46 protein-coding genes, 2 tRNA genes and 1 pseudogene (2 of these 49 cut by a window edge) are annotated in these 57,671 nt (G+C 50.3%); 29 read left to right on the plus strand and 20 right to left on the minus strand.

Annotation, left to right across the window (positions count from 1 at the left end):
- Both LQ777_RS11860 and LQ777_RS11865 read right to left on the minus strand, forming a co-directional pair.
- Nucleotides 1–180: the 5' portion of a LytTR family transcriptional regulator DNA-binding domain-containing protein gene (locus tag LQ777_RS11860; protein WP_232562734.1), read on the minus strand. It extends 639 nt beyond the left edge of the window; only the first 180 of its 819 coding nucleotides appear in the window; the start codon lies at nucleotides 178–180; the stop codon falls past the left edge of the window.
- Nucleotides 177–1,163: a glycosyltransferase gene (locus LQ777_RS11865; protein WP_232562735.1), complete on the minus strand. Its 987-nt coding sequence runs from the start codon at nucleotides 1,161–1,163 to the stop codon at nucleotides 177–179. The genes LQ777_RS11860 and LQ777_RS11865 overlap by 4 nt, the downstream gene beginning before the upstream one ends.
- A gap of 233 nt (nucleotides 1,164–1,396) precedes the next feature.
- Here LQ777_RS11865 and LQ777_RS11870 point away from each other — a divergent pair, with 233 nt between their 5' ends.
- The 8 genes from LQ777_RS11870 to LQ777_RS11905 all read left to right on the plus strand — a co-directional run bounded on the left by LQ777_RS11870 (nucleotide 1,397) and on the right by LQ777_RS11905 (nucleotide 10,060).
- Nucleotides 1,397–2,668, plus strand: a complete 1,272-nt coding sequence (locus LQ777_RS11870) for a glycosyltransferase family 4 protein (protein ID WP_232562736.1) — start codon at nucleotides 1,397–1,399, stop codon at nucleotides 2,666–2,668.
- A gap of 17 nt (nucleotides 2,669–2,685) precedes the next feature.
- On the plus strand, nucleotides 2,686–3,246 hold the full coding sequence (locus LQ777_RS11875) for a D-glycero-alpha-D-manno-heptose-1,7-bisphosphate 7-phosphatase (RefSeq protein ID WP_232562737.1): 561 nt from the start codon (nucleotides 2,686–2,688) through the stop codon (nucleotides 3,244–3,246).
- Nucleotides 3,239–4,345, plus strand: a complete 1,107-nt coding sequence (locus LQ777_RS11880; RefSeq protein WP_232562738.1) for a glycosyltransferase family 9 protein — start codon at nucleotides 3,239–3,241, stop codon at nucleotides 4,343–4,345. Before LQ777_RS11875 ends, LQ777_RS11880 begins: the two co-directional genes overlap by 8 nt.
- A 58-nt stretch (nucleotides 4,346–4,403) precedes the next feature.
- Nucleotides 4,404–6,188 (plus strand): carbamoyltransferase family protein, encoded by a 1,785-nt coding sequence (locus LQ777_RS11885; protein WP_232562739.1) that lies wholly within the window; start codon nucleotides 4,404–4,406, stop codon nucleotides 6,186–6,188.
- A gap of 10 nt (nucleotides 6,189–6,198) precedes the next feature.
- The gene (locus tag LQ777_RS11890) at nucleotides 6,199–7,176 is read left to right on the plus strand and encodes a glycosyltransferase family 2 protein (RefSeq protein ID WP_341871374.1); all 978 of its coding nucleotides are present in this window, start codon (nucleotides 6,199–6,201) and stop codon (nucleotides 7,174–7,176) included.
- On the plus strand, nucleotides 7,177–8,211 hold the full coding sequence (locus LQ777_RS11895) for a glycosyltransferase family 9 protein (protein ID WP_232562740.1): 1,035 nt from the start codon (nucleotides 7,177–7,179) through the stop codon (nucleotides 8,209–8,211).
- Nucleotides 8,212–8,482: 271 nt separating this feature from the next.
- On the plus strand, nucleotides 8,483–9,244 hold the full coding sequence (locus tag LQ777_RS11900; RefSeq protein ID WP_232562741.1) for a ferritin-like domain-containing protein: 762 nt from the start codon (nucleotides 8,483–8,485) through the stop codon (nucleotides 9,242–9,244).
- 12 nt (nucleotides 9,245–9,256) lie between these two features.
- On the plus strand, nucleotides 9,257–10,060 hold the full coding sequence (locus LQ777_RS11905; RefSeq protein ID WP_232562742.1) for a ferritin-like domain-containing protein: 804 nt from the start codon (nucleotides 9,257–9,259) through the stop codon (nucleotides 10,058–10,060).
- Between the two features lie 114 nt (nucleotides 10,061–10,174).
- Here the strand turns inward: LQ777_RS11905 and treZ are convergent, their stop codons facing one another.
- The 4 genes from treZ to LQ777_RS11925 all read right to left on the minus strand — a co-directional run bounded on the left by treZ (nucleotide 10,175) and on the right by LQ777_RS11925 (nucleotide 15,749).
- The gene (gene treZ / locus LQ777_RS11910) at nucleotides 10,175–12,028 is read right to left on the minus strand and encodes a malto-oligosyltrehalose trehalohydrolase (RefSeq protein ID WP_232562743.1); all 1,854 of its coding nucleotides are present in this window, start codon (nucleotides 12,026–12,028) and stop codon (nucleotides 10,175–10,177) included.
- Between the two features lie 16 nt (nucleotides 12,029–12,044).
- A complete protein-coding gene (locus LQ777_RS11915) occupies nucleotides 12,045–13,655 on the minus strand; it encodes an alpha-amylase family glycosyl hydrolase (protein ID WP_341871375.1) in 1,611 nt (536 codons plus the stop codon).
- Nucleotides 13,656–13,933: 278 nt separating this feature from the next.
- Entirely contained in the window at nucleotides 13,934–14,140 is a 207-nt protein-coding gene (locus LQ777_RS11920; RefSeq protein ID WP_232562744.1) for a hypothetical protein, read from the minus strand.
- 412 nt (nucleotides 14,141–14,552) lie between these two features.
- A complete protein-coding gene (locus LQ777_RS11925) occupies nucleotides 14,553–15,749 on the minus strand; it encodes a Gfo/Idh/MocA family protein (protein WP_232562745.1) in 1,197 nt (398 codons plus the stop codon).
- 239 nt (nucleotides 15,750–15,988) lie between these two features.
- On the opposite strand from LQ777_RS11925, the gene LQ777_RS11930 reads away from it, so the two are divergent.
- From LQ777_RS11930 to LQ777_RS11945, 4 genes are all read left to right on the plus strand, one after another.
- Complete coding sequence (locus tag LQ777_RS11930) at nucleotides 15,989–17,362, plus strand: hypothetical protein (RefSeq protein WP_232562746.1); 1,374 nt, start codon at nucleotides 15,989–15,991, stop codon at nucleotides 17,360–17,362.
- 264 nt (nucleotides 17,363–17,626) lie between these two features.
- Nucleotides 17,627–19,240, plus strand: a complete 1,614-nt coding sequence (locus LQ777_RS11935) for a hypothetical protein (protein ID WP_232562747.1) — start codon at nucleotides 17,627–17,629, stop codon at nucleotides 19,238–19,240.
- Between the two features lie 290 nt (nucleotides 19,241–19,530).
- Nucleotides 19,531–21,249 (plus strand): LIC_10190 family membrane protein, encoded by a 1,719-nt coding sequence (locus LQ777_RS11940; RefSeq protein WP_232562748.1) that lies wholly within the window; start codon nucleotides 19,531–19,533, stop codon nucleotides 21,247–21,249.
- Nucleotides 21,246–22,010, plus strand: coding sequence for a glycosyltransferase family 2 protein (locus tag LQ777_RS11945; protein WP_232562749.1), 765 nt, complete (start codon nucleotides 21,246–21,248; stop codon nucleotides 22,008–22,010). The genes LQ777_RS11940 and LQ777_RS11945 overlap by 4 nt, the downstream gene beginning before the upstream one ends.
- 321 nt (nucleotides 22,011–22,331) lie before the next feature.
- On the opposite strand, the gene LQ777_RS11950 is transcribed toward LQ777_RS11945, so the two are convergent.
- Nucleotides 22,332–22,772 (minus strand): response regulator, encoded by a 441-nt coding sequence (locus tag LQ777_RS11950; protein WP_232562750.1) that lies wholly within the window; start codon nucleotides 22,770–22,772, stop codon nucleotides 22,332–22,334.
- A gap of 231 nt (nucleotides 22,773–23,003) precedes the next feature.
- Here LQ777_RS11950 and LQ777_RS11955 point away from each other — a divergent pair, with 231 nt between their 5' ends.
- Together LQ777_RS11955 and LQ777_RS11960 are read left to right on the plus strand one after the other, a co-directional pair.
- A complete protein-coding gene (locus tag LQ777_RS11955; RefSeq protein ID WP_232562751.1) occupies nucleotides 23,004–23,453 on the plus strand; it encodes a response regulator in 450 nt (149 codons plus the stop codon).
- Nucleotides 23,454–23,786: 333 nt separating this feature from the next.
- Entirely contained in the window at nucleotides 23,787–24,152 is a 366-nt protein-coding gene (locus LQ777_RS11960) for a hypothetical protein (protein WP_232562752.1), read from the plus strand.
- Nucleotides 24,153–24,473: 321 nt separating this feature from the next.
- Here LQ777_RS11960 and LQ777_RS11965 read toward each other — a convergent pair whose 3' ends face one another.
- The 6 genes from LQ777_RS11965 to LQ777_RS11985 form a co-directional block, all read right to left on the minus strand.
- A complete protein-coding gene (locus LQ777_RS11965) occupies nucleotides 24,474–24,791 on the minus strand; it encodes a hypothetical protein (protein ID WP_232562753.1) in 318 nt (105 codons plus the stop codon).
- Between the two features lie 163 nt (nucleotides 24,792–24,954).
- Nucleotides 24,955–26,154 carry an acetate/propionate family kinase gene (locus LQ777_RS11970; RefSeq protein WP_232562754.1) on the minus strand — a complete coding sequence of 400 codons (1,200 nt, stop codon included), beginning with the start codon at nucleotides 26,152–26,154 and terminating at the stop codon, nucleotides 24,955–24,957.
- Nucleotides 26,155–26,241: 87 nt separating this feature from the next.
- The gene (pta, locus tag LQ777_RS11975; protein WP_232562755.1) at nucleotides 26,242–28,341 is read right to left on the minus strand and encodes a phosphate acetyltransferase; all 2,100 of its coding nucleotides are present in this window, start codon (nucleotides 28,339–28,341) and stop codon (nucleotides 26,242–26,244) included.
- A gap of 138 nt (nucleotides 28,342–28,479) precedes the next feature.
- Nucleotides 28,480–28,668 (minus strand): phosphoketolase family protein, encoded by a 189-nt coding sequence (locus tag LQ777_RS30685; RefSeq protein WP_425276936.1) that lies wholly within the window; start codon nucleotides 28,666–28,668, stop codon nucleotides 28,480–28,482.
- Nucleotides 28,669–29,898: 1,230 nt separating this feature from the next.
- Nucleotides 29,899–31,512 carry a T9SS C-terminal target domain-containing protein gene (locus LQ777_RS11980; RefSeq protein ID WP_232562756.1) on the minus strand — a complete coding sequence of 538 codons (1,614 nt, stop codon included), beginning with the start codon at nucleotides 31,510–31,512 and terminating at the stop codon, nucleotides 29,899–29,901.
- A 1,096-nt stretch (nucleotides 31,513–32,608) separates the two neighbouring features.
- Nucleotides 32,609–32,690: transfer RNA gene (locus LQ777_RS11985), tRNA-Leu, on the minus strand.
- Nucleotides 32,691–32,841: 151 nt separating this feature from the next.
- On the opposite strand from LQ777_RS11985, the gene LQ777_RS11990 reads away from it, so the two are divergent.
- Nucleotides 32,842–33,255, plus strand: coding sequence for a DUF3127 domain-containing protein (locus LQ777_RS11990; RefSeq protein WP_232562757.1), 414 nt, complete (start codon nucleotides 32,842–32,844; stop codon nucleotides 33,253–33,255).
- Between the two features lie 54 nt (nucleotides 33,256–33,309).
- Here the strand turns inward: LQ777_RS11990 and LQ777_RS11995 are convergent.
- Nucleotides 33,310–33,385, minus strand: a tRNA-Lys gene (locus tag LQ777_RS11995).
- A 73-nt stretch (nucleotides 33,386–33,458) separates the two neighbouring features.
- Between LQ777_RS11995 and LQ777_RS12000 the strand changes: the two genes are divergently transcribed.
- A complete protein-coding gene (locus tag LQ777_RS12000) occupies nucleotides 33,459–34,184 on the plus strand; it encodes a tetratricopeptide repeat protein (protein ID WP_232562758.1) in 726 nt (241 codons plus the stop codon).
- A gap of 73 nt (nucleotides 34,185–34,257) precedes the next feature.
- Here the strand turns inward: LQ777_RS12000 and LQ777_RS12005 are convergent, their stop codons facing one another.
- The gene (locus LQ777_RS12005) at nucleotides 34,258–36,489 is read right to left on the minus strand and encodes a T9SS type B sorting domain-containing protein (protein ID WP_232562759.1); all 2,232 of its coding nucleotides are present in this window, start codon (nucleotides 36,487–36,489) and stop codon (nucleotides 34,258–34,260) included.
- Between the two features lie 70 nt (nucleotides 36,490–36,559).
- On the opposite strand from LQ777_RS12005, the gene rlmD reads away from it, so the two are divergent.
- Entirely contained in the window at nucleotides 36,560–38,020 is a 1,461-nt protein-coding gene (gene rlmD / locus LQ777_RS12010) for a 23S rRNA (uracil(1939)-C(5))-methyltransferase RlmD (protein ID WP_232562760.1), read from the plus strand.
- Nucleotides 38,021–38,099: 79 nt separating this feature from the next.
- Here rlmD and dnaB read toward each other — a convergent pair whose 3' ends face one another.
- Nucleotides 38,100–39,683 carry a replicative DNA helicase gene (gene dnaB, locus LQ777_RS12015; protein WP_232562761.1) on the minus strand — a complete coding sequence of 528 codons (1,584 nt, stop codon included), beginning with the start codon at nucleotides 39,681–39,683 and terminating at the stop codon, nucleotides 38,100–38,102.
- A gap of 356 nt (nucleotides 39,684–40,039) precedes the next feature.
- Between dnaB and LQ777_RS12020 the strand changes: the two genes are divergently transcribed.
- The 4 genes from LQ777_RS12020 (at nucleotide 40,040) to LQ777_RS12035 (ending at nucleotide 45,068) form a co-directional block, all read left to right on the plus strand.
- Complete coding sequence (locus LQ777_RS12020; RefSeq protein WP_232562762.1) at nucleotides 40,040–41,002, plus strand: PhoH family protein; 963 nt, start codon at nucleotides 40,040–40,042, stop codon at nucleotides 41,000–41,002.
- Nucleotides 40,983–42,338 (plus strand): M43 family zinc metalloprotease, encoded by a 1,356-nt coding sequence (locus tag LQ777_RS12025; RefSeq protein ID WP_232562763.1) that lies wholly within the window; start codon nucleotides 40,983–40,985, stop codon nucleotides 42,336–42,338. The genes LQ777_RS12020 and LQ777_RS12025 overlap by 20 nt, the downstream gene beginning before the upstream one ends.
- Nucleotides 42,339–42,426: 88 nt before the next feature.
- On the plus strand, nucleotides 42,427–42,879 hold the full coding sequence (locus LQ777_RS12030; protein ID WP_232562764.1) for a GNAT family N-acetyltransferase: 453 nt from the start codon (nucleotides 42,427–42,429) through the stop codon (nucleotides 42,877–42,879).
- Complete coding sequence (locus LQ777_RS12035) at nucleotides 42,876–45,068, plus strand: ComEC/Rec2 family competence protein (RefSeq protein WP_232562765.1); 2,193 nt, start codon at nucleotides 42,876–42,878, stop codon at nucleotides 45,066–45,068. The genes LQ777_RS12030 and LQ777_RS12035 overlap by 4 nt, the downstream gene beginning before the upstream one ends.
- A gap of 95 nt (nucleotides 45,069–45,163) precedes the next feature.
- Here the strand turns inward: LQ777_RS12035 and LQ777_RS12040 are convergent, their stop codons facing one another.
- Nucleotides 45,164–45,706, minus strand: a complete 543-nt coding sequence (locus LQ777_RS12040) for a hypothetical protein (RefSeq protein WP_232562766.1) — start codon at nucleotides 45,704–45,706, stop codon at nucleotides 45,164–45,166.
- Nucleotides 45,707–45,887: 181 nt separating this feature from the next.
- On the opposite strand from LQ777_RS12040, the gene LQ777_RS12045 reads away from it, so the two are divergent.
- Nucleotides 45,888–46,541, plus strand: coding sequence for a TetR/AcrR family transcriptional regulator (locus LQ777_RS12045; RefSeq protein ID WP_232562767.1), 654 nt, complete (start codon nucleotides 45,888–45,890; stop codon nucleotides 46,539–46,541).
- A 97-nt stretch (nucleotides 46,542–46,638) separates the two neighbouring features.
- Nucleotides 46,639–47,964 carry an ABC1 kinase family protein gene (locus tag LQ777_RS12050; RefSeq protein WP_232562768.1) on the plus strand — a complete coding sequence of 442 codons (1,326 nt, stop codon included), beginning with the start codon at nucleotides 46,639–46,641 and terminating at the stop codon, nucleotides 47,962–47,964.
- Nucleotides 47,965–48,017: 53 nt separating this feature from the next.
- On the opposite strand, the gene LQ777_RS12055 is transcribed toward LQ777_RS12050, so the two are convergent.
- Nucleotides 48,018–49,568: a choice-of-anchor Q domain-containing protein gene (locus tag LQ777_RS12055; RefSeq protein WP_232562769.1), complete on the minus strand. Its 1,551-nt coding sequence runs from the start codon at nucleotides 49,566–49,568 to the stop codon at nucleotides 48,018–48,020.
- Between the two features lie 230 nt (nucleotides 49,569–49,798).
- Between LQ777_RS12055 and LQ777_RS12060 the strand changes: the two genes are divergently transcribed.
- Genes LQ777_RS12060 through LQ777_RS12070 form a run of 3 tightly spaced genes read left to right on the plus strand, consistent with a single transcriptional unit; the run spans nucleotide 49,799 to nucleotide 51,428 of the window.
- Nucleotides 49,799–50,380 (plus strand): deoxycytidylate deaminase, encoded by a 582-nt coding sequence (locus tag LQ777_RS12060; RefSeq protein WP_232562770.1) that lies wholly within the window; start codon nucleotides 49,799–49,801, stop codon nucleotides 50,378–50,380.
- A complete protein-coding gene (locus tag LQ777_RS12065) occupies nucleotides 50,377–50,982 on the plus strand; it encodes an acyl carrier protein phosphodiesterase (RefSeq protein WP_232562771.1) in 606 nt (201 codons plus the stop codon). Before LQ777_RS12060 ends, LQ777_RS12065 begins: the two co-directional genes overlap by 4 nt.
- On the plus strand, nucleotides 50,979–51,428 hold the full coding sequence (locus LQ777_RS12070) for a rhodanese-like domain-containing protein (RefSeq protein ID WP_232562772.1): 450 nt from the start codon (nucleotides 50,979–50,981) through the stop codon (nucleotides 51,426–51,428). The genes LQ777_RS12065 and LQ777_RS12070 overlap by 4 nt, the downstream gene beginning before the upstream one ends.
- 52 nt (nucleotides 51,429–51,480) lie before the next feature.
- Here LQ777_RS12070 and LQ777_RS12075 read toward each other — a convergent pair whose 3' ends face one another.
- The gene (locus LQ777_RS12075; protein ID WP_232562773.1) at nucleotides 51,481–52,359 is read right to left on the minus strand and encodes an MBL fold metallo-hydrolase; all 879 of its coding nucleotides are present in this window, start codon (nucleotides 52,357–52,359) and stop codon (nucleotides 51,481–51,483) included.
- A gap of 640 nt (nucleotides 52,360–52,999) precedes the next feature.
- Between LQ777_RS12075 and holA the strand changes: the two genes are divergently transcribed.
- From holA to LQ777_RS12090, 3 genes are all read left to right on the plus strand, one after another.
- Nucleotides 53,000–54,034 (plus strand): DNA polymerase III subunit delta, encoded by a 1,035-nt coding sequence (holA, locus tag LQ777_RS12080; RefSeq protein WP_232562838.1) that lies wholly within the window; start codon nucleotides 53,000–53,002, stop codon nucleotides 54,032–54,034.
- 215 nt (nucleotides 54,035–54,249) lie between these two features.
- Nucleotides 54,250–56,652, plus strand: a complete 2,403-nt coding sequence (locus LQ777_RS12085; protein ID WP_232558184.1) for a TonB-dependent receptor — start codon at nucleotides 54,250–54,252, stop codon at nucleotides 56,650–56,652.
- Nucleotides 56,653–56,698: 46 nt separating this feature from the next.
- On the plus strand, nucleotides 56,699–57,268 hold the full coding sequence (locus LQ777_RS12090) for a hypothetical protein (RefSeq protein ID WP_232558185.1): 570 nt from the start codon (nucleotides 56,699–56,701) through the stop codon (nucleotides 57,266–57,268).
- Between the two features lie 122 nt (nucleotides 57,269–57,390).
- On the opposite strand, the pseudogene LQ777_RS12095 reads toward LQ777_RS12090, so the two are convergent.
- A pseudogene (locus LQ777_RS12095) lies at nucleotides 57,391–57,671 on the minus strand (pirin family protein) (its annotated part continues 289 nt past the right edge of the window); the annotation flags it as partial.

A 57,671-nucleotide genomic window follows, 5' to 3' on the forward strand; every position in this document is an offset into this window, starting at 1 on the left:
ATTGATCAATGCCGTTTTGTGAACGCGCACAAAGCCAGTTAATAAGGTGTGTAGATAGCTGAGCGATTTGGCCAGCATTTTTTTCTCGCCATTCCGAAAGTAAAGCCAGGAGTAGTTGTTTGCTCCCGCCAGATGCGAAATGAGAGCCGGTTCCTGAAGGGCTGGTTTAACTGTGCTCATACGATAGAGGAAGCTGTCGAATTGATTGATTCACTACTGTTTACTACGGCCAGAAATACGCTGTTCCATTCGTCGACAAAGCGGTCCAGGCCAAAGCGACGCTGGGCGAGGGCTCGGGCATTATCACCGAGTTTCTTGGCCTCATCGGGATTGTCGAGCAGGTACTGCATCCGGTCGGCCAACTCATCGACATTAGCCGACACGAAGCCATGCACCCCATTCTCGATGACGGTCGGCAACTCGGTTGTTGCCAGGGCAACGATGGGCATTCCGATGGTCATGGCTTCGATAACGGCCAGCGGTAAACTGCTGTAGCGCATCGGGCTGAACAGAAAGCGGTACTCGGCTACGCGCTTATGCAGGTTGCGATAATGGATTTCACCAATGCCGCCAATGTCCTGCGCTTTCATGCCCGCAACGGTCAGAGGTACACGTTTCCGCAGTTGCTCGTACAAATCGAAGCCCGCCATTCGACCCCGCCGTTGTAACTCATTAACGACGATAATGCCTTCATTGCGTCTCCCTTCGTACCGGAGCGTTGGGTCAATGGCGACGCTATGTTCAACAACGCGGGTCGGAGTCTGGCCGTTGTCCCACATAAGCTGGTTGTAATACGTAACGTGAACGAGTGTTACGTTGGGGTCATCGGCGGCTGGATGGCGGGAGTTGGTTGGGTGCGGTTCGGGTGTGTTGTGTTCCAGATAAATCACCGGTAACTGCTGTTGTTCAGGCGAAAGAATGTCGAACCGGTCAACCTGGTAGTTCTTGGGTGTCTGGCAAATAATCAGATCTAAATCAAGGTTTTGCACCTGGTCGGCGGGAACTTCGTGCACGTAGTCGGGCATGGTCGAATCAAGACCCCGTCCTGCGTAACCCTCACCGCCGTCGGGGCGGGTAGGAACATACCAGTTGTGTTGCGTAGACGTAATAGCGGTTAAATAAGCACCGTGAATGTGCCAGATCAGAATATTGAGTTGTCGCATTAAAAAAGAGTGTCTATTGGGGCCGTAACGTGGTTAAGCTGACGAATGTTTAGGGCGATCTAAAACTCGCCTGTTTCAAGGGTGATGGGCGCCGAATCCTCACAAATTGAACATAAACGGTCCGTCATGTTAGCCATTCCCAAACCTTCTCCAGAACGGAACGTTTGCCTACTCAGAAGTAAGTAAAGAGTAAGCGGGTTTTTCCTCTAACCCAGACATGAAACGATAATTTTATGACCTCATGCATTGCATTAATTTCTGACCATGCCTCGCCCCTGGCTACCATTGGGGGCATTGATGCAGGCGGTCAGAACATTGCTGTAGCCGAACTAGCGAAGGAGCTGGCCCGGTTGGGTTATTGGGTAGACGTCTTTACCCGGCTTGATTCGCCTTCGGTGCCCGATGTTGTTCACTGGCAGCCGCGCGTTCGGGTTATTCACGTGGCAGCTGGCCCGCCCAAGTACATTCCCAAAGAGCATTTGCTTCCGGTGATGGACGATTTTGCGGAGAAGATGGCCCAGTTTATTCAACGGGAGAATAGCACGTACCGGGTTATTCACGCTCACTTCTTTATGTCGGGGGTTGTAGCGATGCGCCTTCGGCAACTGCTGGGTATTCCTTTCGTTATAACGTTTCATGCGTTGGGAGCCGTCAGGCAATTGTGTCAGGGGACTAAGGACGGATTCCCCGCTGAACGAACGGCCATTGAGAAGCAGCTCGTGCAGAAAGCTAGTGGCGTCGTAGCACTTTGCCCGCAGGATGCCACCGATCTGCAAACCCTGTACGGTGCCAACCCCGCCAAGCTGACGATTATTCCGAACGGCTATAATCCAACCGATTTCTTTCCGCTGGATCAGGGGCTGGCGCGCGCCAGTGCCGGACTCGACCCCGAAGAACCGGTTATTCTTCAACTGGGGCGGCTTGTTCCGCGAAAAGGAATCGATAATGTCGTACGCGCGCTGGCCGTGTTACCGCCGATCAACGGTCGGAAAGCCCGGCTGCTTGTTGTGGGTGGGGAAAGCGCTACGCCCGACCCGGTACTGACCCCGGAGATTGGCCGGTTGCAACAACTCGCCACCAGTTTAGGAGTCGCGGATCGAGTGACGTTTATAGGTAGCCGTGCGCGCTCCCAATTGCGTACGTACTACAGTGCCGCCGATGTTTTTGTGACTACACCCTGGTATGAGCCGTTTGGTATTACGCCCCTGGAATCGATGGCCTGTGGTACGCCCGTTGTAGGTTCGTCGGTCGGGGGAATCAAACATACCGTTATTTCGGGTGTGACGGGGTACCTGGTGCCGCCGGAAAGTCCTAAGCTGTTGGCCGATCAACTGGCGGTTGTGCTTGGTAATGAGAACCTGCGTCAACGCATGGGTAAAGCGGCCGTTAAACACGTACAGGCGGGCTACACCTGGAAGCATGTGGCCCAGCAAACGGCCGATCTGTATGATCTGGTCTGCACAGGTCGCACCCGCGTCGGCATCCGAATGAAGGCTGCTCATTAAGCGGACTACCTGAAACAATGAACAAAGCGATTTTTTGGGATAAAGATGGGACACTGATACCGGATATTCCGTACAACGTAAATCCAGAACGGATTAGCCTTTACGCTGATGTACAAGCCAATCTAAACAGGTTGCAGACCGCCGGTTTCAGGCAGTTTGTCGTTTCAAATCAAGCCGGAGTTGCGTACGGATTGTTTGACGAAGCGGCTTTAACACCTGTTTGGAAACGGCTCTCGACGCTGCTGGCTCCCGTCGGCGTTCATCTGGACGGCGTTTACTACTGTCCCCATCACCCCGGAGGAAAGGTTGACGAATACGCAAAAGCCTGTGCTTGTCGCAAGCCGGAACCCGGTATGTTGCTGAAGGCAGCACAAGACCATGCCATCAACTTAAGCGAATCGTGGATGATTGGCGATATCCTGAACGATGTGGAAGCCGGGAATCGGGCGGGGTGCCGAACCGTACTCGTTGACCGGGGCAACGAAACCGAGTGGCTCGACGGCCCCCATAGAACCCCGACGGCTGTCGTTAACAGCATTGAGGAAGCCACTGATTTCATCCTGCACTACCATGACTAAAACCGCTGCCGAAACAACACTGACTCAGGAAACACACTGGCCGGACGGACTTCGGATTCTGTGCGTTCGACCGGACAATCTTGGCGACGTGCTGATGACAACGCCCGCCTTTCGGGCCATGAAAGAAACTTGGCCCGCCTGTCACCTGACGCTGCTTACGTCGTCGGCGGGCGCGGCTGTTGCGCAATACATTGATGAACTGGACGCGGTCATTACGTTTGATGTGCCCTGGGTGGCGGGTCGGTCAGGTACGCCAAAGGCGGTGTCAGACGTAGCCGATAGACTGCGAGCCGGTCATTATGATGCGGCTGTCGTGTTTACGGTACAAAGTCAGAATCCGCTGCCAGCCGCGATGTTGTGTTATTTGGCCGGTATTCCGAATGTGCTGGGCTATTGCCGCGAAAACCCGTATCAGTTGCTTACGCATTGGGTACCCGACACGGAGATTTTGGTGGCAACGCGTCACGAAGTCGAACGGCAGTTGGCCTTGGTTGAATCAGTGGGGTGTCGTACGAGTCAGCAACAGCTTTCCTTGCGAATCGCCGAAGCGGACCGGCTCCTGGCCCGACAAGCGTTGGTAAGGGCTGGTGTCGATACGGACCGGCCCTGGCTGGTTGTGCATCCGGGAGCAAGCGAAGAAAAACGGCGCTATCCGCTTGACTGCTTTATCGAAGCGGCCGACCTGCTTATCCGGGAGCATGCCTATCAACTGGTACTGACGGGTACAGCGAGCGAGCGCCCCCTGGCCGAAACCTTTCGGCAACAACTGGGTGAGAAAGCCGTGAATCTGGCGGGAGAACTGCCACTTAGCCAGTTTATGGGGCTACTCGCCGACGCGCCCCTGCTGCTGTCTAACAATACCGGGCCGGTGCACATTGCGGCTGCGCTGCAAACACCAGTCGTCGTGCTGTACGCCAAAACGAATCCACAGCACACCCCCTGGCAGGTTCCCAGCCGTGTTCTGTACTTTGATGTTCCCCAGTCATTGCGCTCGCGTAACGTACTGCTCCAACAATTTCCCCAACCGGCACAGCCCGTCGCTTCACCAGCAGCTATTGTTCAGGCCGTGCGCGCGTTGTCGATTGTCTATAATCCATAGTACTTGGCAGCGTCGCTGTCGCAAACCCTCAAACTACAACTATAAACGCACAACCAGCATGTACACATTAGGCATCAACGCGGTATTTCACGATTCAGCGGCCACACTCGTTAAGGACGGAGTTGTCCTTGCCGCGGCCGAGGAAGAACGGTTTTCCCGGATCAAGCACGGCAAACGACCCATCCCGTTCTCGACCTATGAGATACCTTACAATGCCATTGATTTCTGCCTGAAAACGGCGAAAATTACCCTTACTGACATTGATCATATTGCTTACTCGTTTGATCCTGAATTAATCCTTGGTAGTCGCGCAGGAAGCAACACCGTTGAAATTCCCCTGAATCCCGCTGGCGTAACCGCTCTTGCCACCACGGGTGAAAATCCGTACGAAGGCTTATTTTTATCGGCTATCCTGAATGCACCGGGGCACCTGGTCGATGGAGTTCCGCATCACCTGACCGAACGTTTCCGGGGAGCGACCGTCGATGGACCGTACCAATGGCATTACGTCAATCACCATCTGGCGCACGCAGCCAGCGCCTTCTTGCCGAGTCCCTACGAGCGGGCGGCTGTATTGGTACTGGATGGTCGGGGGGAGGTCGCGACGACAAGCTACTGGCTGGGCGAAGGCAATACCATGACCAAGCTGGGTGAAGTTAACCTGCCGCACTCGCTCGGGTTGCTGTACGAGCAGATGACGACGTACCTCGGTTTTCTGCATTCGTCCGACGAGTACAAGGTGATGGCCGTGGCATCTTACGGCGATCCGGTGTATGCCGATTATTTCCGGAGCCTGATTCATCTGGATGGGCAGGGCGGTTACACCATTGACCCGCTACGACTCGACGAAACATTCGGCCCGGCCCGGCAACGGGGCGGCCCGCTCGAAAAACGCCATTTTGACATTGCTCACTCGGTTCAGCTGGTACTCGAAGAAACCGTCTTGCAGCTGATCACGTGGCTGCATAAGCAAACCGGTGCGGATAGCCTGTGCATGGCCGGCGGGGTGGCGCTCAACTGCGTGATGAACGCTCAGCTGCGCGATCGGGGACCGTTCAAAAACATCTGGGTACAGCCAGCGGCTGGCGATGCCGGAACAGCCCTCGGGGCAGCGATGTGGATCGATGCACAGGAAAGCCAGCGCCCGGATCGGCGGTACCGCATGGATCACGCGTATCTCGGACCCAACTACACCGATGATGACATCGAAACGTTCCTGAACTGGTCGAAACTGCCGTACCGCCGTCTGGCAAATCCCGCACAGGATGTCGCTGCGTATCTGGCCGAAGGGCACGTGATTGGCTGGTTTCAGCAAGGCATGGAGTTTGGTCCCCGCGCGTTGGGTGCCCGGTCAATACTGGCCCCGCCGTTCCCGGCCCAGATGCAGGCTCGACTCAATGACCTGAAAGACCGCGAGGATTTCCGACCGGTGGCTCCGGTTGTGCTGGAAGAAGCCGCCGACACGTATTTCCTTAACGCGCGCCAATCGCCGTTTATGCTGTTCGTGAATCAGGTGCGCCCCGAACGGGTAGCCGACATTCCGGCCGTAACGCATACCGACCGGACGGCCCGGATTCAGACGGTTAACGAACAACAAAACAAGCCATACTACGATTTGATCCGCGAGTTTGGGAACCTGACGGGCGTGCCAGTGCTGGTTAACACCTCGTTCAACACACGGGGCGAACCGGTCGTTTGTTCTCCCCGCGACGCGGTTGAGTCGTTCTGGACGTCTCCGCTGGATGCGTTGGTCATCGGCTCGTTTATGCTCGAAAAAAAGCCCGCTATCCGGCAAGATGAAGCCGCTGTTGCTCTGGAAGAAACCGATGTTCAGCGAGGATAACATATCTGAAATGATGGAACCCTTAATCACCGTTGTTGTGCCAACTTACCGCCGACCGGATCTGTTGCGCAAGTGTCTGCTGGCTTTAGCGCAGCAACAATTGGAGCGTAGTCTCTTTCGCGTTGTGGTGGTGGATGATGGAAACGAAGCCCAGACAGCTCAGGCAGTGCAGGGCATTGTTGGGCAGACAGGCCTACTGGTTCAGTACCTTGGTCAGCCGGTGCGTCGGGGTCCGGCAGCGGCCCGGAACCGGGGTTGGCAATCGGCGCAGACGGCCTACATTGCCTTTACGGACGACGATTGCCTGCCGCAACCGGCCTGGCTTACAACCGGGTTGCTTGCCCTGCAACGCGGGGCGCAGGTGATCACAGGCCGGGTAAAAATACCGTTGCCCGATCAGCCAACCGCCCACGACCGCACAACCGCTCTGCTCGAAACCGCCGAGTTTGTCACGGCCAATCTATTTTGCCGCCGGTCGGCGCTGGCACGGGTTGGTGGCTTTGACGAAGCGTTCGACATTGCCTGGCGGGAAGACAGTGATTTGCAGTTTAAATTGCTGGAAGCGAATATTTCGATTAGTACGTGCCCCGAGGCTGTAATCGTTCACCCGATTCGGTCAGCCCCCTGGTACGCGAGTCTGCGCGACGAGCGAAAAAATCGGTACGACGCGCTGCTTTACAAACGACACCCGGTTTTGTTTCGTCAGCGTATTCCGGCGTATCGGTCGCTGGTCATGCAGTACTATGCATTCGTCATAACGTTTCTGGCGGGTTTGCTAGCGCTTGCCCTTGGCCATACGAGTGTTGCCATTGGCGTATTCGCCATCTGGCTGCTGCTGACAATAACGATTATTAGCCGACAACTGCCTGATTCTCCACTGAAGTGGGAAAACCTCAGAACGGCCATTCTGACCGGCGTATCTAAGCCATTTCTGTCGATTTACTGGCGGCTTTACGGGGCGTTTCGGTACAAAACCTGGTACTGGTAGATGGACAAGCTAACCGCGTATTTGGGCCATCGCCCCCGCACCATTGCGATCTTCCGGGCGATTAAACTGGGTGATCTGCTGTGCGCTGTACCCGCGTTCCGGGCTTTACGAGCGGCCTACCCGGAGGCCCATATTGCGCTGATTAGCCTGCCCTGGGCGGAGGAATTTGCGGCCTGTTACCCACAGTATTTTGACGAGTTTATCGCTTTCCCCGGCTGGCCCGGCTTACCCGAGCAACCCGTTGACCCTGAGAAAACGGTTGCTTTTCTGCAAGCGATGCAGGACCGGAAATGGGACGTTATGGTGCAGATGCAGGGGAACGGAACGCTGGTGAATGCCATGCTTGGTTTGTGCGGAGCGACTGTTCTGGCGGGTTATTATTTGTCCGATGTTTCGAGTGAGCGGTGGGCGGCCGACAAAGGATTGCTTCAGCCTTACCCGGAGAAAAAGCATGAGGTACTGCGGCATGTAGGACTGATGAATTTTTTAGGCATTGAAACACAGGGTGATGCGTTAGAGCCGCCCCATCCCGCCATTGGAAGCCCTGAAATAAAGCTGTTTTCAGCGCAGTCTAAGGGATTTGTTCAGGAATACGTCTGCATTCACGCGGGAGGCATCTCCGGGCGTCGCTGGCCCGAAACCAATTTCGCCGTCGTTGCCGATGCGTTGGCCGAACAGGGATACGCCGTTGTGCTAACAGGAACGAAGGCCGAAGAACCCATCATCGAGGCCGTTCGGCGGCTGATGAAACACCCGGCGATCTCGCTAGCGGGGCAAACGAATTTAGCCAGTCTAACCGGTCTGCTCAAAAAAGCAGCTTTGGTCGTCAGCAACGACACGGGCGTAGCTCATCTGGCCGTAGCCTGCCAAACACCCAGCGTCGTGGTGTTTACATCGGCTGATCCTGCCGAGTGGGGGCCGTTGAATACCGACAGGCACCGGATCGTGCTGGAAGCTGACCCCGACAGTGTACAACTCGTTATCCAGGAGGCAACGCATTTACTGAAAGAATTAAAAACAGACTTGCTTCTGTAGACGAGGATTTAGACCGGCAATCGGTCGGCTGTTCAGTAAAAAAGTAGCGGCAAAAACCTGCTTTCTGCCAAGGGAAAAACGCGATGATTTTGTGCACGAATTCAGAAATCACCCGATAAATTTTTTGATTATTCGGTGTTAAAAAACAGAAATAAAAACCCTGGGCCGTTGCCTTAATTTTTCATCATTTTTCTGAGCAAAAGTCTACTAAATCTATTAATAGTATGGTCTCGTAAAAAGGCTTTTTCATTAATCCAATTTATCCTTTGTTATGGAAAAACTCAACGAAGTTCAATCCAAAAAAACTACACCAACCATCCCGGCCATTCCATCGGTCGAGCGCCGAATGTTCATGCGGCAACTCGGTTTAGTTTCGGCTACCACAGCCGCTTTTCTTGCTTCCTGTACCCGTGAAGTAACTGACGAGTCCATCAATCCAAAGACCGGCCGTTCGGGAGCACGGGTTGGCGCGTCTATCCTGCCAGACGGTACCGTTGATCTGGGTTCTGGCGACATTGGTATTTCCAACCTGGCTTTCATGCTGGACCAACTTGAAACGGCTTTCTACGGAACGGCCGTCGAAAAAGCCTACGGCATCAGCCAGGAAGATCGTAAAGTGCTGGCGGAACTGCACGACCACGAACTGGTTCACCGCGAATTCTTCCGAGGTATACTGACAAACAATGGCATACCGGATCTGGAGTTTGATTTCAGCGGCATCAATTTCGGGGATCGCTACGCCATTTTCGACGCTGCCCAGAAGTTTGAGGATGTCGGTGTGGCTGCTTTTAATGGGGCAGGGCCACTTATCCAGGACGTGGAAGTGCTGAAGATCGCCGGTAAAATGGTGTCTATCGAAGCGCGTCATGCAACGTTAGCCCGGTACATGATCCGGCCCAAAACCTACTTCTCGCTGGGTCACGAACTGATCGATGCACAAGGCCGCGACTGGGCTTTGTCGGCTCAGGAGGTAATGATGAAAGCACAACCGTTTATCAAACAAAAAATTAGTGTCGCCAACCTTCCTAAATAACCCAACGCTCGTATGAACCTGTTCAACATTTTATCTGACATTGAGAAACGTGATGCTGAAGCGTACGAACGAGTTGAGTTTACGCGTCGCAATTTATTAAAGACAACCGCCGTAGCTGCTGTTGGTACCACGGGTTTTCTGGCAACGACACTCAATAAAGCGTTTGCTGCCGATAGCGAAGTTGTCGATGTGCTCAACTTTGCCTTGACGCTGGAATACCTAGAGGCCGAATTTTACGAAATGGGTCTGTCTAAAGGGGGGCTGATTCCAGAAGCCGACCGCATGGTATTTATGAAGATTGGCGAGCACGAAAAACAGCACGTCGAATTTCTGAAATCGGCCCTGGGTGGCAGCGCCGTAGGCAAACCAACGTTCGACTTCACGGCTGGCGGTAAGTTTGCCGATGTGTTTTCTAATTACGCAACTTTCCTGGTGTTGTCGCAATCGTTCGAGGATCTAGGGGTACGCGCTTACAAAGGGCAGGCTCCTCGTCTCAAAGGCAATCAGGACGTTCTGTTGTCAGCGTTAAAAATTCACTCGGTCGAAGCGCGCCATGCCGCCGATGTACGCCTGATTCGTGGCCTGCGTGTATGGGCTTCGGAACAGGAAACGGGCGGTGCACCCGCTGCGGTTTATGAAGGCGAAAACAACATTCGTCAGCACGATCTGGTTGACTTGATCTCGGTTACCGCTCCCCGACTACTTGTCAAAGACGGTTCGCCGGAGATGGTTGCCGAGAAAATCGTTCGGGAAGCGTTTGATGAACCCCTGACGAAGGAAAAAGTCCTGGCTATTGCAGGACCGTTTATTAAATAAACTCTAGTTATCAATAAAGTAAGGGGTCAGTTTAGGCGAAATGTCGCTTAAACTGACCCCTTACTTTTGCGTTACTTTCGTAAGTTCTCCTGACAGAGCGGGAATAAATGGCCGTTAATCAATGGTCCGTTTTCCACTGTATACGGTTACGCTACAGGGAGAAAGACGGACCAACTGACCGGCCTGCACCTGATCGGGTAACAACGCTTCTGACGAAACGCCGTCTTCCTGCCATTGTTCTTCTTTAGAATCCAGTAATTTCTGCCAGGCATTGACCCAGCCGGGTAAGGTGTAGTCAATCGCTTCGTCGGAAAGATTGAATAGGCAAGCGAGGTGTTGTAGGCCATCTTCCGTTTGTCGGTGTAGCACGAATCCGGCCTGGTTCAAAACGGTGACCCGAACGCTGCTTTTGTCCATGTGTTGGAGGGGAGCCAGCGAACGACGCAACTGAATCAAGGTTTGGTGCCATTTTAGCATGAGTCGATGCTTCCCTTTTGTGCGATCGCTCCACTGGATTTTTGATTTGGTAAACGTTGCTTCGTCGTCGGGTTCGGGGAACTCCTCGCCATCATTAAACGACCCGAATTCTTCCTTTCTGCCTTCCCGTATGGCTTTGATCAACTCCTGATCGGAATGGCTAATAAAGTAATAGAATGGCGTTTTGTCGGCGTATTCCTCGCCCATGAACAACAAGGGAACATAGGGGGAAAGAAGTATGGCGGCTGCGGCAATTTTCTGCCGGTCAAAATTCACCAGATTCGACAGGCGTTCCTTACCGGTGAGATTGCCTACCTGATCGTGGTTGAGGTTAAAAACCACGTATCGCTCCGCCGGTACACCCGCCGAAGAGCGGCCAAATTGTCGCTTTCGGGAAGGGGCATACTCCCCGGTAAAGACAAATCCGTCGGTATACGCTTTCGCCAGCTGTTCCATACGCCCAAAATCGACGTATCGTTTTTGGGCATCTTTGTAGATCAGCACAAAAAACGAATGGTGAAAATCGTCGAGCCATTGCGCGTTGAATCCGTGACCACCCAACGCCGGGGGGGTAACAACTTTCGGGCTGTTGAGATCCGATTCGGCTACAACATACAGCGAACGACCGAGCCGCTGCTCCAGTTGGCTTACCCGGTCATGCATCAACTCCCATATGGATACGGCACTCATGTCGAATACTTCATGGGTAGCGTCCAATCTTAGGCCGTCAATGTGGTACTGTTCCAGCCAGAACAGCGCGTTGTTGGCAAAGAAATCGCGTACACCATCGGCCCATACCCCATCAAAGTTCAACGCATCACCCCAGGGTGTACAGTATTTGCTAGTAAAGTAAGGGCCAAACTGACTGAAGTGATTGCCTTCAGGACCCATGTGGTTGTACACTACATCCAGAAACACGGCAATGCCACGGGCGTGGCAGGCATCGACGAGCTTTTTAAGACCATCCGGGCCACCGTACGAATGTTGAACGGAATACGGATACACGCCGTCGTAGCCCCAGTTCCGTCCGCCGGGAAACTGGCAGACCGGCATGAGTTCGAGCGCGTTGATGCCGACCTCGGCCAAGTCATCCAGCCGCTCAATAATGGCTTCGAAAGTACCTTCGGGCGTAAACGTGCCCACGTGTAATTCGTAGAAAATAAGGTCACGGAACGGCAATCCCCGCCAGGCTTGATCATGCCATTGGTAGGCCGACTGATCGATTACCTCGGAAGGCCCGTGTACATCCTCCGGCTGAAAATGAGAGGCTGGATCGGGGTATTCGTGCTCATCATCCAACTTGTAAAAATAGCGGGTACCCGGTTCAGCCGACGCTACGTCCAGTTGAAAATACCCCAGACCTTTAGGCTGCATCGGCAACTCTTGCTCCGTTGGGTGCACGATATGCAGGGTAACGCTTTCTTTTTCGGGAGCCCATACCGTAAATACACAGTTACCGTTTCCGGTATACGTTGCGCCAATCGTCTTCATGTAGTGGTTGCAATAATTAGTCTAATCGAATTAACAGGCCATCGTCCCCGCCCAAACTGATTGAGTTGGTCACTCGGTTACCTTCCCACTCCGGAGCCGTAGCGAGTACAACGACGCCGTTGATTGATGAATCGTTTAGTGTTAGGTAACAGGGGCGGTGGCTTAAATTGAGCAGTACGAGAAAACGAGGCTGCCCGTCGAACTGACGCATGTACCCAAGGACCTGCTCGCTGGCGTACACCGGTACGTAATCACCAACCATCAGCGAGGGTTCCTGCTGCCGGAGTTTGATGAGTCGTTTGTAGAACGAAAGCATCGAGTAGGAATCCTGCTGCTGACGCTCGACGTTTTCCCGCGAAAAATTTCGGGCCAGCCGAAGCCAGGGCTTCCCTTCCGTAAATCCGGCGTTTGGGCTGTCGTCCCATTGCATGGGTGTTCGGACTGGGTCGCGGCTCAGATTTTTGTCGGGCATGTTCAACCCCTGGGGGTCCTGCACCTCATCGAACGGGATCGGCACATCCTGCATTCCGATTTCTTCCCCGTAGTAGATCGTGGGGGTACCGCGTAAGGTCAATAGCATCAGCGCGGCTACCCGAGCCTGTTCTCTGCCCACACGGCTGGTTATCCGGGGCTGATCATGGTTGCCAAGTACCCAGTTGGGCCAGCCGTTGGCGGGCAAAAGTCCTTCATACTGGTCGATGGCGGTAGCTAGCTGACGGGCTTCCCACGGCAGCGTTAGTAACTGAAAATTGAACGGAAGGTGAGCACCCTTGCCATCAATACCATAGTAAGTAACGAGTTGGTGAATAGGGAGATAGATTTCGCCGATCAGCAACCGGTCGGTGTAGCCATCCAGAACGTGCCGCATCTGCCTGACTAGGTCGTGTACCTCCGGCTGATCGGTAGAGTAGACTGGCAGCAGTTGATCGTAGGTAGCCATGTGCGGCTGGTAGTCAGGATTGACCGGGTTGTCGCGCAGGTTTTTGTCTTTGATAAGGTGCCACATAACATCCACCCGAAACCCATCAACGCCTTTGTCCAGCCAAAAGCGCATTAAGTTCAGCATCGCTTCCTGCACTTCCGGATTTCGCCAGTTTAGATCGGGCTGTTCCTTCAGAAAAGCGTGGTAATAAAATTGCCCCGTTGTTTCGTCCCATTCCCAGGCGTTGCCACCAAACACACTTAGCCAGTTGTTGGGTGGAGAGCCGTCGGGAAGTTTATCCTGCCAGATGTACCAATCCCGCTTTGGGTTGTCGCGCGACGAGCGGGATTCCAGAAACCAGGGATGCTGATTGGACGTATGGTTTGGCACCAGATCCAGAATCAGTTTCATGCCGCGCTGGTGGATTGCTTCGATTAACGCATCAAAATCGTTGAGTGATCCGAACAGCGGGTGTACACTTTGATAGTCAGCGATATCATACCCGAAGTCAGCCATTGGCGACGGATAAATGGGAGATAGCCAGACGGCTGTAATGCCTAGCGCTGAGAGATAATCCAGTCGTTGTAAAACCCCCTGAAGATCACCAATGCCATCGCCATTGCTATCCTGGAACGACCGGGGGTAAATTTGATAAATAATTCCTTCCTGCCACCATACGTATCTAGTCAGGCCTTCGTTCATCATATCGTTCCGTATTGTAGAGTAGTTTTTCCGCAGGTAGTTGATCTGCTCACTTTATAGAAGGCAATTAAACACCTTACCAGGGTATAACCTCGTGAATGAGCATAAGTGTTATTCCAACGCTGAAATAAACGGTGTAGTAAGGGACGCGTTATAGAAGCACAGCGATTGGTGCGCGATTTTCAGCCCAGAGAATCAGGCTAGAGGACATTGGTCTTTGTGACTCGAATCGAAGACGGTCACTCGTGACGACCAGAAAAAATACGTACTTTCTTAATTGGTTAAAGCGTTACTCTACGCTTAAGAAAGAAGAAACCAGCGTAGGAGTAAAGGAGAATCGCTGCCGTTTCAAAGGTGGCTTCCAGATAACTTGTTGTATACACGCCTGTTTGAAAATCCTGTATCCAATCGATCAGCGCAGCACAGTAGCCGAACAAACAAAGGATACTGCTGATAACGACGGCAAGAATAAGCAAGGATTGGCGCATACTTTTGTGCTGTTTAATGAATTGCTGGACGGTGTTATGATAGACAAATTATTTGCCAAGCCGTTTCAGCACAAACCGTGCGTATGAATACGCGCGCAAAAACCTGGTTAATCAGGACTTTACTTACTCTTTAGATAGTTGTCGCTAAAAAAAATAAGTAGTTTTATCAGGTGAGTAGCTGTGCACTATGAGGTGAAATATCCACAGATTGAGCAAATTAGGATACAGCGCACAGCTAACGGATACAGACGAGAAAATAGACCGGTTCTTAATAGTGTCAGTCTATTTTCAAGATCAGTAAGCTACATAACGAGATAGACACGGTATATACGTCTTTGTCGATTCGTTTGGATTCAGCGTCACGTAAATTCATAGATGTTCCAGACTTCGGCCAATTCAGCGCATGTTGCGGTTAACGACTAGCAACAGGGTCCAAGATCTGCTGCACCGCCTTGGTCGATACTTTCGTACCGGTCTTAGCCGCCTGAAAAATCGCTTCAATCAGTTGAACATCGCGCATACCCATCTCGCCGGGTACGGTAGTCGGTTTGTCGTTTAGGACACATTCGGCAAAAGCATCCATTTGTCGAGCCTGCTGCGGTACATTTTCTATGTTCATCTTACCCTGGCTGGTTTGCCCTTTAAGGCCATCATATTGGTAAGCGGGGTCGAGTTCGAACCAGCCCTTGGCTGCTTCGGCGCGTAATTTATTGTACTGATCGTTGTAGCTGGTTCGGCATTCGGCAACGGTACCATCCGCAAAGTGGAGTTGAAAATCGACGCCTTCCTCTACTTTCGCAAACTTTTTAGGGTCGGTTATCGGGTGGTATTTGGCGGTTACGGCAATGGGTACCTGTCCTTTGGTGTAAATGGCCCCTTGCAGACAGTAAATGCCGACATCGCGTAACGGCCCACCGCCACCTACACCACCGCCAAGACGCCAGGGTGTATCATTCTCCTGTTTCTGCGCATTTTGGGCAATGATTTTGTTTACCTTACCAAAAACTTCTTTCTGGCCTAACCGCATCATTTCCTGATTATGCGGCTCAAAATGAAGCCGGTAGCCAACCGAAAGCTTCTTGTTGGCTTTTTTGCAAGCGTCGATCATCTTCTGACATTCGTCTGATGTCAGCGCCATCGGTTTTTCGCAAATAACGTGTTTACCGGCCTGTGCTGCTCGAATGACGTATTCGGCATGCATCGAGTTCGGTAGTACCACATAGACAATATCAATGTCGGGGTTATCCGCAATTTTGTCAAACGTCTGGTAGTTATAGACGTTCTTATCGGGAATGTCGTATTTTTTCTTCCAGGTTTCGGCCTTGTCGGGTGTTCCCGTGACAATACCGGCCAGTCGGCAAAAGGTTGTTTTCTCCAGCGCTGGCGCTAATTCTCCTTCGCTGTACTTGCCCAATCCGACCAGCGCAATTCCTAGCTTACGTTCCGAGCCTGAATTGGTTGTCGTCGATGAAGCCGATTCCGCCGATGACTCGCTGCTTTTGAAACCACACCCCTGGAGCCCGGCCAACGTGGTTAGACTTGGGATGACTAAGGCTGTCGCGCCAAGCTTCTGAATGAAATTCCGTCGGGAAAAAGGCATTTGTTGCATAGAACCAGTTTGTCTTACCGTGTCAAAAACAGGAGGGAAGTGCTCCCTGCTATTTCAACCATAGGTATAGTAGAATGTTTGTCGTTTGGTAGAACTCAGTCAGTTACCTCACTTTCTTGACGACCTTAATCGGTGAATGTAATCTGCATTACTTTTAAACGGATTCTACGTAGCTAGATTACTATTTTTGTGACCTATACCGTCAAAGAAATGCAATAAAAATCTGGATCGATTACACGATGGGAAAAAACTACCGATTGCTAGCTATCTTATGTACTATTCTTCTGGCGTTGTCTGTTCAGGCGCAAACAACGCAGGCGCCAACCATTAAATGGCAGCGGTTGCTCGGACCTATTGGCAATTCAACACTGCAACTGGCAAAAGCGAGCCATGATGGCTGCGCTCTGACGTACTTAGGGCAGGTATTACGCTTGTCGGAGTCGGGCAATACACTATGGCAAACTCAAATACCTCCAACGGCTGAACTGCCAGCTTATTCTAATTATGCTGAATTTATAACCGCTATTCCCGACGGCGGCTTTGCGGTCGTAACACGCAACACGTATCGATGGTCTTTGGCTCGGTTAACCGCCGAAGGAGTTGTTCTGTGGGTAAAATCATTTGCCAATTACGAGAATACTACTAGTTCCATATATCGAACGTTCTCCGATTTGATTTATACCGCTGACGGTGGTTTTCTGGCGGTTGACTATACACAATATGGCCGCAACGGAACCGCAACTACCGTTTATACATTTGACGCCGATGGGAACAACCTTGTTACCAGACAAATAAATAATGATTATGGAAATATCGCCAGGGGCAATACAACGACTTATAAAGTCATTCAGACAAATGACGGAAGTTATCTGCTAGTAGGAAGAGCAACAGACAGGTCTGTGAACTTCACTGCTTGGGCGGCTAAGCTTACGCCACAGCTCGGTAAAATCTGGAATAAGAACTTCAGTAGCACATCGTTGGAGGACGTAATTCCAAATCCTTATACTAATGATTCATTCATGGCCGTTGGAAGAAATGATCCCGCTGAAACGCGTACACTTTTAATTGGCCCCAACGGAGAGCCGGCTAACGGTTATAGCCAGTCTAATCGAGTCGATAATACTGAATCATTTATCGTTGCAGGAACAGACGCTGCTAGTTACACGATCGTTGATGTGGTTAATGAAAACGGCGGAGATTTGCGGTTGCAAAATCTGACTGCACAAGGACCAGCATGGACAAAGAAATTAGGTGGTTCTTTGGCAGAAAAAATTAAAAGTGTTATCGCTACCAACGATGGCGGCCTTCTAGTCGTTGGCACCACAACGTCAACGGATGGCGATGTGCAAGGAAAAACAACGAATGATCTTGTTCCCTGGCTTGTCAAACTAGGACCGGCTTGCACCGGAGAGGTGTATTCCGTTCAGGAAGGTAATTGGAATAACCCGGCAACTTGGTCATGTGGTCAGATTCCATCAAACACGGATGTTGTTCATTTAAAACACCGAGTTACGATACCGCAAAGTTACGAGGCAAAGGCTCAGCGTATCATTTATGATTTACCTGTTCAGTTAAATTGGGGAGATAGAAGCCGCTTGGTTATAAGTCAATAAGTAAAAAAGTCAGGGCGAAATCGGCTACCCTTGCAGGATTATAGATATAGGGGGAGCATAGAGCCATTGCCTCACTTATTCTGGAAATAACTTTACTTAAGACCATAAGTCCACTCAATTTTAAAGAGCTTTGTCTAGTAGTATAACTACGGCCTTTTGGTACAATTTCACTGGCTTAGCTTGCCGATGCTGTTATAGCAAAAACGGTCAGATCTTTCTATTCACACCCATACGAGTTCGATACAACCTGAAACTATATTTTCTATGGGTACTTTTTATGACGGGCTCAGTCCGGCTGTGCTTCGTCAACGTGACGTTAGCGTTAACCGTCCACGAGCGCTGAGCCTGGGTGTCGGCATTTTTGTGCTGTTATCGGTAAGCTTGATAACGTCGTTGTTTTTGAAAAACAGCTGGTTATGGATGGATGAGGTACTTAGTGACATCCTGATCGCTGACCCGTCCATCGCACATATGAACAAAGCGGTGGTAAGTGGAATGGACGCTAACCCGCCCCTTTTTGCGAATCTGTATTGGCTGATCGGGCATTCTATCAGTCTGAATACGCAGTTTTTGCGGGTCGTATCAATTCTTATTTTTTCTCTGACGATAGCCCTATTCTTTTACTATTCAACTAAGCTGATTGGTACACCGATTCAAAACTTTGTTCTGGTCACGTGCATGGTCAGTTTGACTTTTTTGAATCTGTCGCTGGCTACTCAGATTCGTGCCTACGCCTTGTTTCTGTTGATTGGCTGCGGCTATTTTATTACGATACACCAACTCAGTATAACCCCCAACCGGCCTAAGCTGCTCGTCGCCCATGTGCTGCTCGGGGTAGGTTTGTTGTTTGCCCATAATTTTGGCTTGTTTTATCTGGCGGCTTCGGGCGCTTTTTTTGCCTTGTTATGGCTGTGGTCAAAGGAGCGTAAGTACCTGCTGGTTATTGGAACGCATGGTCTGATTCTGCTTGTTTGGTTGGTCAGCTGGTACCCCAGCTTCGCCATCCAGTCTCAAGCTGGTAAGCCCCATTCCTGGATTCCGCTGCCAACTTTTTTGTCGTTCTTCAACACCGTTGGGGAGATTGCGCCGAATCTGTCGTCAAAACTGGACTACAACCCGTTTCTGCTCTGGTTACCAATCGCTCGGTTTGTGGTGATCGCCGGTTTGTTTCTGTACATCGTCCTTAAAAAAACAAAAGCTCCTTTTCGAGAGGTCATTCGCGATAAAGCGTTTGTCTTTTATGGGTTGTCGGGCTTTATTTACCTGCTCACAATCGGTATTGCGCTGACCGTCTCGCTGGTCCATACATCCATTTTTTTGAGTCGGTATTTATGGCCGAGTTCACTGTTGGTTATCTATCAGCTGATCTACGCCTATTATTACTTTTTCGGTTACCGAACCTATAATCGTTTGTCGAGCGGTCTATTATGGGTGTATGTGCTGTTTGTAGGGACGTTTATCGTGTACCAGAATCGGAAGCTGCCTCATTTTTCCGGCGACATCCTACCTTACTTTGAAGGGCTGGACAAAAGCTACCCTATTTTTGTCGAAACGGCGGATTATTTTCTGCCTATCTGGTTTCATAAACTAGCGCCCAGGGTTTGTTATTTGCTGGACTGGCAAACGGCTGTTACACCGGGCAACTACCTGAACGCTACCGTTGAACACAAAATCCTTAAATCGGTACGGGACAATTATCAGGTCAACGACATAGTGCCCAAAGCGAGCTTTAACAAAACTAATTTTCCTCATTTCTACATTGTCGATGAAGATAGCCAATACCAGATTGAGGAGTTTATCAAACAGGGGCAGGTGAAAGTCGTGAAAACGATTCCCGTTGCGATACAAGGACACCGGATTTTGGAGTGTACGTTTTAAAGACAATGGGTAAGCCGTTAAAGCCCACGCTTTGAACGGATAGTGGTTCATCGTCGTCGGTCAGTTCGTACAACTGTAGGCGCACAGCCGGTCATTCTGGAACCGGGCTGTGCGCCTACTTTTTTTCGCCCAAGCCCGTTCACGAATGCGAACGTATTAAGGCAATCGCGAAAAAAAAGGCGCATCGGCATTCACGTTTTGTAGGGGTAGTCTATAAACAGATAAGTTGGGATACTTTTCGAATAAACGATTGCCGGAAAGCGACCGGTGTTAACCCAAGGAATCGAACTATGCTGGTTCTTTTGCTGCTATGGCTTCTACTGTACTTTCTATTCTGGGTATTCGGTGAAGGAATTATTCACCTGATGCCTCGTCGGTGGGCGATCAGGGCATCGCCCACCGAAACGATTCTAACAGGTCTTATCGGTGCGGTTGGCCTGCTGCAACTTGCGTCTATTTTCATTCCCATCAACCTTGCTTCCGTTGTTGGATTGGTGTTACTAGCCGCTTTTATAAACGGGCGTTTGCTAAACCAGTCGATTCGTAACGCTACGATCTACCTGCGAACGATAGGCCGAGAGCCTGTATGGTGGCTGCTGGTTGCGGTGGTGCTTTTGTACGCGATCCAACGCCCGACTAACCCGGATAGTGGCGCTTATCATTTGCCTGCTATCCGGTATACCGAACGATTTGCGACGATTCCCGGACTCGGAAATCTATTCAGTCGATTGGCGTTCAATTCAAGCTTTTTTGCGATTGGAGCCGCTGTTGGATGTACCGACCTGGTGGGGCAAACCTTGTTTCCGCTGAATGGATTCCTCTTGCTGGTGTTCGGTAGCTACGTCATCCAGCAACTCTGGCGAGCCGACACGACGCCGGCCTTACAAGTTTTTCAGGTTGGTGTACTAGGACTGAGCCTGTACTTTCTGATCCGTCAGGTAAACGCACCTACGCCCGACGTGTGGGCCACTCTGTTAACCCTGTTCTTTTTTTTGTTCTGGCTGAATGGACGAACGCAGGACAACAAGTTTCTAACTTTTTTGCTGCTGGCCCTCGTGTTTACGTGCCTGACCGTTAAACTGGCTACGCTTCCGTTGCTGCTTGCTCTGCCATTGCTGGGGTACGGCTGCCGACGGTGGGTAACCTGGCAAAACAGCGTGGCCGCGATGGCGTTAGGGGGTTTCCTGCTTATTCCCTGGCTGGTCAAAAACGTTATTTTATCCGGCTACCTGCTTTTCCCGCTTACAGAACCAGACCTGTTTTCTGTTGACTGGAAAGTAGATCCTGTCCTGGCGCAGTACGAACAACAGATCATTACGTACTGGGCACGGTTCCATGTGGCTGAGACCGAGTTTGATCCCGAAAAGCTGACCTGGCCGTTGGGACGCTGGGTGTCGTGGTGGTGGACGCACTGGTGGTTCTGGTACAACTGGCCCAATCGGCCAACCTTTCTGCTGGCCTTTGCTTCGCCCGTATTCGTGCTCTTCCTGTGGATGTCTGCCCGCAAGCGGGTACAGAGCTGGCTGACTGTTTATGCCGTGGCGTTTGCCGGATTTGTCTTCTGGTTTATCAAAGCACCGGAGTTCCGGTTTGGTTACGCGTTTATCTGGACAGCCGCCCTGTTGCCCATCGGTGCGTTGGTACGGCACCCGATTCACCCACTTGTCGTGCGCGTACCGATAATCGTATTAATGACTAGCCTGCTTGGCTACTTCGTCGTAGGTGAAGACACACGTAAACGGGATCGGATGAGTAGCCAATTGTGGAAGCCCCAGCCCTTGAGCCACCGGTATGCCGGATCGATTCCTTACCAACGACGATGGACGCGCAGTAAGCTCGCTGTCCTGGTCCCGAAGGCTCCCTGCAAATCCTGTTTTGACATTGAGCAGCCTTGCACGCCTTTTTTCTTCAACGATCTTCAGTTGCGGGGCCGCACCATTGCCGACGGCTTCCGCCGAAACCCGAACCCCACCGACTCATTAGCAATTAATTCCAATCTATCCAAATGAAGCTGAGTATCATCATTCCCGCTTACAACGAAGAGCGCACCATCTACGCGTTGTTAGACAAAGTTGTGGCTGCTCCGTTGCCTGCACACATTCAGAAAGAAATCATTGTGATTGACGATTGCTCAATCGATCAGACCGGTCTGTTGGTCCAGACATTTAAGGACGAGCATCCGGATTCTTGTCTCCAGTACGTTCGTCACGCAACCAATCAAGGCAAAGGAGCCGCTTTGCAGACCGGTATTCGGCTGGCTACCGGCAATTGGCTTATTATACAGGATGCCGATCTGGAATATGATCCTAACGAATACGGATTGCTGTTACAGCCGCTGCTCGACGGTAAAGCCGATGTTGTTTTTGGCACCCGTTTCATTGGCAATCAGCCGCACCGGGTTTTGTACTTCTGGCATTCGGTAGGCAACAAGATCCTGACGCTATTATCAAACGTCTTTACGGATCTGAATCTGACGGATATGGAGAGTTGCTATAAGGTGTTTAAAACCAGTTTGATTCAGGGGATTAATTTGCAGGAAAAACGATTTGGTTTTGAACCGGAAGTAACGGCGAAACTGGCCCGGATACCGGCTATCCGAATCTATGAAGTAGGAATTTCGTACTATGGACGTACCTATGCGGAGGGAAAGAAAATAGGCTGGCGCGATGGCTTCCGGGCGATCTATGCCATTTTGAAATACAATCTATTTCGGAGTGATCGGCCAGCGGTTAACATCCAAAAGCATTCAAACGAATTGAGTGTATATTGACAAGAACCATATGCTCACTAGTTTATCAGAGTGATAACTTCTTATCCGTGCCAGGAGATTAACCAGTGATTTGTTTTTCTGAATAGATAGTGCATAACGCCCGACTTCAATGAGGTCGGGCGTTATTGCTGAATGTTTTGCCGTTGCCTCATTACAAGGGGTAACTGTATGGGTACTTTCGTTGAATGGCTGTAATACGGACAGATAAGAGGGTTTGCTTAAGTCCGGGGTAATCTAAAGTCCCGGACTTATTTGTACTCCTGCCGGAAAGTTGAAGCACTATGTCTTTGAGGTCTCGAACGTATGGTAAGTTGTCTTAACTCACGGCTGCGTGGAACGGTCGCACGAAGTGATGCAGTTGCCGAGCAGCCAATTCTGGCGCAGTTGAAGAATAACTTTATTTAGTCCCTTGATGTCCGCTGGTTTGGTGATAAAATCGTTGGCTCCTAGTTTCAGCGCTTGTTGCTGATCGAAGGGGTTGCTCGATGTAGTCAGGATAACAATGGCTATTGACTGGTACTTTGGTTCCCGACGAATGAACCGCAGGGCTTCCATACCGCTCATAAACGGCATGTTTAAATCCAGCAAAATTAAACTTGGTAAGACAGGGGCTGTAGCTAACGCGTTGATTAACTGTTCGCCATTAAACAGGGATTTGATCTGACACTCTGGGCTGAGTTGCTTGAAAACTTGCTGTACTAAGAAGCGGTCATCTTCATCGTCGTCTACCAGAAAGACGCAATCGGTGTCAAGTGGGGTCATTGTATAAGTTGTTCCTTAGGGTAACTGTGTTTATTCGCCAAACGTTCGATTCGGCCCTATTAAAATAATCTTATGTACATATGGCTGCTAACAATATACTAATGTCGTCTCACAGGGCATTGGACGTGTTTTGTATCAGCTACTACTTGTGTTAACCCGCGCGATCATCTTGGCTTAATCCAATCAGTTCGACAAGAAACGCGTCACTTCTCACCATCCTAATCCTGCTTTATGAAGCCCGAAACCAGTGCCTTAAATCCGTCAAAACCTACCATCCTTGTTGTTGAAGATAATGCCGATCAGTGGTTTCTTATTCGATGGACTTTGCTTCAGCAGTTTCCGGAGCTGGAAGCAGTCTGGATTGACGAGGAAAGTCGCGTGATGCCTTACCTGAACGCGAGTGTGGTGAATAGGAACGAACTTCCCGTACTGATTTTATTAGATCTGTATTTACCTAGTGCTGCTATGGGCTACTCGGTCCTGAAAGCGATTAAGAACCACCCCGTATACCAACATCTGCCAACTATCGTCCTGAGCCAGTCGGCCGATCCCGACGATATCAACGAATCATTCAATTGCGCTACTAATTCGTATATCGTTAAGCCAATTCGTTACCAGGACTGGCTGGAGGCTTTTTCCTTGCTTCGTACGTACTGGAAAGGCTCCGGAACGTTGCATTAGCGCATCGACTAATTACCATCTCCGGTAAGTTATATCATCAAAAAGGTGGTAAATGAACGTGGGTAATCCAGCCAAATCGCCCGTGGATGATGCTCCAGAGCCGTCAGAAAAGCAGGTTCAGCCCACTAAAGACAAGGAAACATGGTCTTAATGCGGGCTCCACGGATTTCTGTCCGCAAGTGAACAATAGTTGTCCAAATACGGACATCGTTTGACATGGTATTTATTATAACTATCTGATAATCAGTTATTGAACTATGTTGGCACAACCTTTGGCTTAGTAGTAGTGAACACGTAAACAACACTAAACGCACTACTACCATGTTATTACCAATGATTAACAAACTGGCTCTTTCCGCACTCATCAGCGCTGCTACACTGAGCAATCCAACTACGCCGAAGACGCTTTCCTTCGATGCAAGCGCTTATGTGACGACCAACAACCAGATTCGCGTTGCGGTCAGCAAGACGGCGCAGATACCGGTGGTAATCCTGCTTCGGGACGACGCTAACCAGGTGATTTACCGGCAGAATATCAACAAGAACGATGCTAAGTACGCCGTAAAACTAAATGTCGCTGAACTGGCCGACGGCAAATACGAGCTGGAAGTACAATCGTCGGAAGGTAGCATCCGTAAGCAGTTAAACCTGTCGACCCAACCCGCTCAGCAGATCAGCCGGGTGGTGGCTATGCAATAGCACGTTTATCGTCAACGTACTGGTCAAACTATCGGAGGTAGCGTTGACCAAACCTTCAACCGTATGCTTTCTCCTATCACTGCTCTTTCACGACTAGACAATTACGTTGACCGGTTGATCGTCCGTTTGGTAGACTATTTGCTACCGGGAGGATGCGCCATTAACCAGTCCCGCTCCTGATCAAAGCACTACAGCATGCCTGAGCGAAACGCCATTACAGTGGCTGCACGATCTGTTAGGCTAGACAAGGTTATTAGTCGCAAAAATAAGAACGTCCGGTAGCAGGAGCTAACCGGACGTTTGGTGTAGTGTATGAGCCTGCTACTGCGTTAGTTCAAGAGGACCCAAAGCCATTTGCGGGAGGTAGAATTGAGGCCACTGTTCGTATCGAGCCAGAAATACGTTGAACAACAAGGCTTTGCTGCCATCCCCGCCCGGATCATCGATCTGTTGCAAATGGGTAATATGGGCTACCACATAGCAAGGCCAGGTTGCAGGGGCGTCAGTTACACGACCTACCCTTACAAGCTGATTGTAGCCATAATCCGGTAATTCGTCCGTTGGAATATCCGGGTGAATTTGAGTTGTGGTCTGTCGATCCGGGCTATCGTAGCACAAAAATCGCGTATAAAATTGCATAAAGTCATTTGTTGTATACTGCCTTAAAAATAAGAAATTATAATTAAAGTATATACTAACTATAGCAAATCTATATCATAATTACGCTACCGGAACACGTATTTCAAACCAGCGAATTGACAGTCAGCACCCATAAATTGCCTATAAATGCTGACTACAGAGATTAAGCGGTTTCCAGTAAATCAAAACTCTGTTGGGCAATTTCTAACTCTTCGTTGGTGGGTATCACGAGAATCTTAACCGCAGAATCGGGGCGGTTGACCTCCCGGACATCCCCCGTAGCGACCCTGTTTTTGTCCGAATCGAGGTAAACAGCCAGGAAGTCGAGGTTGGCACAGATCTGTTCGCGCATGGCACTATCGTTCTCACCCACACCTGCGGTAAAAATCAACGCATCCAGGCCGTTCAGGACAGCCGCATAACTACCGATGTACTTCTGGATACGATAGGCGTAGATGTCGAGGGCAAGGGCGGCTGCCTGATTGCCCGCTTCCAGCGCCTTTCGAATGTCGCGCATGTCATTTAAACCCGTCAGGCCCTGCATACCGGATTGTTTGTTGAGCAGGTTGTTTACCGCATCGGCACTATAGCCTTTGGCGATCAGATGAAAAATAACGGAAGGGTCAATATCGCCGGAGCGGGTTCCCATAACCAGACCCGCCAGTGGGCTAAACCCCATGCTGGTATCCAGCGATTTACCGTTTTGAACGGCGGTGATACTACAGCCATTACCCAGGTGAATACTAATGAGCTTGGCGTCGGGTTTCCCTAGCCAGGCTGCCGCTTTCTCACTTACGTATTTGTGGCTCGTGCCATGAAAACCATAGACCCGAATGCCTTCATCAGTGTACAAGGATTCTGGAATGGCGTAGCGGAAAGCGTATTCCGGCATGGTCTGGTGAAACGCAGTGTCGAAGACCGCAATTTGCCGCGCGTTCGGAAACGTTTTTTCGGCAAGCTCAATGCATTGATAATTGATGGGGTTATGAAGGGGGGCCAGTGGAAACAGATCTTTGATCGTTTCTTTAACCGCTGGTGTGATCAGAGTGGCGTTGGCAAACCGTTCACCCCCGTGTACGACCCGGTGCCCGACGGCCTTGATGTCGTCGGCTGAATGGATCAAACCAATCTCAGCGTCTGACAGTAGCTCTACCATTTGCTGAAGCCCTGCTGAGTGATCCGCAATCGCTTCCTGCCGCTCGATGGTCTGAGTTGGATCGACTGTCAGTATTTTGTGCCGGATGAATGCCTCGTTCGTACCAATCCGTTCAATCAATCCCGTGCACAGAGGCTTATCAGAAGGCATGTCGAACAGCTGGTATTTCAACGAACTGCTGCCCGCGTTAATTACAAGAATATACATACTGGTTTGTTTTCTGACAGGATCAACAAGATAAGGCACGATTAAAAATTAGGTAAAACGCTATCTCATCCTGGTAATCCTGTCAAACTAGGAAATAGTATCCTGACATTGAATGGCCGTGATGACGACGGTATTAAACACATCATCGACGGTACAGCCTCGGCTCAGGTCATTAATGGGTTTGTTGAGTCCTTGTAACATCGGACCGATGGCGAGCGCACCCGTTTCTCGTTGCACGGCTTTGTACGTATTGTTGCCGGTATTCAAATCGGGAAAAATCAACACGCTGGCCCGACCCGCTACATCGGAATTGGGTAGTTTCTGACTGCCTACCAGCGGATCGACGGCCGCATCATACTGAATCGGTCCTTCGATTTTTAAGTCAGGACGTTTATTGCGAACGATGGCTGTGGCCTGTCGTACCTTTTCCACGTCTTCGCCTTCACCCGACGTTCCCGACGAGTAAGAAAGCATGGCAATGCGCGGCTCAATACCGAAGCGTGCACTGCTCTCGGCGGATGAAATGGCGATTTCGGCCAGTTGAGAAGCGGTTGGATTCGGGTTTACGGCGCAGTCGCCGAAGACGGATACGCGGTCGGGCAAGCACATAAAAAAGACCGATGACACCAGCGAGACACCCGGCTTGGTTTTGATAAATTGCAGGGCAGGTCGGATGGTGTGCTGGGTGGTATGGACCGCGCCCGAAACCATACCATCGGCATGACCCTGGTAGACCATCATCGTACCAAAGTACGAAACGTCCAGCATCATATCGCGCGCCATGTCCAGGTTCACGTTTTTCGCTTTGCGCAGTTCGTACAATGTCGCTGCGTACGCGTCGTAGTTTTCCGAAGTGGCCGGGTTTATAATGGTCACCGAGCCGGGTTCGAGCGTAATTCCCAATCGTTTTGTTGCCGCCAATATCTCGGCTTCATCGCCCAGAATAGTCAGTTCGACAACGTTTTGAGCGACCAGACGGGCAGCCGCTTTCAAGATCCGATCGTCGTTTCCTTCCGGCAGGACAATGTGCTTTTTCTGACTTCTGGCCGTTTTGACGAGCTGATACTGGAACATGTGGGGAGTGATACCTTCGGACTGGAACGTAACCAGTCGGTCGTCCAGCGCTTTGGTATCCACGTTCTTTTCAAATACGTCGATAGCCAGTTCGATTTTCTTTCGGTTGTCGGCGGTGATGCGGGAATGAATGGCCCCGATGGCGGTTGTCGTACCAAACGTACCCTGCTGTACCGTGAGGATGGGAATAACCGTTTGAAGGCCTGCAATCAAGCGGGTGACGGGCTCGTCCGGCTCCGTCCCTGCGGTCAGCACGATACCCGCTACTTTCGGGTAATTGGCCGACAGATTCGCCTGCAACGCGCCAATGATGATGTCGCCCCGGTCGCCGGGCGTCACGATAAGTACGTTTTCCTTGATGTAATTCAGGAAGTTTGGCAGCATCATGGCTCCCGTCACAAAGTTGTCTACCTGATTGGAAAGCAGACTTTCGCCAACGAGTACTTTCGCGCCGAGCGCGTCCCTGATCTCTTTCATAGTCGGACTCTGGAGCTGCTTTTCCCACGGTATGACGGTAAGCATCATGCCGGCGGGTAGTTGCATCCGAAGCAGTTCCCGAACGTCGTCTACCTGCTCCGCTTTGACCCGGTTGGCAACCAGACCCAGCACCTGAACCTCCCGGCTCTCAAAACCTTGCAGTGCACTCAGGGCTGCGCTGATAATCTGGGCGGTCGATTTAGACTCTCCACTGATGATGATCAGGACGGGAGCGCCGAGATTTTTAGCAATAGCGGCATTCGATTCAAACTCAAAAGCAATACCCTCCCCCAGAAAATCACTACCTTCAATGACCGTAAAGTCGCAGGATTCTTCCAGTTTCTTGTACTTGCTGATGATGGTGTTAAGCATTTCGCCCCGCTCTTCCTGTTCCATATGCTGGAGGGCTTCCTGCCGGGTAAACGCATACGTGTCCTCGTAAGGAATGGGTAGGGCGAAGTAATCCAGAATGGCCTCGATATGAATCTCTTTCTGGCCGGGAAGCTGTGGAGTGATAATGGGTTTGAAGTAACCAACTTTCTGTGTTTTACCCAAAAGGCTGTTTACCAGGCCGAGCGCTAACAAGGATTTACCCGTGTAAGGCTCTACCGATGCGATAAATATGGATTTCGTCATATGCTGTTCAAAAATCACTGACCGAATGTACAGGAAGTTGGCAACACCTCCGCTGATCGTGTCAACTGGGTCAAAGAAAAAGGCTTCGTTACGAGCTAGGGATCGAGTACATACCATCTCCCGACCGTCATACGATGTTTATGTTTCCGAACGAGGAATCTCGATGATTGTTTGATGAGAAGCTAGCGGATGAATCAACCACGGATAAGCGCTAAAAGCAAGAAACAGGAGTTTGTTTTCCGTAAAAAATAAGTCAAAGGCCATATTGGTCAAACCATGGGAGTGACTGCGTTTCAGCCGTAATCGCGTCCGGTTGACTTTATTCACCAGTTAAATCATTTAAGATACGAAAGGGTAGGACACCATACATAATCACGCTAAGCAGGATAGAACAATTCAGCTCGATGCCGGTACCCGCAAAGATGCGCTTCCTGATTGCATCTGGTCCTGAGCAGGGTCAGCTTTTTGGCTGATGATTGTTAGGATATAAGCCTGAACGGCTAAGACTTACAAGCTACTAATTTTTCTGATGCTGAGGATTTAGGCAATGTAAATCGCTAAAGGAACTACTTTCATCCTTCTAGTTCATCAATGATCTGAAAGAACGAGCAGTGATAGCTTGTGATTTACTAAGAAGCAGGGTGATCGGAGAAGTAGTTTCGCAGGAAAATAAAAAATCCGCTGTAACGTTTTGTTATTCAGTGGATTACATAAGTAGTCGAGTGGCCACGGGGAGACTCGAACGCACCTATTTTGATAAATCGCCAAACCATTCAGGAATAATATATGGAGTGCATACTCCAAGTTGACTTTCTAAAGCGGACACAAAAACCAAGGCCTGACCTAAACCATACCCTTATTGAATTTGACTGGGGGTTGTCTGTTAATAATCGTCTTTTCTAGCGCCATTGTCATTTATAGCCAGCGTATATACCGGCCGATAACCACAATTATCATAGTGGTATGTATGGCTATGGCTATTAATTGTTTATATAAAATTATATCGTAGATAAACTGTCTTTTTGGTAAAGATGTGTATAGCCGATATCAGTAAGAAGGCTAAAATAGAGCCCTCTACTTTTGTGCTTCAAACAATGTCGGTATTTGAAGTGAGCTTTCGGCTGTAATCAAGAGCCATATCCCGCTTTATCTAAGCGGTAGAGAATGCTTAGTTGTAAGGAGAGTTAGGTGATAAGCCAACCTCGACAATCCCAATAAGAGTAATGATATTTTCTCTTCATTCTATAGAAGCCAGTCCAAAACTTAGCCGTAATGGTAGCAAGGGAATAGAAGTTAAGCCCGTCTCAGTAGATACAGAGACGGGCTTAACCTCATTGGCTCTTCCGATGTAGAAACAAACTTAAGTTAGCATGAATAGTGAACTTTGGTGCTACAGGTTGATCTATGTGTTGCTAAAAACCGTGCAGGAAATGCATCTGTGGAAATGGAAAATGGCTACTCATTATCCATTTCCACAGATGTAAAAATGTCTAGAAAAACACTACTCTGATGAGAAGAAACTTGATAACTGAGGCCGAGAAAGCGCCTTTTTGTGCGTTACTGTTGTTTGACAAAACGGGATCTTAGGTGCTTGTTGTCTGAGGTGAGTATATCTATCAAATAGACACCCGCTGTTAGACCTGATACATCGACTTTCTGTTGCGGTTTAATAGAGCTGACCATCCGTTGCCCATGAATACTGTATATGGTCATCTCACTAATAGTTTGTCCTGATGATAAGCTAATCGTCAGTGATTCAGTCGCTGGAATAGGCCATACCGACAAGCTGGCTGACTGTTGATAACCCTCTTGAGAGTTGACTGAAATTATTTTGGAAAAATGCACTTTACCGTCGAAATCAACTTGTTTTAGCCGGTAGTAGTTGATTATATCGGGCTTATCAGTATCTACAAAGCTATACTCATTAAGAGTTCTCGCAGTACCTTGTCCCTTAATGCGGCCAATTGTTTCGTAAACTTTGGCATTACTGCTGCGCTGAATTTCAAAATAATCATTGTTTGTTTCGAATGAGGTTTGCCAAGTAAGTTGAGTTCCTACCTCATCAATCCATACGCCAGCAAAAGAGACTAAGGTAACCGGCAAAGCCTGATTTACTGTAAAAATGTCGACATTTGCTGGCTGTGAGTAGGTAGTTGTAACTTGATTATTTTCAGCTAATAATATTTGATTATTCACACGGACGGTAGCTAAATTGCCTTTAACCTTTGGAAGTTGTGAGGCAACCAGCTGGTTGGTATTTACATCGTATACATCAAGTACGTTTGAATAATCATTTGATTGCGCAGTTAATCCGCCAGCGAAGAAAACTTTATTATCAATGCTCACAGCTGAAACCTTACTTCTTGCTTGCGAAAGTTGCGCCATCGTCCACTGATTAGTAGATATATCATAGATATCTACGATGTCAGAAATAGGGCTGCCTCCTGCTAATAAAACTTTATTTCCAACACTAACAGCCACTACCTCTTCCTTAACTCGAGGAATTGTGGAGATTGTCCACTGCCCAGTCGCTATATCATAAATATCCAGAAGCCCATCACCTGCAAAAAAGACCTTGTTACCTACGCTGGTTGCTCCTAAATTACTACCTTTAAGGCGAGGGAGTTGCGTTACCGACCACTGCTTTGTAGCTACATCGTAAATATCCACGGCACTGTAGTCAATTAAAACATCTTGTGGGGTGAGAGAAGACCCCCCGGCGAATAAGACTTTTCCCCCAGCACTGACAGCAGCTATAGAGTGCCTTGCCTGCGAAAGTTGAGCTGTTGTCCATTGATTGGTAGATTCAGTGTATATGTCCACGGTAGCCCATGAATGAGATGGGCCAAAACCTCTGGTCATACCACCTGCGAAGAATACCAAATCAGATACAGTAGCCGCTGCAATACGAGATCTGGGGATCGAGAGCGTGCTTACGCTCCATTGGTTCGTAAGAGCGTCATATACGTCAACTCTATCTGTTTGATAAGGAGTGCCATAAGAAGTAGAACTTTGCCCTCCTGCAAATAAAGCTTTACTTCCTACACTAGAAGCCGCCACTTCAGATCGAGCTTGTGGAAGAAACGTACTTGTCCATTGAGCATGAAGTTGAACGATGAAGAAGTGTTCAAGCAGAACTGTTAGGACAGAGATAAGGAAAATCTTTTTCATATTAGACTCGTAGAAAAAAGAATGAATAAATTAAAATTATATCTTAATACATAGAAATAACCAAATAAAGGTTTTTACTTTCTTATCTAAGACAAAAATTACCATATTGGGGACATTATAATGAATAGGTAATCTAGTTATCATCTAACATTGGATGAGAACTCGTTACAACGTGTTGATATAATACCGCTTTACAGATGCGACCAAACGAGTGGCTCTACTACCCTTCAAAGAAAAGATGTATCATTAGAACAAAGGGTTCTTATTCATATTTGATTGGAGGACTGGAAACGCGTACCCGTACTTTCTGGTAATCGAACGGATTAGATCAGTGAACCAAGTGGCTGAATTAGGAGCAACATAGATTCGTTCGATCAAGGTTTTAATATCTACTTTAATCGGCAAACCGTCTTGGATAAGCTCTTAGGAAATGTCAAGGCTAGATATATCAGTTTGATGATAGGGCCATTTCATAACTATAGCACGAATCTCCCAATCATGTTCAAAGCTTTTCCGTTTGCGGAGAAATGGACTAAACACGTTAGTGATTCCAACCGCTTCTGAATCATAATCAATGTACTTAACCGTTCCTACATTCACCTCGTCTTCACTGATGAAACTGCCTTTTAACCGACTAAACGTAGATTGAATTGCGATACCTTCGTCGCTTTTAAGGTAAAGCTTCCACATCGCTGCCGATTCGTACTCGTTCTGGTGCCAACAGTTTATAGCCACAAATTTCCGCCATGATTTACTATATCCGCTCAAGTGCTCTTCATAAGATTGAATGTCTCGAAGCTGAGAGCCGATAGCGCGTCTATTCGCCAAGTCTATTCGGAAAAAGAGCCCTCGAAAGGATCATCAAACTTATCAGCACGCGCAAAGAATAGTTCTTGGCTATCAATAAGAGAGACAAACTTAGTAAAGTCTATATAGCGCCAAATTTTAGCGTTTTGGTCCTGTGGCTCGATGAACAATTCATGGAGTTTGTACATGGCTTACATATGAGTCGTATAATGTTGTACCTATCGGTGTACCTACGAACGAAAAAAGCACTTACTCTTGATTGTAAGTGCTTCATATTGAATCGTTTATGTGACCACGGGGAGACTCGAACTCCCATGCCTTGCAGCACCACCCCCTCAAGATGGCGTGTCTACCAGTTTCACCACGTGGCCATTTCCTGATTGCGGGTGCAAACATAGGCTTTTTATTCTGTCAATGCAAATAAGGGCGTTTTTCTTTTCATTTTTTAGTGAAAAAGCTCCCAAAAATGACCCAAAATTTGTAATTTTATCGTTCTTAATAACGATCAATAGTTTAACTAGTATGGCACTGGAATTAGTAGGGAAGCTCGTAAAAGTATTGCCAGAAGTGACGGGGCAGGGCAAAAATGGGGCATGGAACAAACAAGAGTTTGTTATCGAAACTCTTGATAGTCAATATCCTAAAAAAGTGTGTCTGACGGCCTGGGGCGAGAAAGCAAACGATCTAAAGCAATTCGCGGATGGCGATACGCTGAAAGCAACGTTTAGCGCCGAATCACGGGAGTACAACGATCGGTGGTATACCGAGCTGCGCGCTTTTCGTATCGAACTAGCTGAAGGAGGAGGAGAGAGCGGTTATTCGGCTCCATCGCGTCCGGCACAGGCACAACCGGCTCGTCCTGCGGGGCAAAGTCAACCGGCTGCTATGCCGTTCAATACGACCTTTGACGATGAAAGTAACGATCTGCCTTTCTAAGGCTTTATAGATTAAAAAGAAAAGAGGAAGTTGATACAACTTCCTCTTTTCTTTTGGTGATTCGGCTGGGATTCGAACCCAGGACCCATACATTAAAAGTGTATTGCTCTACCAGCTGAGCTACCAAATCATAAATGGTGGGCGCTTATGATAACAGGTGTGTTTCTCAAATGCAGTGCAAAATTATAGCCTTATTTAATTCAATGCAAGCCTTTCTCCTTAAAATAAGCCTATTTTTTTGCCTGACGCTTGCATGGCTGCCAGGAAAAGCATCTCAGGCAGATACGATTCGTCGGGCCGATTCGTTGTTTGCCGCTGGTGCTCAAGAGGATGCAGCCAAACTTTATGAGACGGCCATTGCTGAGGGGCATTCTGCCACGGATGGCATGTTGCTTAAACTGGCCAGCGCTTATGAGCGTCAGAATGACGTGCCGCGATTGCTTTATTTTTTGCAGGTTTATTTCGACCGTCATCCCGACGATGCCGTACTGCATCGAATGAACGAAGTGGCTCGTTCGAACAACCTCAACGGCTACGAAACCGACGATCTGAATTACTTCTACTTGTTTTATAAAAAGTACGGGATTTATTTTCTGCTTTTTCTACTGATTCCGGCGGGGTACGCCTTCGGGGTAATCAGCGTAAAGCTGATTCGAAAAGAGCCAATCGCCGTTCGTCAGAAATGGGTACTGTTTCTTTATCTGATTGGGCTGTTGCTCTTTGTGAATCTGCCGGAGGGCGTTCAATCAGGTATCATAAGCCATGACCGCGTATTACTGCGAACAAACCCATCCGCTGCCGCGCCCGTTGCCGAGATTATAGGGCGCGGTAATAAAGTAAACATCATTGGCAGTGAGGATATTTACCTGCGCGTGTTCTGGCACAACGAGCTTTATTACATCCGGCGGGACAATGTATGGGTGATCTAATGGCCACCATGCTGGTAGGTTATCTTCGATTTTGAATCATTTGCTGTCCGTACGAATTAAGTGAAAACCGTCCTTATCGGAGCAGCGTCACGGGGCCTTTAAACGTTCGGGTAGAGGTTTGAATAAGGTAGTAGTAAGTGCCTATCGGGTCATTCGTGCCATACCAGCGAAATTTAGGATCGGTAGACGTAAATACACTTTTGCCGTAACGATTTGAAATGTCGACCGATTTAAACTGCTCGGCGCACGAATTTTCCGGTAGATCACTAACGCCAAAATAATCATTGATACCGTCACCGTTTGGCGTAAAGACGTTGGGTACTTTGATATCCGCTACGACCGATGGGTCTTTGACGAGAAACGTTACGGTGGTCGTGTCCGTATGATTGGGCTGGCACGATCGGTCATCGGCAATAAAATCAATGACGAAGGTAGCTTCTGTCCTGCCAGCCATTAGCTCACAGGTCGGTTTCCAGTCGAATGGGGACTGAAGAGCCGCCTGACCCGTTTTGTCCGTAAAGTTCATGCCTGAAACCTTGTAATTAAAGCCGCGTCCGACGGCTGTTAACCGAATGGTATCCCGGTCGGCGTCATCCCCAATGACGGTAAACGTGCTGCCCGCCGACTCTTTCGAACCAACCGTTAGCTCAACAACGGGCTGGGCTAAGGTTGTCCGAACGGTTGGCGGCTGGCTAGGCAAGCCCATAGCGGACAGGTTGACCGTAACCGTATCACGCAGATTTCCGTTACAGCGCGTATCTGTGACAATGAAATCAACGATGTACTCGGCTCGCGTGGCATCGGTGCAGGTTGGTTTCCAGGTAAACGGTTGCGCTACTTTGCCGATTCCCGTTGCCGACCCGAAGCTCATACCAGCCTGCGCCAGTGTAAAGCCGCGCCCGACAGCCTGAATCGTGATGTTATCGTTGTCAATGTCGTTGCCAAAAGCGGTAAAGCTCAAGGAGGTGCCGACGGTTACTGTACTCTTATTGTTCAGCAGGTTCGTACTGGCGAGTGGTTTGTTGTTGGGCGACGGAACGATATTCAGACGAATGCTGATCGTGTCGCTAAGGCCCTGTGGACAACCTTCGTCCGTGGCTCGAATCAGGAGTGTAAAAGGCTGACCATTGCCGACGCACCGGCCAAAGCAAAATTTAGTGCGGAGGGTGTCGCGGGTAGATCGGGTAAACAGGTCGCCGGGAGCCAATGTCAGGCCGGGTAACGAACCGCTCATGTTGATGATCCGAATGCGCTGGTTCGGGTTCGGGTCCGTGACATACAGGTCGAGACAGTTGGTGTCTTTTTCGGCAATTGTCAGCACGGTCCCCTGGGTATAAAACGAGGCCTGCCCTTCGGGACGGAACAGTAATTTGGGCGGATCATTTTTTTGGCAATCGACAACCAATATCTGATAGTCGCGCCGGACGCGCCCGATTCGAACGCCTTTGCGGTATTCGTCCACCTGAACCGAAAACACGTGCAAGCCGGTACGGTTGGGTGTTACAGTCAATAATCCAGAGCGGGCGTTAACCCGAAGCGGTTGAGAGCCCGGAATTTCATTCGCTTCTGAAACGCCCGAAATCCACGAAACGGGTGTATAGGGCGCGGGAAAGAAAATGGGAAAGTTTGCTGCGGAGTAGCCGGGGTTCGGAACATTTCGGGTGCTGTGACCATTGTAGGGCGTTACCAGTGCATACGTCAGACTATCACCGTCGGCATCCTTGGCGCTGAAGTCAAGGGTAAAGGGCTGATTGATACACGCATAATCACCTCTGGGAATCGTAAAAACGGGGGATGAATTCCTGACCGATAGAGCCGGAAATTCCAGGTAAAAGGTAGAACCCGCGTTGGCGGGGTTTTGAATATTAACAATGGTGCTGTTGCGGCAACAGCGCTCCCAGGACAGGTAATAGCCACCCGGATCGTTGAAAACGTTGGGATCAAGATTGATATCCTGGCTATGACGAATAAGCCGGGTGCGCAGATTGGCTATCTGGCAGGAGTTGTTGGTATAAGCCACGTACTCGCTACTGATGCGACGGAGGGAAACAAACCCAATAAGTTCATCGGTTCGTTTCGAAAAGACGCCTACGGACACAAAACCGTCGTCGGCTCCTGAGTCGCCGTTTACGTCGTCGAAGTACAAATTCAGAACAACACGGTGAGAAAAGGCGCTCTGGGGCCCTAGATAGCGAAGTTCCAGTTCTCCACCAACGATATGCGTAGCGCGCACAACTCCACTGATAATCAGCAACACACTGATTAAGCCCACCATCAAAAAGCGTCTACGGTAAAGATGCACCATAAAGGAATACACGGGTTTAGTAAGATCGTCCGGAAACGGATGCTTAAATTAGCAGTTTTTTAGGATACTTATGCGTAGAAGGAGTCATAAAGCCCCCGAACGGTTGTACGCAGTTTCGGTTGATGCTGTGGCAGCGGAGGGGAAGTGTATTGTACGGACTGAAGACGGCGTTATTTTTGTCGATAACCCAACCGGAGGACCCGGTGTTGCACCCGGCGATGTGGTTGACCTGCGGGTTACGAACCGGAAAAAGCAATACCGTGAAGCTGTTGCTGAACACATCCACGAATTGTCGCCGGTGCGAACAGAGCCGTTTTGCGAACATTTCGGCACCTGTGGCGGCTGTAAATGGCAGCACATTCGTTACGATGAACAGTTGCGGTTCAAACATCAGCAGGTTGTCGATCATCTGACGCGGATCGGCAAAGTGCCACTGCCTGATATCCGGGCTATTCTGGCGGCCCATCCAACGCAGTATTACCGCAATAAACTCGAATTTACCTGCGCCGAAGGACGCTGGCTAACGCAGGCCGAAGTAGGGACCACCGAGACGATTGACCCGAGAGCCGTTGGCTTTCACGTGCCGGGTCGTTTCGATAAAGTGTTGCCCATCAGGCATTGTTACCTTCAGCCTGATCCGTCCAACGCGATTCGACTGGCTGTTGCGAATTATGCGTTCGAAAATGAACTGAGTTTGTACAATTTAAAAGTACATACGGGTTTTTTGCGGACGCTGATCATCCGAACGGCAGAGTCGTCGGGGCAGTTGATGGTGACGGTTCAAGTGGCGCAGGACAAGCCCGAGACGCTGGCCGGCTTACTGAATTTTCTGCAAACAACCTTCCCGCAGATCACGTCGCTGAATTACATCATCAACACAAAGAAAAACGATAGCTATCAGGATCAGGAAGTAATCAACTGGTCGGGCAAGCCGTACATCGAAGAACGGATGGATGCCGGGAGTGGTCTCGGCGGTGAGTCGCAGACGCTTACGTTTCGGGTTGGTCCCAAGTCGTTTTACCAAACCAACGCTCAGCAGGCTTTCACCCTTTACAAAGTCGCGCGTGACTGGGCTAGGTTGACGGGTAAGGAACGGGTGTATGACCTGTACACCGGTACGGGGACAATTGCGTTGTTTGTTGCCCGGATGGCGCAGCATGTCGTCGGCGTGGAATACGTTGAAGCGTCGGTGGCCGATGCGCGGGTCAATGCGCAGGTAAATGGCATCACGAACACCACCTTTGTGGCGGGCGATATGCGTGACATTCTAACCGATGGGTTCTTCGATCAGCATGGCCGTCCCGACGTGGTCATCACCGATCCGCCACGGGCTGGAATGGATGAAGCCGTAACGCGTCAATTGCTTAAAGCGGCTCCCGAACGCATCGTGTACGTAAGCTGTAACACGGCTACGCAAGCCCGCGATTTAGGCATTCTGGACGAAGGCTATCGGGTCGCCGATGTTCAACCGGTGGATATGTTTCCTCATACTCACCACGTAGAAAATATCGCCCTGCTGGTGAAAAAGTAACGGGAACCTCTGGTCCGCATCAGAAGCACATGTTTACTTTTCAGTGCTACTTCGATGCGGACCGACAGTTCCCGTTCCGTTAAAATGGGGTTTCCTGACCAGGGTCGGCGTGGCCGAAGTTCGAACGGTCGTTCGCCTTACTCTTGAAGACGTTGCCCACTGGCGGAGCGTCGAAACTGCTTAGCCCGTTCATTTCGGGGGTGAATCCCTGCGTCGGTACGGGTTCGAAGTACGAATCCAGATCGCAGAATTTCGTGAATTTGTTAATAAACCGGAGTTGGATCGTATCGAGCGAACCGCTTCGGTTTTTGGCAATGATAACCTCGCCAATGCCGGCGGTTGAGTTTCCGTTTTCGTCCTGGGTGATGTTGTAGTACTCGGGGCGGTACAGGAAGCACACCATGTCAGCATCCTGCTCGATAGATCCCGATTCCCGAAGGTCGGAAAGCTGCGGCTTCTTGTCACCACCGCGCGTTTCAACGGCCCGGCTCAACTGCGACAGCGCGATGACGGGTACGTTCAGTTCTTTCGCCAGGTTTTTCAGCGCCCGCGAAATCGAGGCAATTTCCTGCTCGCGGTTACCGCCACCCTTGCCTGATGTATCACCCGACATAAGCTGAAGGTAGTCAATGACGACCATCTGAATATCGTGCTGTGCTTTCAGACGGCGGCATTTTGCCCGCAGTTCCAGAATAGACAGGGCAGGCGTGTCGTCAATAAAGATCGGTGCTTCGGTCAGCCGCTGAATTTTATGGTGGAGTTGCGTCCACTCGTGCGGAGCCAGCGTTCCTTTCCGTATTTTTTCGGAATCGATCTCGGCTTCCGCCGAAATAAGCCGGTTGACCAGCTGTACCGACGACATCTCCAGGGAGAAAATAGCGACGGGTTTGCCGTGGTCGACGGCGGCATTGCGCAGGGCCGAAACGACAAACGCCGTTTTACCCATCGCAGGTCTGGCCGCCAGAATAATCAATTCCGTTGGTTGCCAGCCCGATGTCACCCGATCAAGGTTCGTAAAGCCTGATGGTACGCCCGTCAGTCCCTCCTGGTTTTTCTTTGTTTCCAGTTCATTGAGAGCCATCCTGACGATGGTACTCATGTCGGCGTAGTTCTTCTTGATGTTCGATTCCGAAATCTTGAAGAGCGATTGCTCAGTGCGGTCGAGCAGTTCAAAAACGTCGGTTGTGTCCTCGTAGGCGTCGCGCAGAATCGTAGACGACATCGAGATCAGTGCCCGTTTCAGGGCCTGCTCGGATATAACCCGCGCGTGATACTCGATGTTAGCCGCCGAGTTAACCCGGAATGTAAGTTCAGAAACGTAACCTCCACCACCGACAATTTCAATCTCGCCCGTTTTGCGCAGTTGCTGCGTAACGGTCAGTAGATCAATCGGATCGGAGTTGCCAAACAGGGTCAGAATGGCGTTGTAAATTCGCTGATGCGCTTCTTTGTAAAACGTTTCCGGCTTCAGAATGTCAACAACCGAAGAAAGCGCGTCTTTTTCGATCATGAGAGCCCCCAACACGGCCTCTTCCAGATCAAGAGCCTGTGGTGGCAACTTACCGAGCCCGGTATCGAGCCAGTGATTGCCTGCTTGCTGACGACCGCCGGCGAAGGCGGAGGGTTTGCGAAGGTGTTGGTTAGGACGTGCGTTATTTTCCATCTCTTACTGCAAGTTTACGCATTCCTCCCTGCATAAGGCAAGCCTCTGCCAATTGTCGTATAGGCTGCGCAAACCTGGATTCGCTCGTAACATTCTGGTAATGTTAATGGTATCAAGCCGAAAAAAAATATCTTTTTTAAGCAACGGCGCAAGGGTATTCTAGCGTATACCGATAAAACCGATGGAGTCTGTATGTCAGCAAGGTAACATTTTCTTCATACAAATCCAGCCGTTTTTATCCATTGGCCTTGGCAAATAAGAATTAAATCGAAACGAATAAATTTTTGTTTAAATGTGTTGTAGGAGTAGAGAAATCGCTTACTTTTCGGAATCACACTTAAAACGCTATTTATCATTTGGTCGAAAAAGTCATCACCCTCGACAACGTATCGCTCATCGACTTTTTGGGCGTAGAGAACCACAATATTAAAGAAGTGGCTGCTGCGTTCCCGATGAGCAAAATCATCTCGCGCGGTAACGAAATCCGCATTAAAGGCACGACGCCCGAGATTACCCGCATCAGTGATATCCTGGATTCGCTGATGGAGCATTACCAGAAATACGGCAAATTAACCCACGAGAACGTGCAGAGCTACATCAGTCATAGCGGCCAGCCAACGGGCGTTAACCCGGGACAGCCCGTGTTGCCCGACGATGACGAAGTGCTCGTTTACGGGAACCGGGGCATTGTCGTCCGGGCTAAGACGGACAACCAGAAACGCCTGGTCGAAGCCGCTGAGAAACACGATCTCGTATTTGCGATTGGGCCAGCTGGTACGGGTAAAACCTACACCGCTGTGGCTATTGCCGTACGTGCGTTGAAAAATAAAGAGGTAAAGAAAATCATTATTACGCGTCCTGCGGTTGAAGCAGGTGAAAATCTGGGTTTTCTACCGGGCGATCTGAAGGAAAAGATCGATCCGTACCTGCGCCCGATTTATGATGCGCTTGATGACATGATCCCGGCGGAAAAACTAAAGTTTTACACCGAAAACCGGATCATCGAAATCGCACCGCTGGCTTACATGCGTGGTCGGACACTCAACAACGCGTTTATTTTGCTCGACGAAGCGCAGAATACGACGCCGATGCAGATGAAGATGTTCCTGACCCGGATGGGGCCGTCGTCGAAAGCAATCATTACGGGTGACCGCTCACAGATTGACTTGCCCAACAAGCAGAAGTCTGGTTTGGTTGAGTCAATTGACATCCTGAAATCAATAAAAGGAATCTCGTTCGTTGAACTCGACGGTCGTGATGTGGTGCGGCACCGGCTTGTGCGGGAAATTATTACAGCGTATGAAAAAGCAGGGCAATAGCCTGAAAAACCTACTCAAAAGAACCGACTGGCTTTGGCTGGCCGGTTCTTTTGTATGCCTGTTGGTAGCAACGACGAAGGCGCAAACGGTTGATGAAACAAGCCTGAAACGGTGCGGTACCAGCGAATACGAAAAGCGTGTCCTGCAAATTCGTAATCCAAATCGGCTGCATCAGATCAACGAACTCAACCGCCGGATTCTGGAAGCTGAAAAAAACGGCATGTCGGGGCGCCAGGCTGCTGATGAGACCGTTTATCGAATCCCCGTCGTCGTGCATGTTGTACACGGCAATGCGTCTGGTCAAATCGGTGGTGCCAACAATACCAATATTTCCGACGAACAGATCGCTTCGCAGATCCAGGTACTCAACGAAGATTACCGCCGGAAAGAAGGAACCAACGGCTACAACACAAGTGCCATCGGGGCGGATGCAAAGATTGAGTTTTTTCTGGCGACGGCTGACCCGAACGGACAGGCGACCAACGGCATTACCCGGCATTATTACGCGCAAAAATCATCATTCGATATTTTTACGGACGATGTGCTTTTATCGCGGATTGCATACTGGCCCAGCGACCGCTATCTGAACATCTGGGTTACGACATTACAAAATAACTATCTGGGTTATACGCAGTTTCCGACGGCGGCTGATACGTTGAAAGGATTACCCGGTGAGTCCGACGAGTTTGTGGATGGGTCCATCATTGATTATCGGTACTTCGGGCGAAAAACTGGGACGGTGACCAGCGCTAGCTATTCGCTTGGCCGGACGGCAACGCACGAAATTGGCCACTGGCTGGGGCTGATCCACACCTGGGGCGATGGCGATGGATGCGCCGAAGACTACGTAGCAGACACCCCGCCAACCAAAGCTGCTAACCAGACTACCCAATGCCGAACTACGTATTCCACGTGTTTCAACGGTGTACAAACGCGTGATCTGACCGAAGATTACATGGATTACTCGCCTGACGCCTGCATGAATCTGTTCACGCAGGGGCAAGTCAGCCGAATGCGGGCGGTATTGCAGTTCAGTCCTCGGCGGGCCAAGCTCATCAAATCACTTGCTGCATTGCCCGAAACGGAGAACCTGACCATCAACGTTTATCCCAATCCCGCTGTATCCGACCCTACGGTTGATGTGCAGTTGAAGGGTTTTCAGTCGTTTACGGTTGATCTGGAAGACATGAGCGGACGGCAAGTGCGGAAGCTGAACTACACCAACGCACCGAGCACGCGCGTCAGTGTTCCAATCAGCGGTTTACCAACGGGCTTATACATTTTGCGGGTTAAAACGGAGGGCGAAACGACCAGTAAGCGCTTGCTGGTGCAGTAGAAATTAGGACCAGGGGTTGCGGTGCGGTTAACAGAATAAATCGTATACTTGGCAATTGTATCCCCGAAAAGCCTAATCGCCAGTCCGTATGATTACCGTTTTACCAGTAGCCAACGAAAAGGAGCTGAACGACGCTTTTGCCATTCGACGAATTGTTTTTGTGGATGAGCAAAACGTGCATCCTGATGAAGAATACGATGAATTTGAGACGACCAGCACCCATTTCCTGGCTCGGGCCGATGGAGAACCCTGCGGCACAGCGCGCTGGCGACGTACATCGAATGGGGTTAAACTGGAACGCTTTGCCGTTTTGCCCACCTGCCGGGGAAAGGGCGTCGGTAAAGCGCTGGTTCAGACGGTGCTGAACGACGTTTTCAGCCAACAGCCGGAGCCTATTGAAAGCATATACCTTCACGCCCAGGTAACGGCTATGCCGCTCTACGCGGGTTTTGGATTCGTTCCCGTCGGGGCAATATTCGACGAAGCCGGTATACCTCATTGCAAGATGGTATTGCCGGGCTCAGCCTACACGAAAGAATGAGTCCGCAGGGTACAGTCGGACAACCGTTTGTTCGCTTCGCAGCTGCGTTGATTGCGGGCATTGTCGTTTACGATCAATGGCCCCACGCTTGTGCCATTCCCTTATTGGCGCTGGTAGTTGGAACAGGATTGTTCGGTTTCGGATTTGTCCAGAATCGAAACCGTATGCTGAAACCGATACAGATCAAGCAGGGGCTCGGCGGACTATTGATCCTAGTGGCATTGGGGTGGGGTATTGCCTACCAGCATACGGCTAGTAATCGCCCGAATAACATCAGTCACCTACGCGATACCTTGCAGGCCTACGAGGGCGTGATTGCTGCCCAGCCCGAAGAACGGGCTAAAACTTACCGCGTCGAACTGGAAATCCGACGGGGCAACTGGCTGAGTAGCGACAGTGCCCAACAGTGGCAGCCGCTTAGTGGCCGGGTGATCGTTTATCTGGATAAAGCCGCTCAGAAGGTAACAGAAGGGGATAGTGCCAAAGCTGTTGGGTCGGTAGTGGCCCGACCTCGGTACGGTGATGTATGGGTCGTGTTGGGATCTCCTCGGCCAATTGATCCGCCCCTGAATCCTGGCGAGTTTAATTACAAGCGATACCTCAGCTACCGCAACATCTACCACCAGCAATACCTACGTCCGTTCCAGCGAACGATAATAGGCTACGACCCACCGAATCCGGTGACAAGGCTGGCGACTGCGGTCAACAGTTGGGCGGATAGCGTATTCACCCGGCAGATTGGTTCCCGTGCCGAATACGGCATCGTTAACGCCATGATTCTGGGCGTACGGGACGATCTGGATACCGAACTCTACCGCGCTTATTCAGCCGCCGGGGCCGTTCACGTCTTGTCTGTATCGGGCTTGCACGTTGGTATTTTATTTGCCGTGCTGACGTTTCTGTTGCGTTTTCTGACCAAGCGACCACGCGGAAAGCTGCTGATGGCGGTGTTGCAATTGGCTATTTTGTGGTTTTACGCCCTGGTAACCGGGTTTTCGCCCCCCGTGCTGCGGTCGGCAGGGATGTTTACGCTGGTTATCGTAGCCAATGCGTTCGGGCGGCAGCAGCAGTTGATGAACACGCTGGGCGCATCGGCTTTTTTTATACTGTGCTTTGATCCGTATGCGGTGTTTTCGGCCGGGTTCCAGTTGTCGTATTTGGCGGTGGCCGGTATTAGTGCCTGGCAATCGTCGCTTTACCAGACGTACACGTTTCGAAACCAGTGGGTCAACCGGCTATGGGAGCTAACAGCGGTAGCACTGGTAGCCCAGCTTATCACGTTTCCCTTGGGAGTCTTTTATTTCCACCAGTTCCCGACTTACTTTCTGCTGGCAAATCCGATCGTTATCGTCATGTCGGAAATCCTGTTGCCACTAGCGATGGTAACGCTGGCATTGAGTTGGGTTCCTTATGTAAATGAACTGCTCGGTTGGCTGTTGCAGAAAACGGCCTGGTTATTAAACTATGCCGTTTCGCAAACGGGTCAGTTGCCCGGTGCTGCCTGGGAAGGATTGTGGTTATCGCCCGTGGCGATGCTGTTGACCTATGCCGTTATCTTTTGTGCTGTCGCGCTGGTTATGGTTCGTAACCGCGCGTATCTGTGGGCTGCTTGCGTCAGCGCCTTGCTGTTATCGAGTGTGTTGCTCTGGAACCAATACGAACAGGCGCATCAGCAACGACTGGCTATTCATTTCCTGCCTCATCGAACAGCTATTAGTCTGACTTACGGCCACAAAAGCACATTGCTGACGGATGTAGACCCGACTGATACCCGTTCGTTCGATTTTTACCTGAAGAATACGTTCGGACAATGGGGTGTTTCCAGGCTTATGGTTAACAACCTGCGTTATGACGCCAAACAAACGGCCAGCCCACCAAAAAAGGATGCGGCCTTTTACCAGACCAAGGAATACGCCCTTTGGGTGTGGCGTGGTAAAACCCTGTTGCTGGTCAACAAATTGACCGGACGTAATCGGTGGAAGCTCCCGGCGGTGGTTGATTACCTGATTATTCGTCGGAACGCCCTGCGCGAGTGGGACCAGTTAAACGGGCGAGTCGTGGCCCGACACATCATCTTCGATGATTCGAGCAAGACACCACTGACTGATAAGCTGTTAGCCGAAGCGAAGCAACGCGGCATAACGTGCTACTCGGTCCGGCAGATGGGCGCCTACGTGACCGATTTATAGCAGGGCAATATTCTGTTAAACGAAGTGCGGTCAGGTTTGAGAACCTGACCGCACACTCATTATAAACTGTCGGCTTTACCAGACCGCATTGTGGATCAATGATTGACCGCCTTGTTGGTTGAATCTTTTTTGGGAGCGGGTGGGCGGTACCCGCCGATGTCTTTCTGCATCGCTTCCTTCTTCGACTGATAAAGCGACCATTGATCCGCAGTCAGGATCGGACGAAGTTTATCTTCTTTTTCTTCGTTCATCATCAGCATCATATCCTGAATCTGCTTGATCGTTTCGGGCGAAGGGCGTTCCCCTTTCGTACCAACGATGTCCTTGATAGCGTCCTGCTGCTGACTGGCGTATTCATTGTTGAGCTGTTTGACCGCCTTCGCCTGATCTTTCGTCAGCGCCAGATTGTCTTTCAGCCACTTCGTTTCTTTGTTTGCCATGTCACCGGCGATGTTGGGAATCGACGCTCGTGGCGAGGAACTCGGCATGCTTTGCATACCACCCATGCGCCCATAACCGCCACCGCCATAGCCGCCCCCGTAGCCCCCGTACTGACCAAAGCTCGCATGCGTGAGCATCAGTCCCGTACCCAGGCATACACTAGACAACAATACGCTTAAACGAATCCGAAATTTCATGATAATTGCTTCTTGGACAAGTACAGTTGTTAAACGGCAAAGTTCGCTAAAAATTAAAGGAAACCCATATTTCTTTGCGTAATCATTCGTTCGAAGGCCAAGCCGATAATTAAGGCTTTAAGGCCCTGTTAAGGACGATTTTTCCTAAACTTTTCTTTCCAACAGTCCGTTAGTTAAGCATATGGAAACGCTCGAAAAAATTCGTAAAGCGTACACCGAGTACGTCCTCGAAAACGGAAAACAACCCACCTCTGTCTTCCAGTTTGCCAAGAAGCTAAAACTAGCCGAAGCCGATTTCTACAAGGACTATGCGTCCTTCGACGCCATTGAGGCTGATGTCTGGCTAACGTTTTTCAACGAAGCGAAAGCAACCGTTGAAGCCGACGAAACGTACCAAGGCTATTCGGTGCGGGAAAAAGTACTGGCTTTTTATTACACCTGGATTGAATTGCTCAAAACGCAGCGCAGCTTTGTCGTCTACAGCGTTGGGCGATTGCGGGAAGAAAGCAAGAACCAGCGCGGGCTGGGTGCTTCTAAATCGCAGGTTCTTCAACCATTCAAGGAAGCTTTCTTCGACTACGCCCGCGACCTGCTGGCCGAAGGTCGTGAAAGTAAGGAAGTCGAGCCTCGTCCGTTTATTACGGACCGCTACCCGAACGCGCTCTGGGCGCAAACCCTTTATCTGCTCGATTTCTGGGTGCGTGATGTGAGTAAAAACTTTGAAAAAACCGATACCGCTATCGAAAAAGCGGTCAATACGGCGTTCGATCTTATCGGTCGCTCACCGCTCGATACCCTTGTTGATTTCGCCAAGTTCATGTACCAAAATAAATGAGTGAATCGTGAATGCGTGATTGAGCGAACAGCTATCGGTAGACCGGTATACGGGCGCGAAACTTACTCATTCATTCGCTTAATTACCTATTGAGAAAATGAAAACCCAAAGCTCCGTCCCAACGACCAAAGTTGCCCGTGCCAGCCAGTTTGTGAAGGCCGGAGTAAAGGTCGGTGGGAATTACATCAAGCATTACAGTAAGAAACTGATTGATCCAAGCCTGTCGCGCGAAGAACTGCACCAGGACAACGCGGCTGATATTTACAATGCCCTGAGCGAATTGAAAGGATCGGCCCTGAAAATGGCGCAGATGCTCAGTATGGACCGGGGCCTGCTGCCGGTGGCTTATTCCGACAAATTCACGATGGCGCAGTATTCGGCTCCGCCCTTATCGGGGCCGCTGGTTGTCAAAACATTCCGGACGTATTTCGGTAAAGCACCGTCTCAACTGTTTGATAAGTTTGACAGTGAAGCGATGAACGCGGCTAGTATCGGGCAGGTGCATCAGGCGTGGAAAGACGGTAAAAAGCTGGCTGTCAAAGTGCAGTATCCGGGGGTAGCCGACGCGGTAAGCTCTGACTTAAAGATTGCAAAACCACTGGCGGTTCGGCTGCTTAGTCTCAACGAGCGCGACATTGACCGGTACATGGGTGAAGTAGAATCGAAGCTGCTCGAAGAAACTGACTATGAACTCGAACTTCGGCGGTCGATCGAGATTTCGGAAGCCTGCGCGCACATTCCGGGCTTGATCTTTCCAAAATACTATCCCGAACTATCGTCGAAGCGCATCCTAACCATGGACTGGCTCGATGGGTTGCATTTAAAAGATTTCCTGAAAACAAATCCCTCGCAGGAGGTGCGTAACCGCATTGGGCAGTCGCTGTGGGATTTTTACGATTACCAGATCCATACGCTGCGTCAGGTTCACGCCGATCCCCATCCGGGCAACTTCCTGATGCGCCCGGACGGTACGATGGGCGTTATTGATTTCGGCTGTGTAAAAGTCATTCCGGATTTCTACTATGACAATTACTTCCGGCTTGTTAATCCCGACACGATTGATGATGATGCGCTGACGGAGACGATTTTCGAAAACCTGGAGTTTTTAAATCCGCAGGATTCACCAAGAGACCGTGCGTTTTTCTCCGATCTGTTCAAGCAGATGATCCGGATGTTAGGCGAACCCTTTGCCGTCGATGAATTCGACTTTGGCGATGATGCTTATTTTAACAAAGTGTACGCCTTTGCCGAAGATTTGTCGAAAGTAGAGGAGTTGAAAAGCTCGAAGGTCGCCCGGGGATCGCAGGATGGGCTGTACGTAAACCGAACCTATTACGGCTTGTACGCGATGCTCAATGAATTAAAAGCCAAGGTGGTGACGACCAAACCCGAATGGCTTCGCTCAAAGAAAGTACTAGCATAGCATGTGCTTTTAAAAACCCGCTGGTTGTTTGACCAGCGGGTTTTTTATGGACTTTACTGCCGACGCTGCACGGTGAATGGTACGCAGGGCGTTGGTTTGCACACCGACAGTTCGTAAGCTCCCATATCCACCCGGCCATCCTGAATTCGGGCTTGTCCGGCGAGATCGGTGGCCGGTAAACCCGTGACAGTTGGATCACCAGCGTTTAGCGCGGGGCTCGTCGGCTTTAGGCGAAAATTGCCGTTGTCAGGATCCGTAAAGAGCGGATCGGCGTTGAGGTTGTTGCCTAAATTGTATTCAGCTGGGGCTCCTGCGTACTCCTGCGTGAGAAACGTACCGTTAACAATGGAGTTTTTGACCGTCGGAAAAGCGTTGTAGCCGAAGGAGATCGATTCGTTTTTGTACGAAAAGTTATCCCAGATAATGCAGTTTTTAAGAATCGGGTGGGGAAGGTATGCGCTGGTCGATTTGGTGTAGCCGTCACTGTAAACACTATCCTGAATGGCAAGGGCTCCACCGGCCGCCGACAAGGATTTGTTTTGCGTAAAGCTGCAATTGATGAACTGAGGAGTACTCGTCCCGTTGAGGAACGAACCCGTAAAAACAGCCCCGCCACCGGTGGCCTGGTTGTTGGTAAACAGGCAGTTGTAGAGCGATGGGCTACTATCCTGATTGAACGCGTCGACAAACAAAGCGCCACCGCTGCCGCCGTTATTCGACCCGGCCAGGTTGCCGTTGAACGTACAATTGGTTAACTGCGGATTGCAGTTGAAGACGAAAATACCACCACCCCAGAAAGAGCTATTGTTAACGAATGTACACGCTTGAATGACCAGATTCCTGACGGAGTTGATATAAACGGCTCCACCGCTCCCCAGACCAATCGCTTTGTTGTTTCTGAACAAGCAATTGATGATCCGGGATGAAGCAGCCGTAGAGCAAGCCGCCCCGCTGCTGTACAGACCGCAGCCAAAACTAGCTCGGTTCTGTTCGATGGTGCAGTTGATAATCGATGGTGTACTGCATTTTTTGACGCTGATATTTTGAATGCCACCGCCCGTTTTTCCAATGTCATTGGCCTGCACGCCTTCGCCAAGCACGTAAGACGTTGAGCCGTTAGCCAGATTGGCTACGCCACCGCTGATGGTGAGGCCGTTGAGCTGGGTCGTTTCGTCGGCATCCTGGATGGAAACGACGTGATAGGAATTGTCGGCCTGCGACGCGGGTAGGTCCGAACCGTCTCCCGAGTTGTAGGGAAAGCCAATATCGCCCGATAAAATGGTGGTGTTGATCGTGTAATTGCGCTGGTCCAGTGCTGTCTCCGTTCCGGCAAATCCGCCGTACACCGATACGCCCGTAGCGATACTGAATGACGCTGTTCGGTCGGTAGTCGTGGTCGGTTTGTAGGTGCCAGCGGCTAGCCAGTACTGGGTTCCCGTAGCGGCCCTTGCCACACGACTCGCCAGTTGGGTACCGGGTAGCGAATTAGACCAGGAGTTTCCCGACCCGTTACCACTGCCGGAGGGCGTTACGTAGACGATGGATTGGGCCAGCGAAACGACTGAAACGAAGCAGCAGAGTAGCAAAAAGGACAAACTTTTCATTAAGATCGATAGAATAGGGCGGCTTAAATGACAAACATAGTTAAAAAGCAGTATCTCAGGACAAATACCCTTGTGTTCAGCAACGGAGAAAGGCGGTATACGCTGATCGGGCAAGAAACATGCCACCCTTGGATGAATAAGACAAACCAGCCATTACGATTATCAAAATAAAATGGTTGAACTTTGCGTAATCATACAAAGCACGTAAACCACCGCAACGATTAAGATCGATGTTACTTTCTGCGCAAACGCCCGAATCCCACACCAGACCGCGATTCGACGATATTTTTATGGAACTGGCCGTCAATCTGGCCCGACGGTCGCACTGCATCAAGGCGCAGGTTGGGGCGGTACTGGCCCGCGACACCCGGATTATTTCCATTGGCTATAACGGACCACCGGCGGGTACGCACAACTGCGATGAAGAATATCCGGGAGTCGGTTGCCCGCGTGACTCGAAGGGATCCTGCTCGTTGGCGCTCCATGCCGAACAAAACGCAATTTTATACGCGGCAAAAAACGGTTCCGAAATTGAAGGCGCAACGATCTATGTCACGCTGTCGCCTTGTATCGCCTGCGCGCGGATCATTTACAGCATGAAAATCGCCCGGGTGATCTATTTGCATTCGTACGCGGAATACAAAGGCATACCGTCCGACGAAGGCGTTGATTTCCTGCGTCGGTTTGGCGTTACGGTCGAACGGTATCAGCCGGGCGAAGGCGTTACGCTACTGGCAGAACCACCGTTGTCTAGTGCCGTCACGTCGCAGAAAACCGTTGGAACGCCGGAACGCGATTCGTCGATCCGATGAACATACTGGCGCATGGCTATCTATCGGACCGTAACGATGGGTTACTAATCGGTAATTTCATTGGTGATTTTATCAAGGGCGATCCCACTCACCCGCGTCATCGGCTTAGTCCCATCGAAATTGCGGGGGTCCGTCTGCACCGGGAAATCGATACGTTTACCGATACGCACCCCGACGTGGCAGCCGTGCGCGATCTCCTGCACCCGCGTTGTCACAAGTACGCGGGTGTTGCTGTCGATGTGTTTTTCGATCATTTCCTGGCGGTCCATTTTGAGGAATTGACAAATGAGCCATTGGCCCTTTTCACCGATTTTTTTTACGGATCGCTACAACGACTGTCGGTACGATTTCCGTCACCGGCGGTCCGTATGCTCGATGCAATGGTTCAGTACGACTGGATCATGCAGTACCAGACCCTGGCGGGCATCGACCGTTCGCTAAAGGGCATTGCCCGCCGGACCGCATTTCCCTCTGGATTGGATACCGCTATTATTGATTTAGAACGCTATTACAGTCAGATTGACAGACATTTCACGTATTTTTGGACTGCTTTAGTCGCGCATAGCCAACAAACGCGCATCGCCTTACTTGCTGACTTATGAACCGAACCGTCAAATTTTCCTCGCTTGCCGTCATTCTCGTTTTTCTCTGTGCTGCGATTGCGCAGATCAGCTGGAAAAACGCGGAACCCTGGCGACCTGACCAGCTCATGGAAACCGCTGACCTGGCGGCTATGATTTCAGGCACGGATGCCAGCAAGCCACTAATTATCAGCATAGGACCAGCGGCCACCATCAAAGAATCGGTAGGCGTGGGGCCTGCTCGCGAAGCGGAGAATCTGGCCAAGCTAGAACAGTTGTTGAGCAAGGAATCGAAAGACCGGGCAATTGTCATTTACTGTGGTTGCTGTCCGTTCAAGAACTGCCCAAACATTCGTCCGGCTTTTACCAAACTCAACGAAATGGGCTTCAAAAACCATAAGCTGCTGAACATCACCCAAAACCTAAAAGTCGATTGGCTCGACAAAGGCTATCCGGCTATCGACTGATCCGTACGCTGGCTGTTTAAGCGAGGGTATGATTTGGTTCGCTGATCAACGATCAGTGATTGACTGGTGTTTCCTGTAAGATGTTCCGGTGCGTTTGTCCGGGCAGTACGCGGTACACCGGAATATCGATCTTAAACTCTTTACACAAGCTTTTTAGTTTGCCGTCGATCTGCTCGTGCGTGTAACGTGACGAAAAATGCCCCAGGATTAAAGCGTCGAGGGTAAGTTCGGAAACCATTTTCAGCACATCTTCGAGGCTACTATGTTTATTATATCGGGTATCCGAGCTATCGATGTCGTTACGATCCAGAAAAGTCGCTTCGTGAATAAGAATTTGCGCGTTGTTCCATTTATCGAAATTCTCGACGGGGGTATCGCCTGAGTATGCCAGCAGATTCGTTCTGACCTCTTGGGTCATGGTCTCCCGGCCAATAGAACGCGCCAGCTGGACGATTTCCGATTGGGGCAACGCTAGGTATTCTTCCTTTAATTTGGCTTTTGTTTGATAAACCAGAAAGCCAAAGCTTTTGTGTTCGTTCGGCGCTGCTCGGACGTGGTTGTTTTTAACGGCCTGAACAAACGTATTTTTGTTGATCTGGACAGGTTCCTCTTCTTTCATCCCGCTCCAAACCGTTTGCTTTACGCGCCTGTCGAAGTTTTTGGAAAACTCTTCCAGCGCCCGAAACGAATTCGAATCGTTGGGGAAATAGATATGCGGAAAACCCTCGCGGGCGTTCAGTTGATTTAGTTGTAACAAACCGGTCAGATGATCCCGGTCGGCGTGGGAAATAAAGACATTTTCTATTTTTCTGGACTTTTGTAACAGCGAAGAAATCAGTCCGTCACCGGCGTCAAAGAGCAGTCCCAAGTCTTCGATGAAATACCAGGTTGCAAATAAGGCGGTAGAATAAGCTGTTATGTTTAGATTCATCCAGAGAGCAGTTGTGTTCGTCGCTTACCTTGCGCGACAGGTAGGCTGGGTCAGCGTATTGCACCCGTTATGACAAGCGAACGGCAGGAGAAAAGTTTGTGCCGTGCTTTATAGATTATCGTGTGGTTTTCGCCGTCTCAGGCAAGAACAGCTTATCAATATCAGCAGAAGCGTATGGATCATAGCATAAAGGATATAAGGCAGGCCGTAGACGAACTGAAACACCAACTTGTTTACTGCAAACGGTTAGGTAAATCGGCTTCCGACTCCTCGGCACGGGTCAGGCAGCAGCTACAAAAAACGAAACAGCGACAGGCTACAATTGACGAACAAATTTGTCAAACCAAGTCAACTTATGTCAGCTGGCAAGCCCGTTTGGATGGTCTGGCCGCCAGGTTGCATATAATTAAGAGCGAGTTGACGAAAACAACTCTTTACTAAAGAGACGGAATTACATTTAATGGCACTGCCTTCCGTTATCCATTGCCTTTAGTGCGGTATGAATGGTCAGGAACTATTAATTTTGCCTTATTATCCAGTATCTAGTTTTTCGGCTTATCGTTGCGAAGCCTGTTGCAACTGATTCATCAGAAGCGATGAACCGCCAATGAAAGCCTATAAACTACAAACTCAGTTCGTTTTGATTCCTGCCGTTGACGCTTTATTGAAAGACATCCGAAACAAGCGGATTGCTCCTGTTTACCTGATTCATGGTGATGAGCCTTATTACCTTGACCGTATTGCCGAAGAACTCGAAAAAGTAGCTATTCCGGTTGCCGAACGTGGGTTTAATCAATTTGTGCTTTTCGGAAAAGACACCGACGCCGGGGCGGTGCTGAACTACGCCCGACGCTATCCGTTTATGGCCGAACGCCAACTGGTGATCGTCAAGGAAGCGCAACAGATGGCCGGAATCGGGGACAAATCAACGCAAACGCTGTTCGAGGATTATGCGCTAAATCCGCTGCCCAGTACCATCTTAATGCTCTGCTACGTCAAGGAAGAAGGTAAATCGGGCCTCGACGAGCGTAAATCCTGGGTGAAAGCTTTTGGGTCGAAGGGTAAGTTACTCGGCGTTAAAAAGCTGTACGATAACAAGATACCGGACTGGGTGGGGGAGTACTGCCGCGAACAGGGCGCTAAGATCAGTCCCAAGGCCTGCCAGCTCCTGGCCGACCACATTGGCAACGATTTGAAACGACTGGCGGGTGAGATCGACAAAATACTGATCAACCTGCACGTTGGTGAAGAAATTTCGGCTGCGACCGTCGAACGACTGGTGGGTATCAGCAAAGAATACAACGTTTTTGAACTGCAAAAGGCGCTGACCCAGCGCGATGTGGTCAAGGCAAATCAGATTGTCGATTACTTCGCCCGCAACCCGAAAGATAACCCACTAGTGGTCATTCTGGCCCAGTTGTTTGGTTATTTTAGCAAAGTGCTGCTGGTGCAGTCGTCCAAAGACCAGACCGACAAAGGGCTGGCTCCGCTTTTGGGCGTTAATCCGTTCTTTTTGAAAGATTACCTCACTGCGGCCCGCACGTTCACGTTGCCAAAAGTCGCCGATATCATTCATGCCATTCGCCGGGCCGATGCGCAAAGTAAGGGAATCGATACGCCAACGATGAACGAAGGGGATATTCTTCGCGAACTGGTGTTTAGTATTCTGCATTAGACACTTGACTTTTTATTGCCAAAGCCGCTTTACTGACCCAGTAAAGCGGCTTTTTGCTGACTACGGAGTACCCGAAAACAAGCCAGCCATTTTTCGCCAAAAACAAATTTAAGCCAGTAAGCACCCGACGATGGGTGGAGAGTCATACCTTTTTGTTAATATTGCAACATAGTTGCATTAATAACCGTTTACTTGGTTAAGACGACAGAGAGCTGATGCGTGTTTTAAGGAAGCTTGGCTTGTTGGCTGGGTTGCTCATCAGCACAATTACGTCGGGATGGTCGCAGTCGGCAACCTGCCCGACGGTGTTGAGTGGGAAAATTATAGGAAAAGACAACCGGGAACCGCTGATGGGAGCCACCGTGTATGTTCGCGAACTGACGACGGGTGCCGTGGCTGATTCAACGGGTGGTTTTCGCCTGGAGAAGTTATGTCCAGGAAATTATACAATTGACTATCAGTTTGTTGGTTATAAATCGGTTACGCTTTCTGTAGTCGTTGGTACAGAGCCGTTGATTACGCAGCCAACAATTACGCTCGCTCCTGAAAACGAAACCTTGAAGGAGGTGGTCGTTACGGAACGTCGTTCGGAAGCGCAGCAGCTGCTTCAGGTGCAAACCGAGCTTTCGGGGAATGCCCTCGACGCATCGCGCGGACAATCGCTGGGGGAAAGTCTGAAAACGCTGCCCGGCTTATACTCCATTCAAACCGGACCGTCTATATCCAAGCCGGTTATTCACGGTTTGTACAGCAACCGAATTTTGACGCTCAACAACGGGGTTCGGCAGGAAGATCAGCAGTGGGGCAGCGAACACGCTCCGCAGATCGACCCATTTCTGGCGTCCCGGCTGACGGTGATCAAGGGTGCGGCCAGCATCCGGTACGGTTCTGATGCCATTGGCGGGGTAATTCTGGTCGAGCCTAAAGCGTTGCCCACAATCCCCGGTGTTGGTGGGGAGGTGAACGCGGTAGCTGGTACAAACGGTCGGCAGGGAACGATTTCAGGATTGGTTGAACAGGCATTCGGGAAAAAACTAACTGGCCTGAGCTGGCGGTTGCAGGGGACGCTCAAGCGCGTCGGGTACGCCAAAACACCGAATTACTACCTGGAAAACAGTAGTTACCACGAGAATAACCTATCGGGAACGATCAATTACACGCGTAAGCACGTGGGAGCCGAGGTGTTTTACAGTCAGTTTTATACGAAAGTTGGCTTATTTACCGGAGCGCAGGTCGGTAGCCTGACGGATTTTTATGCCGCTATCGCCCGGCCCGAACCGCTGAGCCAGCCCGGTTTTTCGTATGATCTGGGCCGACCGTATCAACAGGTTCAGCACGATTTGCTGAAAGTGCGGGCGTTTGTCCGGTCGGAGCGGTTCGGTACGGTAACGGCGGTTGTTGCCCGTCAGCAGAATGTTCGGCGCGAGTATGATATTCAGTCGTTTAGCCGCGTTACTGATCCTGAACTGTACCTGAAACTCGTTACGCAAACCGTTGATCTGACGTGGGAGCACCAACCCGTTAAAACTGCAAACGGTGGTCAGTGGTCGGGAACGGTCGGCTTTAACGGGATTACGCAGGGAAACGTCCGAAGGTATCTGTTTTTGATTCCGAACTACCGCAACTACGGGGCAGGTTTGTTTGCCATTGAGCGGTACGCCCGCGACCGCTGGACGGTAGAAGGCGGCATTCGATACGATTACCGTTGGCTACGGGCATTTTTTCTGGACGAGCGAACGAACCTGACCACGGCGCGTACCCGCGATTGGCGTAACCTGACCGGTTCGTTGGGTACTACCTATCAGATGAGCCAGAATCTAACCCTGTCGGGTAATCTGAGTACGGCCTGGCGCGCCCCCACGGTCAGCGATCTGTATTCCGATGGGCTGCACCAGAGCGCCGTGGCTTATGAGCGGGGCAATCCGAATTTGAATCCGGAACAGGCGTATAATCTGACGGTTTCGGTTGAATACACGGGTAAACGGTTGTATGCGGACTTGGGGCTGTACAACAACTGGATCAACAATTACATTTATCTGAAACCCGACTCGGTACCCATCGTCCGGCAGCGGGGGGCTTTCCCGGCGTATTCGTACAGCCAGGTGCGGGCAACCTTTCGGGGTGTTGATGCAACCATTCGCTATAAGTTGACCGATCAGCTGACGTTTACGTCCAAAACGTCACTGCTGTTCGCTTACGATCACACGAACGACGATTACCTGGTTTATATTCCGGCGAACCACACTGATAACGGGTTACGCTACGATTTTGCTACCGATAAGCAGCGACGCATTGCGGACGTGTATGTCAGTCTGAGCAGCCAATACGTAGCCCGGCAAAATCGGGTGCCGACGGTTACGCAGCGGCAGGAAAACGGGCAGATCATTTTTACCGGCGATTTTGCTCCCCCGCCACCCGCTTATTCACTGGTGGGTGCAGAAGTTGGTTTCGCCTGGAGGTTGGGGACGCGACCCATGACCATTATCGTTACCGGAACCAATTTGCTGAACCGCGCTTACCGGGACTACCTCGACCGGTTCCGTTATTTCGCGGATGAGCCCGGACGCAACATCATGCTGAAAGTAAAACTACCTCTGTCGTTTGATCGGCGTAGTTGACTTCGTCTTTGCTAATTTTTTGTTTCACTATAACCTGACGTACTTTATGCAATTAATGAGAAAAGCCCTGTGGATGGTGTTGCCCGTTATGCTGTTGGCCGGAGCCTGTAAAAAAGACGAAGAAAACGTAGCCCCAACGGACGACAACGAAGCGATTACAACGGCGACGCTGACGTTGACGAACAAAGCGAACGCGAGTGATGTCGTCACCGCTACCGTCGAAAACCTGAATACTACCGCCGATTTCAGCAAAGCAACGTTGAATTTAAAGGCAAACACGACCTACTCGGGCGTAGTAACCCTGCTCGATAAAACCAAGACGCCGACGCTCGATGCTACGGAAGAGATAAAAGAAAAGGCTAACGAGCACTTGTTCGTATACACGTACACGGCAACGACTGGCGCGGCTTCGTCACTGGCTGTTACCATCACCGACAAGGATAGTAACCCGGCACCGGGGCCTTACCCAATCGGGCTAACAACGGACATGAAAACGGGCGCTGCCGGGACGGGAAAATTAAAGGTTGTATTGCGTCACCAGCCAAATACCAAGAACGGTACGGCTACACCTGGCTCCTCAGACCTCGACACTGATTTTTCGGTTGTCGTTCAGTAATAGCGCACTGTCGTAAAACTGCCCCAACCGGACGACTCATACATAATGTCGTCCGGTTGGGGCAATTAGGTTTATCAGGAAAGAGGCTGCGGGGGTGGCGTACCCGCTGGTCTGGACCGGTCTTCGGGAAAACCTGTCGGTAAGCCAAATCGAGTACCGGTTTGTAAAACAACGTGCGTATAAAACAAAGGAGAGTGCGTTTTAACAGCGTTGTGAAGGCCAAACGCATCGCCCGCAATCAGGCGCATCCAGATTCCTTTATCAGTGAAGATGGGTAGTTCGTGGGGGTGATAATTGTCGAAAGTAGGGGTACTTTCTTCATCGGCTTCGGGTAGAGCCACCCAAGTTTGGCCAGCCAGCATAGCCGGGTCTTCGAACCGCTCCGAATGCGCAATACCGCTGC

Source organism: Spirosoma oryzicola, assembly GCF_021233055.1.
Taxonomy (GTDB): domain Bacteria; phylum Bacteroidota; class Bacteroidia; order Cytophagales; family Spirosomataceae; genus Spirosoma; species Spirosoma oryzicola.

Bases quoted from the DNA above. Each gene is read 5' to 3' on its own strand.
- LQ777_RS11865 (WP_232562735.1), bottom strand. From the start codon at position 1,163: ATGCGACAACTCAATATTCTGATCTGGCACATTCACGGTGCTTATTTA.
- LQ777_RS11870 (WP_232562736.1), top strand. From the start codon at position 1,397: ATGACCTCATGCATTGCATTAATTTCTGACCATGCCTCGCCCCTGGCT.
- LQ777_RS11875 (WP_232562737.1), top strand. From the start codon at position 2,686: ATGAACAAAGCGATTTTTTGGGATAAAGATGGGACACTGATACCGGAT.
- LQ777_RS11880 (WP_232562738.1), top strand. From the start codon at position 3,239: ATGACTAAAACCGCTGCCGAAACAACACTGACTCAGGAAACACACTGG.
- LQ777_RS11885 (WP_232562739.1), top strand. From the start codon at position 4,404: ATGTACACATTAGGCATCAACGCGGTATTTCACGATTCAGCGGCCACA.
- LQ777_RS11890 (WP_341871374.1), top strand. From the start codon at position 6,199: ATGATGGAACCCTTAATCACCGTTGTTGTGCCAACTTACCGCCGACCG.
- LQ777_RS11895 (WP_232562740.1), top strand. From the start codon at position 7,177: ATGGACAAGCTAACCGCGTATTTGGGCCATCGCCCCCGCACCATTGCG.
- LQ777_RS11900 (WP_232562741.1), top strand. From the start codon at position 8,483: ATGGAAAAACTCAACGAAGTTCAATCCAAAAAAACTACACCAACCATC.
- LQ777_RS11905 (WP_232562742.1), top strand. From the start codon at position 9,257: ATGAACCTGTTCAACATTTTATCTGACATTGAGAAACGTGATGCTGAA.
- treZ (WP_232562743.1), bottom strand. From the start codon at position 12,028: ATGAAGACGATTGGCGCAACGTATACCGGAAACGGTAACTGTGTATTT.
- LQ777_RS11915 (WP_341871375.1), bottom strand. From the start codon at position 13,655: ATGATGAACGAAGGCCTGACTAGATACGTATGGTGGCAGGAAGGAATT.
- LQ777_RS11920 (WP_232562744.1), bottom strand. From the start codon at position 14,140: ATGCGCCAATCCTTGCTTATTCTTGCCGTCGTTATCAGCAGTATCCTT.
- LQ777_RS11925 (WP_232562745.1), bottom strand. From the start codon at position 15,749: ATGCAACAAATGCCTTTTTCCCGACGGAATTTCATTCAGAAGCTTGGC.
- LQ777_RS11930 (WP_232562746.1), top strand. From the start codon at position 15,989: ATGGGAAAAAACTACCGATTGCTAGCTATCTTATGTACTATTCTTCTG.
- LQ777_RS11935 (WP_232562747.1), top strand. From the start codon at position 17,627: ATGGGTACTTTTTATGACGGGCTCAGTCCGGCTGTGCTTCGTCAACGT.
- LQ777_RS11940 (WP_232562748.1), top strand. From the start codon at position 19,531: ATGCTGGTTCTTTTGCTGCTATGGCTTCTACTGTACTTTCTATTCTGG.
- LQ777_RS11945 (WP_232562749.1), top strand. From the start codon at position 21,246: ATGAAGCTGAGTATCATCATTCCCGCTTACAACGAAGAGCGCACCATC.
- LQ777_RS11950 (WP_232562750.1), bottom strand. From the start codon at position 22,772: ATGACCCCACTTGACACCGATTGCGTCTTTCTGGTAGACGACGATGAA.
- LQ777_RS11955 (WP_232562751.1), top strand. From the start codon at position 23,004: ATGAAGCCCGAAACCAGTGCCTTAAATCCGTCAAAACCTACCATCCTT.
- LQ777_RS11960 (WP_232562752.1), top strand. From the start codon at position 23,787: ATGATTAACAAACTGGCTCTTTCCGCACTCATCAGCGCTGCTACACTG.
- LQ777_RS11965 (WP_232562753.1), bottom strand. From the start codon at position 24,791: ATGCAATTTTATACGCGATTTTTGTGCTACGATAGCCCGGATCGACAG.
- LQ777_RS11970 (WP_232562754.1), bottom strand. From the start codon at position 26,154: ATGTATATTCTTGTAATTAACGCGGGCAGCAGTTCGTTGAAATACCAG.
- pta (WP_232562755.1), bottom strand. From the start codon at position 28,341: ATGACGAAATCCATATTTATCGCATCGGTAGAGCCTTACACGGGTAAA.
- LQ777_RS11980 (WP_232562756.1), bottom strand. From the start codon at position 31,512: ATGAAAAAGATTTTCCTTATCTCTGTCCTAACAGTTCTGCTTGAACAC.
- LQ777_RS11990 (WP_232562757.1), top strand. From the start codon at position 32,842: ATGGCACTGGAATTAGTAGGGAAGCTCGTAAAAGTATTGCCAGAAGTG.
- LQ777_RS12000 (WP_232562758.1), top strand. From the start codon at position 33,459: ATGCAAGCCTTTCTCCTTAAAATAAGCCTATTTTTTTGCCTGACGCTT.
- LQ777_RS12005 (WP_232562759.1), bottom strand. From the start codon at position 36,489: ATGGTGCATCTTTACCGTAGACGCTTTTTGATGGTGGGCTTAATCAGT.
- rlmD (WP_232562760.1), top strand. From the start codon at position 36,560: ATGCGTAGAAGGAGTCATAAAGCCCCCGAACGGTTGTACGCAGTTTCG.
- dnaB (WP_232562761.1), bottom strand. From the start codon at position 39,683: ATGGAAAATAACGCACGTCCTAACCAACACCTTCGCAAACCCTCCGCC.
- LQ777_RS12025 (WP_232562763.1), top strand. From the start codon at position 40,983: ATGAAAAAGCAGGGCAATAGCCTGAAAAACCTACTCAAAAGAACCGAC.
- LQ777_RS12030 (WP_232562764.1), top strand. From the start codon at position 42,427: ATGATTACCGTTTTACCAGTAGCCAACGAAAAGGAGCTGAACGACGCT.
- LQ777_RS12035 (WP_232562765.1), top strand. From the start codon at position 42,876: ATGAGTCCGCAGGGTACAGTCGGACAACCGTTTGTTCGCTTCGCAGCT.
- LQ777_RS12040 (WP_232562766.1), bottom strand. From the start codon at position 45,706: ATGAAATTTCGGATTCGTTTAAGCGTATTGTTGTCTAGTGTATGCCTG.
- LQ777_RS12045 (WP_232562767.1), top strand. From the start codon at position 45,888: ATGGAAACGCTCGAAAAAATTCGTAAAGCGTACACCGAGTACGTCCTC.
- LQ777_RS12050 (WP_232562768.1), top strand. From the start codon at position 46,639: ATGAAAACCCAAAGCTCCGTCCCAACGACCAAAGTTGCCCGTGCCAGC.
- LQ777_RS12055 (WP_232562769.1), bottom strand. From the start codon at position 49,568: ATGAAAAGTTTGTCCTTTTTGCTACTCTGCTGCTTCGTTTCAGTCGTT.
- LQ777_RS12060 (WP_232562770.1), top strand. From the start codon at position 49,799: ATGTTACTTTCTGCGCAAACGCCCGAATCCCACACCAGACCGCGATTC.
- LQ777_RS12065 (WP_232562771.1), top strand. From the start codon at position 50,377: ATGAACATACTGGCGCATGGCTATCTATCGGACCGTAACGATGGGTTA.
- LQ777_RS12070 (WP_232562772.1), top strand. From the start codon at position 50,979: ATGAACCGAACCGTCAAATTTTCCTCGCTTGCCGTCATTCTCGTTTTT.
- LQ777_RS12075 (WP_232562773.1), bottom strand. From the start codon at position 52,359: ATGAATCTAAACATAACAGCTTATTCTACCGCCTTATTTGCAACCTGG.
- LQ777_RS12085 (WP_232558184.1), top strand. From the start codon at position 54,250: ATGCGTGTTTTAAGGAAGCTTGGCTTGTTGGCTGGGTTGCTCATCAGC.
- LQ777_RS12090 (WP_232558185.1), top strand. From the start codon at position 56,699: ATGCAATTAATGAGAAAAGCCCTGTGGATGGTGTTGCCCGTTATGCTG.